At 65.4% G+C, this 56,883-nt stretch carries 47 protein-coding genes, 3 tRNA genes, 1 pseudogene and 1 riboswitch (2 of these 52 running past the window's edge); of the genes and pseudogenes, 16 read left to right on the plus strand and 35 right to left on the minus strand.

Features of this window, described 5'->3' with window-relative positions:
- Window positions 1-1,250 carry the 5' portion of a carboxyl transferase domain-containing protein gene (locus tag ACIQXM_RS00540; protein ID WP_400926052.1) on the minus strand. The gene continues 355 nt to the left of window position 1, outside the view, so the window shows 1,250 of its 1,605 coding nt (coding positions 1-1,250); its start codon is at window positions 1,248-1,250; its stop codon lies off the left edge, out of view.
- Window positions 1,251-1,409: 159 nt separating this feature from the next.
- Here ACIQXM_RS00540 and ACIQXM_RS00545 point away from each other — a divergent pair, with 159 nt between their 5' ends.
- Window positions 1,410-2,099: a TetR/AcrR family transcriptional regulator gene (locus ACIQXM_RS00545; RefSeq protein ID WP_400926055.1), complete on the plus strand. Its 690-nt coding sequence runs from the start codon at window positions 1,410-1,412 to the stop codon at window positions 2,097-2,099.
- A gap of 37 nt (window positions 2,100-2,136) precedes the next feature.
- The gene (locus tag ACIQXM_RS00550; protein ID WP_400926058.1) at window positions 2,137-2,604 is read left to right on the plus strand and encodes a GNAT family N-acetyltransferase; all 468 of its coding nucleotides are present in this window, start codon (window positions 2,137-2,139) and stop codon (window positions 2,602-2,604) included.
- Window positions 2,605-2,852: 248 nt separating this feature from the next.
- Here the strand turns inward: ACIQXM_RS00550 and ACIQXM_RS00555 are convergent, their stop codons facing one another.
- From ACIQXM_RS00555 to pdhA, 3 genes are read right to left on the minus strand one after another with little or no spacing between them, the layout of a single operon-like run.
- Window positions 2,853-4,295, minus strand: a complete 1,443-nt coding sequence (locus tag ACIQXM_RS00555; RefSeq protein WP_400926060.1) for a dihydrolipoamide acetyltransferase family protein — start codon at window positions 4,293-4,295, stop codon at window positions 2,853-2,855.
- Entirely contained in the window at window positions 4,292-5,335 is a 1,044-nt protein-coding gene (locus ACIQXM_RS00560) for an alpha-ketoacid dehydrogenase subunit beta (protein ID WP_400926061.1), read from the minus strand. The genes ACIQXM_RS00555 and ACIQXM_RS00560 overlap by 4 nt, the downstream gene beginning before the upstream one ends.
- Window positions 5,332-6,510, minus strand: coding sequence for a pyruvate dehydrogenase (acetyl-transferring) E1 component subunit alpha (gene pdhA, locus ACIQXM_RS00565; protein WP_400926064.1), 1,179 nt, complete (start codon window positions 6,508-6,510; stop codon window positions 5,332-5,334). Before pdhA ends, ACIQXM_RS00560 begins: the two co-directional genes overlap by 4 nt.
- Window positions 6,511-6,676: 166 nt before the next feature.
- On the opposite strand from pdhA, the gene ACIQXM_RS00570 reads away from it, so the two are divergent.
- Window positions 6,677-7,147 carry an Lrp/AsnC family transcriptional regulator gene (locus tag ACIQXM_RS00570; protein ID WP_400927675.1) on the plus strand — a complete coding sequence of 157 codons (471 nt, stop codon included), beginning with the start codon at window positions 6,677-6,679 and terminating at the stop codon, window positions 7,145-7,147.
- 103 nt (window positions 7,148-7,250) lie between these two features.
- On the opposite strand, the gene ACIQXM_RS00575 is transcribed toward ACIQXM_RS00570, so the two are convergent.
- Together ACIQXM_RS00575 and ACIQXM_RS00580 are read right to left on the minus strand one after the other, a co-directional pair.
- Entirely contained in the window at window positions 7,251-8,807 is a 1,557-nt protein-coding gene (locus tag ACIQXM_RS00575) for a cation acetate symporter (protein WP_400927678.1), read from the minus strand.
- A gap of 83 nt (window positions 8,808-8,890) precedes the next feature.
- Window positions 8,891-9,262, minus strand: coding sequence for a DUF485 domain-containing protein (locus tag ACIQXM_RS00580; RefSeq protein ID WP_400926067.1), 372 nt, complete (start codon window positions 9,260-9,262; stop codon window positions 8,891-8,893).
- 249 nt (window positions 9,263-9,511) lie between these two features.
- On the opposite strand from ACIQXM_RS00580, the gene ACIQXM_RS00585 reads away from it, so the two are divergent.
- From ACIQXM_RS00585 to ACIQXM_RS00600, 4 genes are read left to right on the plus strand one after another with little or no spacing between them, the layout of a single operon-like run.
- Window positions 9,512-10,717, plus strand: coding sequence for a sensor histidine kinase (locus tag ACIQXM_RS00585; protein ID WP_400926070.1), 1,206 nt, complete (start codon window positions 9,512-9,514; stop codon window positions 10,715-10,717).
- Window positions 10,718-10,736: 19 nt separating this feature from the next.
- Entirely contained in the window at window positions 10,737-11,489 is a 753-nt protein-coding gene (locus ACIQXM_RS00590) for a LytR/AlgR family response regulator transcription factor (protein ID WP_400927680.1), read from the plus strand.
- On the plus strand, window positions 11,486-11,878 hold the full coding sequence (locus tag ACIQXM_RS00595; RefSeq protein WP_400926073.1) for a hypothetical protein: 393 nt from the start codon (window positions 11,486-11,488) through the stop codon (window positions 11,876-11,878). Before ACIQXM_RS00590 ends, ACIQXM_RS00595 begins: the two co-directional genes overlap by 4 nt.
- Before the next feature lie 18 nt (window positions 11,879-11,896).
- On the plus strand, window positions 11,897-13,363 hold the full coding sequence (locus tag ACIQXM_RS00600; RefSeq protein WP_400926076.1) for a cation acetate symporter: 1,467 nt from the start codon (window positions 11,897-11,899) through the stop codon (window positions 13,361-13,363).
- A gap of 12 nt (window positions 13,364-13,375) precedes the next feature.
- On the opposite strand, the gene ACIQXM_RS00605 is transcribed toward ACIQXM_RS00600, so the two are convergent.
- The 6 genes from ACIQXM_RS00605 to rpsB all read right to left on the minus strand — a co-directional run bounded on the left by ACIQXM_RS00605 (window position 13,376) and on the right by rpsB (window position 18,498).
- Window positions 13,376-13,954 (minus strand): DivIVA domain-containing protein, encoded by a 579-nt coding sequence (locus ACIQXM_RS00605; protein ID WP_400926079.1) that lies wholly within the window; start codon window positions 13,952-13,954, stop codon window positions 13,376-13,378.
- Between the two features lie 90 nt (window positions 13,955-14,044).
- Window positions 14,045-14,962: a phosphatidate cytidylyltransferase gene (locus ACIQXM_RS00610; RefSeq protein WP_400926082.1), complete on the minus strand. Its 918-nt coding sequence runs from the start codon at window positions 14,960-14,962 to the stop codon at window positions 14,045-14,047.
- A gap of 74 nt (window positions 14,963-15,036) precedes the next feature.
- Complete coding sequence (gene frr / locus ACIQXM_RS00615; RefSeq protein ID WP_400926085.1) at window positions 15,037-15,594, minus strand: ribosome recycling factor; 558 nt, start codon at window positions 15,592-15,594, stop codon at window positions 15,037-15,039.
- 182 nt (window positions 15,595-15,776) lie between these two features.
- Window positions 15,777-16,508 (minus strand): UMP kinase, encoded by a 732-nt coding sequence (gene pyrH, locus ACIQXM_RS00620; RefSeq protein WP_400926088.1) that lies wholly within the window; start codon window positions 16,506-16,508, stop codon window positions 15,777-15,779.
- Between the two features lie 135 nt (window positions 16,509-16,643).
- A complete protein-coding gene (gene tsf / locus ACIQXM_RS00625; protein ID WP_400926090.1) occupies window positions 16,644-17,483 on the minus strand; it encodes a translation elongation factor Ts in 840 nt (279 codons plus the stop codon).
- A 133-nt stretch (window positions 17,484-17,616) separates the two neighbouring features.
- On the minus strand, window positions 17,617-18,498 hold the full coding sequence (gene rpsB / locus ACIQXM_RS00630) for a 30S ribosomal protein S2 (protein ID WP_400926093.1): 882 nt from the start codon (window positions 18,496-18,498) through the stop codon (window positions 17,617-17,619).
- Between the two features lie 428 nt (window positions 18,499-18,926).
- On the opposite strand from rpsB, the gene ACIQXM_RS00635 reads away from it, so the two are divergent.
- A complete protein-coding gene (locus ACIQXM_RS00635; RefSeq protein ID WP_400926096.1) occupies window positions 18,927-19,580 on the plus strand; it encodes a murein hydrolase activator EnvC family protein in 654 nt (217 codons plus the stop codon).
- A gap of 71 nt (window positions 19,581-19,651) precedes the next feature.
- On the opposite strand, the gene ACIQXM_RS00640 is transcribed toward ACIQXM_RS00635, so the two are convergent.
- From ACIQXM_RS00640 to ACIQXM_RS00680, 9 genes are all read right to left on the minus strand, one after another.
- On the minus strand, window positions 19,652-20,836 hold the full coding sequence (locus ACIQXM_RS00640; protein WP_400926099.1) for an acyl-CoA dehydrogenase family protein: 1,185 nt from the start codon (window positions 20,834-20,836) through the stop codon (window positions 19,652-19,654).
- A 162-nt stretch (window positions 20,837-20,998) separates the two neighbouring features.
- Window positions 20,999-21,072: transfer RNA gene (locus ACIQXM_RS00645), tRNA-Ile, on the minus strand.
- A 98-nt stretch (window positions 21,073-21,170) separates the two neighbouring features.
- Window positions 21,171-22,370, minus strand: a complete 1,200-nt coding sequence (locus ACIQXM_RS00650; RefSeq protein ID WP_400926102.1) for a glycosyltransferase — start codon at window positions 22,368-22,370, stop codon at window positions 21,171-21,173.
- Window positions 22,367-23,308 (minus strand): DMT family transporter, encoded by a 942-nt coding sequence (locus ACIQXM_RS00655; protein WP_400926105.1) that lies wholly within the window; start codon window positions 23,306-23,308, stop codon window positions 22,367-22,369. The genes ACIQXM_RS00650 and ACIQXM_RS00655 overlap by 4 nt, the downstream gene beginning before the upstream one ends.
- Complete coding sequence (locus tag ACIQXM_RS00660; RefSeq protein ID WP_400926108.1) at window positions 23,308-23,922, minus strand: CDP-alcohol phosphatidyltransferase family protein; 615 nt, start codon at window positions 23,920-23,922, stop codon at window positions 23,308-23,310. Before ACIQXM_RS00660 ends, ACIQXM_RS00655 begins: the two co-directional genes overlap by 1 nt.
- Window positions 23,923-23,953: 31 nt before the next feature.
- Window positions 23,954-24,733, minus strand: a complete 780-nt coding sequence (locus ACIQXM_RS00665) for a phage holin family protein (protein WP_400926111.1) — start codon at window positions 24,731-24,733, stop codon at window positions 23,954-23,956.
- 97 nt (window positions 24,734-24,830) lie between these two features.
- On the minus strand, window positions 24,831-26,267 hold the full coding sequence (locus ACIQXM_RS00670; RefSeq protein WP_400926114.1) for a sugar porter family MFS transporter: 1,437 nt from the start codon (window positions 26,265-26,267) through the stop codon (window positions 24,831-24,833).
- 123 nt (window positions 26,268-26,390) lie between these two features.
- Window positions 26,391-27,818 (minus strand): sugar porter family MFS transporter, encoded by a 1,428-nt coding sequence (locus ACIQXM_RS00675; RefSeq protein WP_400926117.1) that lies wholly within the window; start codon window positions 27,816-27,818, stop codon window positions 26,391-26,393.
- Window positions 27,819-28,088: 270 nt separating this feature from the next.
- Window positions 28,089-28,161: transfer RNA gene (locus ACIQXM_RS00680), tRNA-Asn, on the minus strand.
- 296 nt (window positions 28,162-28,457) lie between these two features.
- On the opposite strand from ACIQXM_RS00680, the gene ACIQXM_RS00685 reads away from it, so the two are divergent.
- Window positions 28,458-32,096 (plus strand): endo-1,4-beta-xylanase, encoded by a 3,639-nt coding sequence (locus ACIQXM_RS00685; RefSeq protein ID WP_400926120.1) that lies wholly within the window; start codon window positions 28,458-28,460, stop codon window positions 32,094-32,096.
- Between the two features lie 68 nt (window positions 32,097-32,164).
- Here ACIQXM_RS00685 and ACIQXM_RS00690 read toward each other — a convergent pair.
- The 5 genes from ACIQXM_RS00690 to dusB all read right to left on the minus strand — a co-directional run bounded on the left by ACIQXM_RS00690 (window position 32,165) and on the right by dusB (window position 40,781).
- Window positions 32,165-32,237, minus strand: a tRNA-Asn gene (locus ACIQXM_RS00690).
- A 63-nt stretch (window positions 32,238-32,300) separates the two neighbouring features.
- A complete protein-coding gene (gene dnaG, locus ACIQXM_RS00695) occupies window positions 32,301-34,319 on the minus strand; it encodes a DNA primase (protein ID WP_400926123.1) in 2,019 nt (672 codons plus the stop codon).
- A gap of 143 nt (window positions 34,320-34,462) precedes the next feature.
- Window positions 34,463-38,164 (minus strand): DUF5979 domain-containing protein, encoded by a 3,702-nt coding sequence (locus tag ACIQXM_RS00700; RefSeq protein ID WP_400926126.1) that lies wholly within the window; start codon window positions 38,162-38,164, stop codon window positions 34,463-34,465.
- Window positions 38,165-38,318: 154 nt separating this feature from the next.
- Window positions 38,319-39,602: a deoxyguanosinetriphosphate triphosphohydrolase gene (locus tag ACIQXM_RS00705; RefSeq protein ID WP_400926129.1), complete on the minus strand. Its 1,284-nt coding sequence runs from the start codon at window positions 39,600-39,602 to the stop codon at window positions 38,319-38,321.
- 6 nt (window positions 39,603-39,608) lie between these two features.
- Window positions 39,609-40,781: a tRNA dihydrouridine synthase DusB gene (dusB, locus tag ACIQXM_RS00710; protein ID WP_400926132.1), complete on the minus strand. Its 1,173-nt coding sequence runs from the start codon at window positions 40,779-40,781 to the stop codon at window positions 39,609-39,611.
- A 153-nt stretch (window positions 40,782-40,934) separates the two neighbouring features.
- Here dusB and ACIQXM_RS00715 point away from each other — a divergent pair, with 153 nt between their 5' ends.
- From ACIQXM_RS00715 to ACIQXM_RS00725, 3 genes are all read left to right on the plus strand, one after another.
- Window positions 40,935-41,612 carry an ATP-binding cassette domain-containing protein gene (locus ACIQXM_RS00715; RefSeq protein WP_400926135.1) on the plus strand — a complete coding sequence of 226 codons (678 nt, stop codon included), beginning with the start codon at window positions 40,935-40,937 and terminating at the stop codon, window positions 41,610-41,612.
- Window positions 41,612-43,735 (plus strand): YhgE/Pip family protein, encoded by a 2,124-nt coding sequence (locus ACIQXM_RS00720; protein ID WP_400926138.1) that lies wholly within the window; start codon window positions 41,612-41,614, stop codon window positions 43,733-43,735. Before ACIQXM_RS00715 ends, ACIQXM_RS00720 begins: the two co-directional genes overlap by 1 nt.
- A 180-nt stretch (window positions 43,736-43,915) precedes the next feature.
- Window positions 43,916-44,488, plus strand: a complete 573-nt coding sequence (locus ACIQXM_RS00725; protein WP_400926141.1) for a TetR/AcrR family transcriptional regulator — start codon at window positions 43,916-43,918, stop codon at window positions 44,486-44,488.
- A 110-nt stretch (window positions 44,489-44,598) separates the two neighbouring features.
- On the opposite strand, the gene ACIQXM_RS00730 is transcribed toward ACIQXM_RS00725, so the two are convergent.
- From ACIQXM_RS00730 to ACIQXM_RS00740, 3 genes are all read right to left on the minus strand, one after another.
- Window positions 44,599-45,507, minus strand: a complete 909-nt coding sequence (locus ACIQXM_RS00730; RefSeq protein WP_400926143.1) for a GNAT family N-acetyltransferase — start codon at window positions 45,505-45,507, stop codon at window positions 44,599-44,601.
- The gene (locus tag ACIQXM_RS00735) at window positions 45,507-46,895 is read right to left on the minus strand and encodes a glycine--tRNA ligase (RefSeq protein WP_400926146.1); all 1,389 of its coding nucleotides are present in this window, start codon (window positions 46,893-46,895) and stop codon (window positions 45,507-45,509) included. Before ACIQXM_RS00735 ends, ACIQXM_RS00730 begins: the two co-directional genes overlap by 1 nt.
- A gap of 190 nt (window positions 46,896-47,085) precedes the next feature.
- Window positions 47,086-48,069, minus strand: a complete 984-nt coding sequence (locus ACIQXM_RS00740) for a DMT family transporter (RefSeq protein ID WP_400926149.1) — start codon at window positions 48,067-48,069, stop codon at window positions 47,086-47,088.
- Window positions 48,070-48,139: 70 nt separating this feature from the next.
- Between ACIQXM_RS00740 and ACIQXM_RS00745 the strand changes: the two genes are divergently transcribed.
- Window positions 48,140-48,370, plus strand: a complete 231-nt coding sequence (locus ACIQXM_RS00745; RefSeq protein WP_400926152.1) for an RNA-binding S4 domain-containing protein — start codon at window positions 48,140-48,142, stop codon at window positions 48,368-48,370.
- Between the two features lie 56 nt (window positions 48,371-48,426).
- Here ACIQXM_RS00745 and ACIQXM_RS00750 read toward each other — a convergent pair whose 3' ends face one another.
- Entirely contained in the window at window positions 48,427-49,077 is a 651-nt protein-coding gene (locus ACIQXM_RS00750; RefSeq protein WP_400926155.1) for an alpha/beta hydrolase, read from the minus strand.
- Between the two features lie 74 nt (window positions 49,078-49,151).
- On the opposite strand from ACIQXM_RS00750, the gene ACIQXM_RS00755 reads away from it, so the two are divergent.
- Window positions 49,152-50,078, plus strand: a complete 927-nt coding sequence (locus tag ACIQXM_RS00755) for an SGNH/GDSL hydrolase family protein (RefSeq protein WP_400926158.1) — start codon at window positions 49,152-49,154, stop codon at window positions 50,076-50,078.
- Here ACIQXM_RS00755 and ACIQXM_RS00760 read toward each other — a convergent pair.
- The 4 genes from ACIQXM_RS00760 to ACIQXM_RS00775 all read right to left on the minus strand — a co-directional run bounded on the left by ACIQXM_RS00760 (window position 50,075) and on the right by ACIQXM_RS00775 (window position 53,515).
- Window positions 50,075-50,395, minus strand: coding sequence for a hypothetical protein (locus tag ACIQXM_RS00760; RefSeq protein WP_400926160.1), 321 nt, complete (start codon window positions 50,393-50,395; stop codon window positions 50,075-50,077). The genes ACIQXM_RS00755 and ACIQXM_RS00760 overlap by 4 nt on opposite strands.
- A gap of 89 nt (window positions 50,396-50,484) precedes the next feature.
- A complete protein-coding gene (locus ACIQXM_RS00765) occupies window positions 50,485-50,919 on the minus strand; it encodes an SRPBCC domain-containing protein (RefSeq protein WP_400926163.1) in 435 nt (144 codons plus the stop codon).
- Window positions 50,920-51,014: 95 nt separating this feature from the next.
- Window positions 51,015-52,151: a homoserine O-acetyltransferase gene (locus ACIQXM_RS00770; protein WP_400927683.1), complete on the minus strand. Its 1,137-nt coding sequence runs from the start codon at window positions 52,149-52,151 to the stop codon at window positions 51,015-51,017.
- A 47-nt stretch (window positions 52,152-52,198) separates the two neighbouring features.
- Entirely contained in the window at window positions 52,199-53,515 is a 1,317-nt protein-coding gene (locus ACIQXM_RS00775) for a bifunctional o-acetylhomoserine/o-acetylserine sulfhydrylase (RefSeq protein ID WP_400926166.1), read from the minus strand.
- 68 nt (window positions 53,516-53,583) lie between these two features.
- Window positions 53,584-53,699, minus strand: a riboswitch (SAM riboswitch).
- A gap of 205 nt (window positions 53,700-53,904) precedes the next feature.
- Between ACIQXM_RS00775 and ACIQXM_RS00780 the strand changes: the two genes are divergently transcribed.
- Entirely contained in the window at window positions 53,905-54,555 is a 651-nt protein-coding gene (locus tag ACIQXM_RS00780; protein ID WP_400926169.1) for a VOC family protein, read from the plus strand.
- A 1,452-nt stretch (window positions 54,556-56,007) separates the two neighbouring features.
- A complete protein-coding gene (locus ACIQXM_RS00785) occupies window positions 56,008-56,088 on the plus strand; it encodes a phage DNA packaging protein J (protein ID WP_400927686.1) in 81 nt (26 codons plus the stop codon).
- 593 nt (window positions 56,089-56,681) lie between these two features.
- Here ACIQXM_RS00785 and ACIQXM_RS00790 read toward each other — a convergent pair.
- Window positions 56,682-56,883, minus strand: a pseudogene (locus tag ACIQXM_RS00790) (sugar-binding domain-containing protein); its annotated part runs 713 nt beyond the window's last position; the annotation flags it as partial.

Consider the following 56,883-nt stretch of genomic DNA (forward strand, 5'->3'; position numbering starts at 1 on the left):
CCGAAGGAGCCACCCACAATAACCGTGAGCTTGGGAACCCGGCAGGTGGCGACGGCGGTGACCATCTTGGCGCCGTTCTTGGCGATGCCGCCGGCCTCGTAGTCACGGCCCACCATGAATCCGGAAATGTTCTGCAGGAAGATCAGCGGAATGCCGCGCTGGTCGCACAGTTCAATGAAGTGCGCGCCCTTGAGCGCTGATTCGGAGAACAGGACGCCGTTGTTGGCCACGATGCCCACGCGGTGGCCGTGGAGCCTGGCGAATCCGGTGACCAGGGTGGCGCCGTATTCCTTCTTGAATTCGGAGAATTCGCTGCCGTCCACCAGGCGGGCAATGAGCTCCCGGACGTCGTAGGGGGTTTGGAGGTCCGCGGGCACGGCCCCGTAGATTTCGGCTTCGGAGTGCGACGGCGGCCGGGTCGGCAGAATCTCCCAGGCCGGGGAATGCACGGGCAGGGTTTCCACGATGGTGCGCACAATCTCCAGGGCGTGGGCATCGTTGTCCGCCAGGTGGTCGGTGACGCCGCTGATGCGCGAGTGCAGGTCGCCGCCGCCAAGTTCTTCGGCCGTGACAATCTCGCCGATGGCAGCTTTCACCAGCGGCGGTCCGCCCAGGAAGATGGTCCCCTGGTTGCGCACGATGACGGTTTCATCGCTCATGGCCGGCACGTAGGCGCCGCCGGCGGTGCAGGAGCCCAGCACGGCGGAGATCTGCGGGATCTTCCGTGCGGACATCTGGGCCTGGTTGTAGAAGATCCGGCCAAAGTGGTCCCGGTCCGGAAAAACATCATCCTGTTTGGGCAGGAATGCCCCGCCGGAATCCACCAGGTAAATGCACGGCAGGCGGTTTTCCAGCGCAATTTCCTGGGCGCGCAGGTGCTTCTTTACGGTCATGGGATAGTAGGTGCCGCCCTTGACGGTGGCGTCGTTGGACAGCACCATCACCTGCCGGCCCTGCACCAGGCCGATGCCGGCGATCAGGCCGGCGCCGGGGCACTCGTCGTCGTACATCCCGTCCGCGGCCAGCGGGGAAATCTCCAGGAACGGGCTGCCCGGGTCCAGCAGCCGGTCCACGCGTTCGCGCGGCAGCAGCTTTCCGCGGGCCGTGTGGCGTTCCCGGGAACGCTCCGGTCCGCCCAGCGCGGCCTGCTCCAGCCGCTTGCGCAGGTCCTGCACCAGCTCAGCCTGCGCAACGGCATTGCGGGCGTACTCGGGTGAGGCGGGGTCGAGCCGGGTTGCAAGGGTCTCCATTGACGTCTCTCTGCTCAGGGCGGACAGCTGCCCGGCGCATGTGCCGGAAGCTCCAGCACCGGTTAATGACGGCTAACTCAAATCAGGTTATTGGTTATTAACCCAGCTGTCCACCACAATGGAAATAGTTCCTCAACCGACTCTGCCGGAAAGGCGGGCATGGACGCAGTTCCAGAAGAAACGCTTCCCGCGGCTCCGGCGCCGGTGAACGGGCCGAACCGGCCGAAACGGGAAACGCCCGCATCAACCGTCAGCCCCGGCGGCCCCACCGGGCGCAGCCTGGCCAAGGCATCCCGCCGGGCGGCCATACTCGACGCCGCCGCGGCACTCTTCGCCGAACGCGGCTACAACGGTGTTTCCATTGAAGAGCTCGGGGCAGCCGCCGGCGTCAGCGGCCCTGCCGTCTACCGCCACTTCAGCGGCAAGCCCGGGGTCCTGACTGCCCTGCTGGTTGGCGTGAGCGAGGACCTGCTCCGCGGCGGAAAAGCCGTAGCCGCCGCGTCTTCCACCCCCGAGGAATCGCTGCGCAGGCTGGTGGAATTCCAGGTGGACTTCGCCCTGCGGCAGGCGAACGTGATCCGGGTCCAGGACCGGGATTTGAACAGCCTGCCGGCGCCGGACAAACGCACCGTACGGCAGCTCCAGCGCCAGTACGTGGAAGTATGGGTTGATGCCCTCTCCGTTCTGCATCCCGGCTCGCCCCCGCCCCTGCTGCGGGACCGCGCCCAGGCAGTCTTCGGGTTGATCAACTCGACCTCGCATACGCTGAATACAAGAATGTTGGCCCGGGACACGGCGCGGCTGCGGTCGCTGCTCGAAACCATGGCATGGGCCGCCCTGAATGCCTAGTACCCTGAACCAAACCCCCCGAGCAGAAAGACCTGCTGTGATTGAGCTTCGTGCCGTAGTTCCCGCCGACCTGGATGACTTCTTTTCCCATCAGCTGGATCCAAGCGCCAACCATATGGTTGGCTTTGCCGCCAAAAACCCCTCTGACCGCGGTGTCTTCGATCACCATTGGCAGAACATCCTCAACGATCCCACCGTCACCGTCCGCACCATTGTGGCCGACGGTGACGTGGTGGGCGGCATCATGGCCTACCGTGAAGGCGGAATTCCGGAGATCAGTTACTGGATCGACACCGAGCGTTGGGGCCAGGGCATCACCACGGCCGCTGTTGGCCAGTTCCTGCAGGAGTTCGACGAGCGCCCCATCCGTGCGCGGGCCGTCGCGGACAACGCCGGTTCCATCGCCATCCTGGAGAAGTACGGCTTCAAGGTGGTGGGCGAGGCGAAGGGCTTCGCCAACGCCCGCGGCGCCGTCGTGCGGGAACTTGAACTTGAATTGAACTAGTTCGGTCCGATTCGGTCCAGCCCCTCCGCCGAGTGTCGAGATACGGTCGCTTATCCGAATCCAGTGTCGAGACGATGCCGTCTGGTGACGGGTATAGCGGCATCACTGCGTCATTCGACGGCGGTGATGGGCACCAACCCGACGCCGCACCTCAAACACTGCACCTCGAACGTGAGCTGAACTGGTCCGGCACGCACAGAACCCGCCGTCCCGAAGATGGGGCGGCGGGTTCTGTGCATTGGTGACTGTTACATCAGGGTCAGGGCCATGGCGGGATCCGCCAGCACTGCCCCCACGTCGTTGAGGAAACGCGCACCCTGCTCGCCGTCGACCAGCCGGTGGTCGAAGGACAGGCTGAGGGTCATGACCGAACGCACCGCGAGCGCGCCTTCATGAACCCACGGCTGTTCCCGCACCGCGCCCAGCGCCAGGATCCCGGCCTCTCCCGGATTGAGGATGGGCGTTCCGGCATCGATTCCGAACACGCCCACGTTGGAGATCGAGAAGGTTCCGCCGGACAGGTCCGCCGGGGTGGTCTTGCCGGCCCGGGCGGTCTGCGCCAGATTGCCCACAGCCTCAGCCAGGGCACGCAGGCCCAGGGACTGCGCGTCCTTCACATTGGGAACCATGAGGCCGCGCGGTGTGGCTGCGGCAATGCCGAGGTTCACGTAGCGGTACTGCACAATCTCCCGTGCGGCCTCGTCCCACCGCGAATTCAGCGTCGGATGCCGTCCCAGCGCCAGGCAGACTGCCTTGGCGGCCAGCGTCAGCGGCGTCAGCTTCACGCCGTCGTACGCCTTTTGGCCGCGGAGGCGCGCCAGCAGTGCCATGGAGTCCGTGACGTCCACGGTCAGGAAAACGGTCACGTGCGGTGCCGTAAAGGCACTGGCAACCATTGCCGCGGCGGTGTGCTTGCGCATTCCGGCGACCGGAATCCGCTCCTCACGCATCCCCGGGGAAACCGCGGAGGACGGCAGCGGCGAGGACGCCGCGCCGGCCTCCGGCACCTGCTGCACAGCTGCCTGCATGCTGTGCGCCTGGCTCTCGGCGGCCCGGGAAACATCGGAACGGACGATCAGTCCGTCCGGCCCTGTTCCGTCCAGGTGTGCCAGATCCACCCCGAGGTCGCGGGCGAGCTTGCGCACCGGCGGAGATGAGCGGGGCCGCTCCCGCCGCGGCGCGGCGGCTTCCTGCGGCAGCACCGGGTCGACGGGCGGGACCGGAACCGCGGAGACGGGCGGAGCTGCGGCGGGGGGCGGAGCTGCGGCTGGGGCAGCAGGTTCCGCTGTGGGGGCGGCAGCCTGGGGCGGCACCCCGGTCAGCCAGCGGCGCCGCGCGGGACGGCCGGACTTCTCGGGAACAGCACCGTAGCCCACAAGGTTGGGGGTGCGCTTGAGCTGCTCCGAACCGGACAGATCCGCCGGTGCCACGCCTTCGGCCAGCCCTCCCCCTCCCCCGATGTCAAAGGACACAATGGGAGCGCCGACCTCCACCACGGATCCGGCCTGCTCATGCAGCAGTGCCACGGTTCCTTCGTAGGGGGACGGCAGCTCCACCACGGCCTTGGCGGTTTCCACTTCGGCAATGACCTGGTTCAGGGTGACCTTGTCCCCTACTGCCACATGCCAGCTGACAATCTCGGACTCGGTCAGCCCCTCGCCCAGGTCCGGCAGGCGGAATTCCTTGATCACAGACCGGCCCCTTCCAGGATGGCGCGTGCTTCGCCGGCGGCATCCCGGGCACTGAGCGAGTTGGGGCGGCGCAGGGCCCGGTCCACGCCGTCGAGGATCCGGTCCAGATCAGGGAGGTGGTGGTGCTCGAGCTTGGAGGACGGGTACGGAACGTCAAAGCCGGTGACCCGAACCGGCGCATGCTCGAGGAAATCGAAGCAGCGCTCGGTGATGCTGGCGGAGATTTCAGCCCCCATGCCGCCGGACTTTCCGGCCTCATGGGTGATGACAAGCCGGCCCGTTTTACGGACGGAGGCTTCCACCGTGGCGAAATCCACCGGCGAGAGGGACCGCAGGTCAATGACTTCCACGGAAACACCCTCGTCCGAGGCGGCCACAGCCGCGTCGACGGCGGTCATCACCAGTGGACCGTAGGTCACCAGGGTCACGTCGGTGCCTTCGGTGACCACCCGGGCGGAGCCCAGCGGCAGCGCACCGTTGAGGTCCTCATTGACTTCGCCCTTGACGTGGTAGCGGCGCTTGGGCTCAAAGAACAGCACCGGGTCGTTGCTGCTGATGGACTGCTGGATCATCGTGTACGCGTCCTGCGGGTTGGACACGCTGACCACCCGCAGCCCGGAGGTATGGGTGAAATATGCTTCCGGAGACTCCGAGTGGTGCTCAGGTGAACCGATGCCGCCGCCGAAGGGCACGCGGATGGTCAGCGGCATGTTGACGGCACCGCGGGTGCGGTAGTGCATCTTGGCCACCTGGCACACAATCTGGTCAAAGGCCGGGTAGATGAACCCGTCAAACTGGATTTCCACCACCGGACGGTAGCCGCGGAAGGCCAACCCGACGGCGGTGCCCATGATTCCGGATTCGGCCAGCGGGGTGTCAATGACGCGGTGTCCACCGAAATCCTTCTTCAGCCCGTCGGTGATGCGGAAGACGCCGCCGAGGGTGCCGATGTCCTCACCCATCAGGACGACCTTGGGGTCGGCGTCCATGGCGGCGCGGAGTCCGGCATTGATGGCACGGCCAAAAGTCATGCTGCTCATGCGCGCTCTCCCTTCGTGTGGGCCGCAGCCTGGTCAGTGCCGCCGTCGTCCTCCGTGCCGTACACGGCGAGGTAGCGGGCGTATTCCTCCTGCTGGTTCTCCAGCCAGGAGTTGGGTTCGGCGTAGACGTGCGCAAAGAGTTCCATTGCCGCGGGTGGTTCCATGCCGATGCAGGCCTGGCGCAGCTCAGCTGCCACGGCGTTCGCGCGGGCAGCCACCGATTCCTCAAACTCGCCGGTGAACAGGCCTTCGGACCGGAGCAGGGCTTCCACCCGGCTGATCGGATCCTTGGCCCGCCATTCCTCCAGCTCTGCGGCGTCGCGGTACCGGGTGGGATCATCCGCGGTGGTGTGCGGACCCATCCGGTAGGTCACGGCTTCGATGAAGCTGGGTCCTCCGCCGCTGCGTGCCCGTTCCAGTGCCTCGCGGGTGACCGCCATGACGGCGAGGACGTCGTTTCCGTCTACGCGGACGGAGGGGATGCCGAAGCCCGGGGCGCGGTTGGCGATGGGCACCTGCGCCTGCAGGCCCACCGGCTCCGAGATGGCCCACTGGTTGTTGGAGCAGAAGAAGATCACGGGCGCATGGAAGCTGGCCGCGAAGACCATCGCCTCATTCACGTCGCCCTGGCTGGTGGCACCGTCGCCGAAGTAGGTGATCACGGCGTCGTCCGTTCCGTCGGCAACCACGCCCATGCCGTAGCCGGCCGCGTGCAGCGCCTGGGCACCGATGATGACCTGGGTGGCGGCCATGTTGACGGTGAACGGATCCCAGCCGGCGGCGGCGTTGCCCCGCCACATCCGCATCAGGGACTCCGGGTCCACGCCGCGGCACCAGGCAACGCCGTTTTCACGGTAGCTGCCGAACACGAAGTCGCTGGCACGCAGGGTGCGGGCGGAACCGATCTGGGCGGCTTCCTGGCCCAGGAGCGGCGGCCAGAGGCCCAGCTCGCCCTGGCGCTGCAGTGCGGTGGCTTCGGTGTCGATCCGGCGGATAACCACCATATCTTCGTAGAGGGCCCGCAGCTGGTTAGCGTCAACATCGGAGACCCAGTGGTCATAGTCGGAGGATGCCCGGGAACCGTCGGGACGGATCAGCTGGACGTAGGGGACGGCAGCGGAGGCGCCGTCATGAGAAATTCGAACAGGAGTATGCAGAGACACGTCGGTACGCATCCTTCCGTGTTGGGCCCCAGGGGTGGCGGGACCGAACCGATGCCCGGGCGACGTTGCCCGGATAACTGTGACACTACTCACACTCATCAGGCAGCACAACCGTTTCCGGATTCGCTGCGCATTATGCTCTACGGGTCGCCTTTCGGCCGTGCTAATCTTTCGCACTATGCGCCTGGACAGCACCGACACCCGCTTGCTTCTTGCCATGGCCAGGGACCCGCGGCGCACGGTCGTAGCCCTGGCCACGGCCCTGGGGATCTCCCGCAACACGGTCCAGGCCCGGCTGGCGCAGCTGGAAAAGAAGGCAGTATTCCTCTCCTTCGAACGCAGGATCAGCCCGGCGGCGCTGGGTTACCCGCTGATGGCTTTTGTCCACGTGCACGTGCAGCAGCAACAGCTGGCCGCCATCACCGCACAGCTGGCCGGCATCCCGGAAGTGGTGGAGGCCCACGGCCTGACCGGTGACGCGGACATCCTCCTGCGCGTGGTCGCCGAAGACGCCGAGGACCTGTTTCGCATCAACAAGGCCATTCTCGCGGTGCCCGGTGTCGAGCGCTGCGATACCAACCTGGCCATGGGCGAGCTCATTCCGTTCCGGGTCACTCCCCTGCTTGAACGCGGCGACGCCGAAGACTGACTCACCGGACGCCGCCCCGCCGGATCAAGCCCCGCCAACGCAGACACCCGGCCCCCTGCCGAAGCAGGGAACCGGGTGTTGGTCCGGGACGATGCGCGGAAGGCTAGTGGTCCACAGCCTTTTCCGCGCCGACGCCGGTCAGGGACCGGACTTCCATTTCCGCCTGCTTCTGCGGGGACTCGTCGTCCTTGCCCAGGACGGTGCCGAGCCAGCCCAGCAGGAAGGCCAGCGGGATGGACACCAGGCCCGGGTTGTTCAGCGGGAAGACCGAGATATCGATCCCCGAGATCATGGATGTCTCGGCCCCGGAGAACACCGGCGAGAGGATGATCAGCAGAATCGCCGAGATCAGGCCTCCGTACATGCTCCAGATGGCGCCCTGGGTGTTGAAGCGGCGCCAGTACAGCGAGTACAGGATGGTGGGCAGGTTGGCACTGGCGGCAACCGCGAAGGCCAGGGCCACCAGGAAGGCCACGTTCTGGCCCTGTGCGCCTATGCCGCCGAGGATGGAGATCACGCCGATCACCAGCACCGTGCGCCGGGCAACCTTGACCTCGCCGTCGGCGTCCACCTTGCCCTTGCGGATCACGTTCGCGTAGATGTCGTGCGCAAAGGATGCCGCGGCAGTGATGGTCAGCCCCGCCACCACCGCCAGGATGGTTGCGAACGCCACTGCGGAGATCAGGCCCAGCAGCACCGGCCCGCCCAGGGCGAAGGCCAGCAGCGGAGCGGCCGAGTTCACGCCGCCGGGGGCGCTCTTGATGGTTTCCGCGGGGATCAGCGCGGCGGCGCCGTAGCCCAGCACCAGGGTGAAGAGGTAGAAGATGCCGATCAGCCAGATGGCCCAAACCACGGAGCGGCGTGCTTCCTTGGCCGTGGGCACCGTGTAGAAGCGCATCAGCACGTGCGGCAGGGCCGCGGTGCCCAGCACCAGTGCCATGCCCAGGGAGACGAAGTCCAGGCGGGTGGTTCCGGTCTTGCCGTAGGCCAGGCCGGGGTTGAGGATATTCGGGTTGCCGGAGGTTTCCACCGCCGCGCCGAGCAGTTCGGAGAGGTTGAATCCGTTCTGGGCCAGGACCCAGACGGTCATCACTCCGGCACCCGCAATGAGGAGGCAGGCCTTGATGATCTGCACCCAGGTGGTGCCCTTCATCCCGCCGATCAGTACGTAAATGATCATCAGTGCGCCCACCACGGTGATCACCAGGGACTGGCCGACCTTCGAGTCGATGCCCATCAGCAGGGACACGAGTCCGCCGGCTCCGGCCATCTGGGCCAGCAGGTAGAAGAAGCACACCGCCAGGGTGGTGATGGCGGCGGCGATCCGGACGGGCCGCTGCTTCAGGCGGAAGGACAGCACATCGGCCATGGTGAACTTGCCCGTGTTGCGCAGCATTTCAGCCACCAGCAGCAGTGCCACCAGCCAGGCCACGAGGAAGCCGATGGAGTACAGGAAGCCGTCATATCCGTTGATGGCGATGGCACCCACGATCCCCAGGAACGATGCCGCCGAGAGGTAGTCACCGGCGATGGCCGTTCCGTTCTGCGGTCCGGTAAAGGACCGGCCGGCGGCGTAGTAATCAGCCGCGGTCTTGTTGTTGCGGCTGGCCCGCAGCACAACGATCAGCGTCACGGCCACGAAGAGGCCGAAGATGAGCATGTTCAGCCAACCGGTTTCCCGGACGGCATCGGCGGAAACGGGCGTATCCGCCGCGGCAACACGCGCCGCAATGTTCAGGGGATTCATTTGGCCTCCTCCGGACGCCGGACGCCCTTGGCTTCAAGTTTTTCGCGCAGGTCCGCGGCAATGGGATCCATCCGGCGGTTGGCGTAGCTGACGTACCCCATGGTGATGGCGAAGGTGGTGACAAACTGCAGCAGCCCCAGGATCAGGCCAACGTTGATGTTCCCCCAGACCGGAGTGGACATGAACTCGTGGGCGTAGTCGGCCAGCAGGACGTACGCAAAGTACCAGAGCAGGAAAAGTACGGCCATCGGGAAAATGAAGCTGCGCTGCCGCTTGCGCAGCTCCTGCAGCTCGGGGGATTTTTGGACCTGCGTGAAATCGACCGCCGCTGCATGGGCGCCCGATCGCGGGACTTGTTTTCTTGCCATCGCTCCTCCTTGAGTTGGGCACATCGGCCGCGGGTTCTCCCGAACCGGCAGGGGTCAGCGGCGGGTCCGGGCATTCTGCACAATAGTGATCTCCATCACTGTCCCCTGCCAGGGACCGCCGAACCAGTTTCACCGCACGTGCTTCGATGAGCGGTCATTCCCCTGCGGTAAACGGTCCCGCCCCGCGCGCCGGGCCGGCCTCCGCAGTGTCGGAACGCGTGCGGCCCCCGCGGCGGCTAGGGTGGGGGCATGTTCAGCCCCGCCGTCGATGTTGCCGTGGTGTGCGCCGTCGCGCTCCTGACCGTGGCGATCATCGGTTTCCTGGGCCACCGGCTCAGCAGGTCCCAGCGGGACCTCGGCTCGGATTCGGAGCGCGCCGCCTACGCCGCGCTGCATACGGCCACCCTCGCGTCCCGGCACCTGCGCACCGGGCTGACCGCTTCGGGTGCGGGCAAGGCGTCCCGCCACCTGCGCGCACTGCTGGGCTGCGACACCCTGGTGCTGGCGGACGCGGCAGCCGTCCTGGCGTGGGAGGGTTCGCTGCCGGACACGGCAGCGTCCCGTGCCAGGCTGCTGGCGGCGGCCCGCACGGTCCTGGACAGCGGCCGGACCCGGGTTTTCCGCGGCGCCTCGCTGCGCTCCCTGGGGTTCGACGACGACGGCGGCCGGCACCTGCTGGTATGCCCGCTGCAGGTGAACCGCAAAACGGTGGGGACGCTCGCCGTCTTTGTGCCCTCCGTCAGCGCAGGCTTGGTGCGTGCCGTCAACGACGTTGCCGGCTGGGTGTCCGGCCAGATGGAACTGGCCGAGCTCGACACGTCGCGGACGCTGTTGATGGAGGCTGAGGTCCGTGCACTTCGTGCCCAGATCAGCCCGCACTTCATCTACAACTCGCTCAACGCGATCGCCTCCTACATCACCACGGATCCGGTCCGGGCCCGCGAGCTGGTGGTGGAATTCGCCGATTTCACCCGCTATTCCTTCCGCCGCAGCGGCAACTTCACCACCGTGGCCGAGGAGTTGGAAGCTATCAACCGCTATCTGCTGCTGGAACGGGCACGCTTTGGGGACCGCCTCAAGATCAGCCTGCAGATCGGCCCGGAAGTCCTGGGGACCGTCATCCCGTTCCTGTCCCTGCAGCCGCTGGTGGAAAACTCGGTGCGTCACGGACTGGAAGCGGACGACGGCGAGGGCCACATCACGATCACCGCCGCGGACGCGGGTTCTTCCGCGGTGATCACCATCGAGGACAACGGAGTGGGGATGGATCCCGATTACCTCCGGTCGGTTTTGGCCGGACACGCCGACGGCGACCACGTGGGCCTAAGGAACGTGGATGTCCGGCTGCGCCAGGTCTACGGCGAGGATCATGGCCTGGTCATTGACACCGCTCCGGGAGCCGGAACCCTCATCACCATGCGCATACCCAAGTCGCAGCCGGGCCACCGGGCCTGAGTCTTGTAGCGTGTTGCACATGTCCGTTCCCGGAAAGCCCGTTCCCCGTCACCTGAGCGTGGTGGTGGCCGATGACGAGCTGCCCGCCGTCAATGAGCTGGCGTTCCTGCTCGGCCGGGATGCCCGGATCGGGGAGATCCACCGGGCCTCCAGCGGGGCGCAGGCACTGGCCCTGGTGCGCGACCACCCGGTGGATGCCGTTTTCCTGGACATCCATATGCCGGGGATGTCCGGCCTCGAGCTTGCCGGGGCGCTGGGCAGCGGAGACCGTCCCCCGGTCCTGGTGTTCGTGACCGCGGACGAGGAGCAGGCGCTGGCGGCATTCGACCTTGCCGCCGTGGACTACCTGCTCAAACCGGTCCGGCCGGAGCGCCTTGCTGAATCCGTGCGGCGGATCTGCGACCAGGCGGCAGAAGCGGCCACCGGGGATGACGACGTCGTCACTGTGGTCCAGGGCGGCACCACGCGCATCATCCGCCGCGAGGACATCCGCTACGTGCAGGCACAGGGCGACTATGCCCGCCTGCACACGCAGGAGGCGTCCTACCTGATCCGTGTTCCGCTGGCCGAGCTGGAAGAGCAGTGGGCCGAAGCGGGTTTTGTGCGCATCCACCGGTCCTATCTGGTGTCCCGGGCCCACATCCGTCAGGTGCGGATGGTGGGCGGACGGGCCAGCATCAGCGTCGGTGCGGCGGAACTGCCGGTCAGCAGGCGTCACCTGCCCCGGGTCCGGAGCACCCTTTCAGCCAGCCGGGTCCGGTCCCGGACATGAGCAGCGATGCTCCCGCGGGGGCCGGGCAGCCTCGGCGCGTGCGGGTTACCGCCCCGCGCAGCGTCCCCGTACCGTCCGCCCCTTACACCGTGTCGCGGGAACTTGATGAACAGACCGAAGTGGGTGAACTGTTCATCGGGTCGCTGATCCGTTCCCAGCTGCGGCTGGCCCTGGTGGTTGCCGGCGGTTTCCTGCTGATTCTGCTGGGCGTGCCGGTGCTCCTGGCCTTCCTGCCGGTGATGGCCGATCTGACGCTGTTGAGCATTCCGGTGCCCTGGTTCCTGCTGGGTGCCGGGGTGTATCCGCTGGTGATCGTGTGCGGGGCGCTGTATATCCGCAGCGCTGCCCGCAATGAACAGCGGTTCCTGGATCTGGTGGATGATGCCTGAGCAGACCGGGGTGCACGGGTGAATCCGGCCGCCGGCTTCGCGGCCCTTGCCGCGGTCAGTGCGGCCACCCTGCTGATCGGTGTGTACGGGCTGCGTATCTCCAGGACCACCGGGGACTTCTATGTGGCGTCCCGGACAGTCCGGCCCTGGTGGAACGCGTCGGCCATCGGCGGAGAATATCTGTCTGCGGCAAGCTTCCTGGGCGTGGCCGGGCTGATTCTGGTGTCCGGAGTGGATGCCCTCTGGTTTCCGATCGGTTACACGGCCGGCTACCTGATGCTCCTCTTGTTCGTGGCTGCTCCCCTGCGCCGCTCCGGGGCGTACACCATTCCGGATTTTGCCCAGTCGCGGCTGGAGTCGCTGCCGGCCCGCCGGGTCACGAGCCTCCTGGTCATCGCCGTCGGCTGGCTGTACATAGTGCCGCAGCTGCACGGCGCCGCGCTGACCATCCGCACCACCACCGGGCTTCCGGGCTGGACCGGTGCCGTCGCGGTGGTGGTGATTGTCTGCCTCAGCGTCATGACCGGCGGCATGCGTTCCATCACCTTTGTGCAGGCATTCCAGTACTGGCTGAAGCTGGCAGCCATCGCCGTGCCTGTGCTGTTTGTCCTCTTCCGGATCTCCGATGCAGGGCTGCCCTGGAGCAGCGGCGGATCAGCGCTTGCCGCAGCCCTGGATCCCCAGGCCCACGCTTCCCTGTACCGGAACATTTCGCTGACCATTGCGCTGCTGTTCGGCACCCTGGGCCTGCCGCATGTCCTCGTGCGCTTCTACACGAACCCGGACGGGGCCTCAGCCAGGCGGACCACTTTGATTGTCCTCGGCCTGCTCTCCCTGTTTTACATTTTTCCCATCATCTACGGGGTGCTGGGACGCATTTACACACCGGAGCTGGCGGCGGGAGGCGCGGATACCACCGTATTGCTGCTGCCGGGGCGGGTGTTCGACGGCGCTGCGGGAGACCTGCTTTCGGCGCTCGTGACGGCCGGCGCTTTTGCCGCGTTCCTGTCCACCACTTGCGGCCTGGTGGTGTCCCTGGCAGGCGTGCTGAGCCAGGAACTCTTCCGCGGCAGTGTCCGGGGGTTCCGGTTCTGTGCCGTGCTGGCCGCCGTCGTGCCGCTGGGGCTGGCGCTGCTGACCAGCTCGCAGGCCCTGGCCGGGAGCGTGGGCATGGTGTTTGCCTTTACGGCGTCCACTCTGTGCCCGCTACTGCTGCTGGGAATCTGGTGGCGCGGGCTGACTTCTCCGGGCGCGGTGGCCGGGATGGTGACCGGTGCCGTGCTGTGCGGCGGCTCGATGGTGGCCGGCGGCGCACTGGCGGCGGCCGGACAGCCGATTCCCGTGTGGCTGGAACAACCCGCCGCGTGGACAGTTCCGGCTGCGTTTGCGGTCACTGTTGGGCTTTCCCTGCTGCGGCCCGGCCTCGCTCCGGCGGGAGCCGCCAAGACCCTGGCCCGGCTGCACACGCCCGAACGGCGGCGCTGAGGAGGACCGGCCTCAGTCGACCGAAGCCATCACTTCCACAACACGGTCCAGGAACGCGTCCACCTGTGTTTCCTCATACCCCTGCTGGCCCTTGGCCTCCCGGAAGACGGCCCGGCGAACCGCGTCCACGCTCAGCGGCTGGTCATTCTCAAAATAGCCAAGCAGCTCGGTGCAGAGCGCATCAACATCATCAACGTTGTAGCTGGGCACGTTACGCTTGCCGGGACGGCGGAACCGCTCCCCGGGCTTGCGGTTTAGCCGGCCGCGGAGAACCGCGGAGATTCGCCCGATCTGGAGCAACCATGATTCCTCGCCCTTGGCCCGGACCAGCTGGTCCCGCTCACGCTGGGCGAATTCATCTTCAAGCCGGTCCAGGGCCGCGTCCACGGCCTGGGGCTCGTAGCCGCCCCTGGCCGGATCGAACGCTACGGACCGGACGTCCCGGCTGGAAATGATCTCGGCATGCACGCCGCCCGCGTCGTAGCCGCTCCGGGCCCGGGTCAGGAAGTCATCAACCTGCCGCGTGTTGTACCCGTACTCCCTGCGCCCTACGCGCGCAAAAGGAGCATCGGCCTGCCGAGCTTCATCCATGTTCTGCTGTTCCTCCGAGGTCATGCCGCTTGCCGGGACTGATGAAAAACCTGTGGTCATCTTACTTACGTTGGTGCCCGGCGGGTCCGGCTAGGCGCCGGGGACCAGCAGAACCGAGATCATGAAGACCATGGGAGAGGCAAAGACTATCGAGTCCAGCCTGTCCATGATGCCTCCGTGGCCGGGCAGCAGGTTGGACATGTCCTTGACGCCAAGCTCGCGCTTGATCATGGATTCGGAGAAGTCTCCGGCAGTCGCTGCGGAGACCGTGGCAACAGCCAGGACAAGGCCAAACCACCACGGCTGGTCCAGGAACACCAGGGCCGCAACAATGCCAACAATCGTGGCTCCGGCCGCAGAACCCGCAAATCCCTCCCAGGATTTCTTGGGGCTGATCTTGGGTGCCATCGGGTGTTTGCCGAAGAGTGCGCCCACCAGGTAACCGAAGGTGTCATTTGAAACCACCAGAAGCAGCAGGACGGCCACTCGGACCTGGCCGCCCGGCTCCCCCAGCAGGAGCATTGCAAAGCTGAGCAGGAAGGGCACCCACAGCACCACGAAGATTCCGGCCATGATGCTGCGTACGGCGTCCTCCGCCGAGTCGATGGTTCTCCATAGGAGGACGGCCACCACCGTGGCCACCAGCGCGAAAGCCAGCGACTCGCTGCCGCCGAAATACGCGGCAAGCGGCAGTGCCGCGGTTCCCGCCAGCACCGGCACCATCGGCACCTTGATGCCACGGACCGCCAGTGCGCGGCTGACTTCCCAGACGCCGACGCCGGCAAACACCGTGGCAATGGCCACGATCGCGAACGGGAAGAACAGCAGTCCTGCCAGGAGTGCACCCAGCAGGATGACCCCGACGGCGATCGCGGCCGGCAGGTTGCGGCCTGCCTTGGAGGGTTTGGCCGGAGGCTTCGGCGGTTTCGCGGATGCCCCCGGCACCGCGGTTGCCCGCTTGGAGGCCTTCGCCCGTTTGGGAGATCCGGTTCCGTCGGTAGCACTCATGTCCGTGGCCTTTGCTGCCGGGTCAGTCTCAAGGGACGCACCGCCAGCCCTGTTTGGAGGCTGGTCGTTGCTCATCAGACCTCGAGCAGCTCGGCTTCCTTGCGCTTGAGCAGATCATCGATCGCCTCGGTGTGGGCCTTGGTCAGTGCATCAAGATCCTTTTCGGCACGGGCGCCGTCATCCTCGCCGATCTCGCCGTCCTTGACCAGCCGGTCCAGTGCATCCTTGGCCTTGCGGCGGATGTTGCGGACCGAAACCTTGGCGTCCTCGCCCTTGGTCTTGACGATCTTGACGTACTCCTTGCGGCGGTCCTGCGTCAGCTCGGGCATGACAACCCGGATGACCTTGCCGTCATTGGAGGGGTTTGCGCCCACCTCGGAGTCGCTCAGCGCACGCTCAATGGCGCGGAGGGCTGAAACGTCGTACGGGGTGATCAGCAGGGTGCGGGCATCCGGCGTTCCAAAGGAAGCCAGCTGCTGCAGCTGCGTGGGTGAACCGTAGTAGTCCACGAGGACCTTGGAGAACAGCGCGGGCGTGGCGCGGCCGGTGCGGATCGTTGAAAAATCCTCCTTGGCTACCTCCACCGCCTTGTCCATTTTGTCGGTGGCTTCGGCCAGGGTTTCTTCGATCATGGTGTCTCCTAACACGCAAAAAATATCCACGCTGACGGTGGCTGGGCTCTCTTATTCATCCTAAGCCAAAAGCCCCGCGGTTCCCTGCACGGGCCTGCAAGGCGAAGCGGGCGGCCCCTTCGGCCGCGCCGTTCCAGGTCCCCCAGGGACACTCAGGCCACTGAGGGACCGGCGTCAGTCCGCTAGTTCGAAACGATGGTGCCGATCTTCTCGCCGCGGATGGCGCGGGTGACATTGCCTTCGCCTTCCATGCCGAAGACCACCATGTTCAGGTCGTTGTCCTTGCACATGGTCATAGCTGTCTGATCCATCACGCGGATGTCCTGGCGCAGCGCGTCGTCGTAGGTCAGGGTCTCGAGGCGCGTGGCGCTGGGATCCTTGTTGGGGTCGGCGGTGTAGACGCCGTCGACGCCGCTCTTGGCCATCAGGACCTCGTCTGCGTGCACTTCCAGGGCACGCTGGGCAGCCACGGTGTCCGTGGAGAAGTACGGCAGCCCCGCACCGGCGCCGAAGATCACTACGCGGCCCTTTTCGAGGTGCCGGATGGCGCGCCGCGGGATGTAGGCCTCAGCGACCTGGCCCATGGTGATGGCGCTCTGCACTCGTGTTTCCACGCCTGCCTGCTCCAGGAAGTCCTGCAGTGCCAGGCAGTTCATGACGGTGCCCAGCATGCCCATGTAGTCTGCGCGGGAACGGTCCATGCCGCTCTGGGAGAGCTCGGCTCCGCGGAAGAAGTTGCCGCCGCCCACCACAATGGCCACTTCCACTTCACCGACCGTTGCAGCAATCTGCTTGGCTACGGCACGCACTGTGTCAGGGTCGACGCCGAGTTTTCCGCCGCCGAAAACCTCTCCGGAGAGCTTGAGCAGAACGCGGCGTCGCGTCAAATCGGTGTCTTTCAGGACGTGGGCCATGGTGCCTCCCGGGGCATAGGAAAAGATTGTTGCAGAGGTGAAAAAGCGGTTTTGGGCAAACAAAAGGGGCGGCCACCTTGGTGGCTGCCCCTCCTGTTCATGATGACGTATCCGCCGGATCCAGAGCCTTGGAGGCTAGGCGCCTACGCGGAAACGGGCGAAACCGGACGGTGTGGTTCCGGCCTCTTCGAGAACCTTCGCCACCGTCTTCTTGGCGTCCTTGGCGAACGGCTGGTCCAGCAGGACGATTTCCTTGAAGAAACCGGTCAGGCGGCCTTCGACGATCTTGTTCAGCGCGGCTTCGGGCTTGCCCTCGGCGCGTGCCGTCTCGTCAGCGATGCGGCGCTCGTTCTCTACGGTTTCGGCGGGAACTTCGTCACGCGTCAGGTAGGTGGGAGCGTAGGCAGCGGTGTGCACGGCGATGTCGTGCGCAGCGGTCTTGGCTTCTTCGCTGTCGCCGTCAACGGCAAACAGAACGCCAACCTGGGCCGGCAGGTCCTTGGAGGTCTTGTGCAGGTAGGCGTCGACGGTCTTGCCTTCGATGCGTGCTACGCGGCGGACAACAACCTTCTCGCCGAGGATGGCGCCTTCCTCGACAACAACCTCGGACAGCGGCTTGCCGTCAACGTTGTAGGCGAGGAGGGTTTCGGCGTCGGCAGCAGCGGACTCAACAGCTGCGGCCAGAACCTTGTCAGCCAGTTCAATGAACTTGGCGGACTTTGCAACGAAGTCGGTCTCGCAGTTGAGCTCGATCATAACGCCCACAGTGCCGTCGATGACCTTGGCAGCAACCAGGCCCTCGGCAGTGGAACGGCCTTCGCGCTTGGTGGCGCCCTTCAGGCCCTTGATGCGGATGAGCTCCATGGCCTTTTCGGCGTCGCCGTTGGCCTCGTCGAGAGCCTTCTTCACATCCATCATGCCGGCGCCGGTGCGCTCGCGCAGAGCCTTGATATCAGCAGCGGTGTAATTCGCCATTTGGACTCCAGTCCTCCCGTTATAAGTTTTGGTGAGATTCCGCCAGAGCGGCTGGCCGGAAAATCCGGCCAGCCGCGCCAGCAGATACCCTGAGTCACCGCTGCCAGGCAGCGGTGACTCAGGGAACTTCTATTTACTTCTCTGTTGCGTCCGCGGCGGGGGCAGCAGCTTCGGCCGGAGCTTCAGCTTCTGCAGCCGGAGCTGCTTCAGCGGCAGCATCTGCAACCGGAGCTTCTTCAGCGGCGGGGGCAGCTGCGCCTTCGAGGAGTTCGCGCTCCCACTCAGCCAGCGGCTCAGCAGCAGCTTCCGTGTTGCCGGACTTGTTGTGGCGGGCGATCAGGCCCTCAGCAACGGCGTCGGCGATAACGCGGGTCAGCAGGTTGACGGAGCGGATGGCGTCGTCGTTGCCCGGGATCGGGAAGTCGACGTCATCGGGATCGCAGTTGCTGTCCAGGATGGCAACAACGGGGATGTTCAGCTTCTTGGCCTCGTCAATGGCGAGGTGTTCCTTCTGGGTATCAACGATCCAGACCACGGACGGAGCCTTGGTCAGGTTGCGGATGCCGCCGAGGTTGGTCTGCAGCTTGGTGAGCTCGCGCTTCAGCAGCAGCAGTTCCTTCTTGGTGTGGCCGGAACCGGCAACATCGTCGAAGTCGATCTCTTCGAGTTCCTTCAGACGCTGGATGCGCTTGGCAACGGTCTGGAAGTTGGTGAGCATACCGCCGAGCCAACGCTGGTTCACGTACGGCTGGCCAACACGGGTGGCCTGCTCGGCGATGGCTTCCTGAGCCTGCTTCTTGGTACCGACGAACAGTACGGTTCCGCCGTGGGCCACGGTAGCCTTGACGAACTCGTAGGCGCGGTCGATGTAGGACAGCGACTGCTGCAGGTCGATGATGTAGATGCCGTTGCGCTCGGTGAAGATGAAACGCTTCATCTTCGGGTTCCAGCGACGGGTCTGGTGTCCAAAGTGGACGCCGCTGTCGAGCAGCTGGCGCATTGTAACGACGGGCATGTCGTCACTCCTTCCGGCAGCAGTAGGCGTGCCGAAGCACATGGATCCTGCTGCCAATTGACGGTTGATAGCTGTACGCCCGGGCGGGCGAAGCTCCTGGTGCCCATCAGCTGAATCAGCGTGTCTTTCCTGCCGGCTTACCGGACCGATGGAAAGGCACCCGCGGCTTCCCGGGAGAAGGACGCGGATAATTGGGGCACGCGTAGTCAGTTTCCGGCGCCGAAAACCGCCTGCGCTTCGGTGAAACGCACGTCGGCCTTCCCCCTGCGGGCAGGGAACATGGCACAGCAAACTGCTTCGTCAACTATACACCAGCCGCCGACGGCTTTTGTCCTCCACCGGGGGCGCGGCGGGCGGCGGCGGGGCAGGGTTTTCCACGGCCCGCGCGGAACCGCCGACGACGGCGGGCCGGCGCCGCACGATGAGCCATGGACATCTTTCCAAGCCCGCCCCGATCCCCGGGGACATTCTCTTCCCGCCGCCCGGCCCCGGCTGCACTCCACGCCGCCGTGGCCGCTGTGCTCTTTGCCGCGCTGCTTACCGCCGTGCTCACCGTACTGCCCGGCGGCGGTGCCGCGCCGGCTTCCGGTGCTCCGGCGCCGCTCCGGCTTGCCGCGCAGCCCGCGTCCGCCTACGAGCCGTCATGGAGCTGGCCGCTCTCCCCCGACCCAAAGGTGCTGCGGTCATTCAAGGCCCCGCCGCAGCGTTGGCTGACCGGCCACCGTGGAGTTGACCTTGCCGCGCAGCCGGGGGTGCCCGTCCTCAGCCCTGACCAAGGAACAGTCGTGTTTGCCGGGTGGGTGGTCAACCGTCCAGTCATTACCGTTGATCTGGGCGACGGTCTGCTCTCGAGTTTTGAACCTGTCGACGCGGCGAAGGCCACGGGCGACAGGGTGGCCGAAGGTGAAACCATCGGCGTTGTTGCCGCACCGCCGGCCGCCTCCCACTGCGCGGACTCCTGCCTCCACTGGGGCGTCCGGCTGCGCGGCGAATACGTCAATCCGCTGCAGTTCGTGACGGACCGCAGGCCGTCCATCCTGCTGCCCCTGCGCGGCAGCAGCGGAAGCGCCGGCAACAGATAGAGCCCGTTCGGAGCGGCTAAAGACGTGCGGCCAGCCCCTGAAAGGGACTGGCCGCACACCGGCAGAACTGCTTAGACGAAGGCAGCCACGCCGGTGATGGCACGGCCGGTTACGAGGGTGTTGATCTCGTACGTTCCCTCATAGGAGTAGATTGCCTCGGCGTCGGCGAAAATCTTCGCCATGCCGTAATCGGTGACAATGCCGTTGCCGCCCAGGATGCTGCGGCCCAGGGCCACGGACTCGCGCATGCGGGCCGTGGTGAAAGCCTTGGCCAGGGCGGACTGCTCGTCCTTGGCCCGGCCAAGGTCTTCGAGCTGGGCGAGGCGGACCATCATGCCCATCGAGCTGACGGTATTGCCCAGGATCTTGACGAGCTGCTCCTGCACCAGCTGGAAGGATGCCAGCGGCTTGCCGAACTGCTGGCGCTCCACGGCGTACTTGCGGGCCACATCGAAGGCGGCCATCTGCTGTCCCACTGCCTGCCAGGCAACAGCGAGCCGGGTGACCTTGAGGACCTTGTTGGTGTCCCGGAAGCTGTTGGCACCCTTGAGGTGGAACTCATCGCTGACCACCACGTTGTCCAGGACAATATCTGCGTTCTGCACTGTGCGCAGGGCGATCTTGTTCTCGATCTTCGTGGCGCTGTAGCCCTCGGTCTTGGTGTCCACAAGGAAACCCTTGACCTGGTTGTCCGCGAGGTCGCGGGCATAGATGACCACCCAGTCGGAGAAAGTGGCGTTGCCGATCCAGCGCTTTTCGCCGTTCAGGATCCAGTTGTCGCCGTCCCGGCGGGCAGTGGTGCGGGTTCCGCCGGCCACATCGGAGCCGCCCAGGGGTTCGGTCAGGCCGAAGGCGCCGATTTTCTTCATGGAGTAGATATCCGGCAGCCAGGCTGCCTTCTGCTCCTCCGAGGCCAGTGCTTCGATGGATCCGGTGAACAGGCCGTCGTGCACACCCAAGAAAGTTGCAAAGGAGGTGTCCGCGCGGGTGAACTCGGCGTGGCAGAGACCGGCAAAAAGGTTGGAGTGGCCCTGGCGGTAGACCGGGCTCATGACGTCCAGTTCCGCAATCTTCGGGATCATGTGGTGCGGGAATTCCCCGGCGTTCCACCAGTCAGCGGCGTGCGGGGTGACTTCGGCCTTCAGCCAGGCACGGACTTCGTGGAGCCGGTCCCGTTCCTTGTCGGAGAGCAGATCCTCAAATGCGTAGAAGTCGCCGTCCGCGTACGGGAGATTGTTGGCGTCGATGGTTGCCATGGAGAAATATCCTTCGCTGCTGATCATCAGTGATCCGGGGCCGTAAGGCCGGGTTCCACCATGTTACCCACGAGTAACATGATGTACAACACGCTGCAGCCAGTCCCTCCGGCTGCAAAAAAGCCGCGGCACGAAGTATTCGTACCGCGGCTTTTCCCTGCGTAGGGCTGGTGGGGCTTGAACCCACGACCCACGGATTATGAGTCCGCTGCTCTGACCAGCTGAGCTACAGCCCCCGGGATCCCCTCGGGGCGCATCTGCCCCAACGGGGCAATAGAGCCATCCTAGTGGCACCTCCGGCCGTCCCACCAATCCGGGATTCCCCGGCAGGGAACTAGATGCTTCCCTGCGCCACCGGGCGTCCGTAGTAGAGATCCTCAAACGTATCCAGCGTGGCGTCCAAGCTGTGCCGGTCCACCATGGACCGGCTGTGTGCGCCCATTGCTGCCCGCTCTGCCGGATCCAGCTCCAGGATGGAGGTCAGCCGTTCGCTGAGCTCATCGCTGTTGCCGGGCTGGAACAGATATCCGTTCCGGCCTGCGTCCACCAGATGAGGCAGGGCCATGGCATCGGCCAGCAGCACCGGGGTGGACGCGGACATGGCTTCCAGCGTTACCAGGGACTGCAGCTCGGCGGTGCCGGGCATGACAAAGACATCCGCCCGCTGATAGGCCCGCCGCAGTTCCTCGTCGGAGACCAATCCGCGGAAGACGACGCGGCCTTCCAGCCCCAGCCGTTTCACCTGCGCCTGCAAACTGCCCTTGACTTCGCCTCCGCCGATGATTTCGGCGTGCACCTGCAGATGCGCCGGAGCCTTGGCCACTGCGTCGATCAGCACGTCCACATGCTTTTCCTCGGCCAGCCGGCCCACAAACAGGACCATGGGATGTTCGTGCGGCTCGATCGTCTCGCCCGGCTGCAGCTCGTAGACCGACGCGTCGATGCCGTTGGAGAGGGGCAGCACGTCCGGCAGGAAGGCATGGGCATGCATGGCCTTGGCTGCCAGCGGTGTGGGGGTTGTGACGGCAGCCGCCCGGCCCATGATCTTGCCCATGTCCTTCCACGAATTCTTGGCGATAATGTTCTTCAGCCAACGGGGGAACGGCAGGAACGGGTCAAGGTTGGCGGGCATGAAGTGGTTGGTGGCAATGACGCGGATACCGCGCTTTTCCGCCTCGTAGAGGGTGTACTCCCCCACCATGTAATGGCATTGGATGTGCACGACGTCGGGCTGGACCCGATCGAAGAGGAGACTGATTTCCTTCTTGATTTCCCACGGCAGGCAGATGCGCCAGTACTCATGGGTGGGGACCCCGTGGGACCGGAGCCGGTGCACGGGCCAGTCTCCGTCCAGGTCCGAGCGGCTTCCGCCGTCAACGTCGTTGGGGGCCAGGACATGGACCTCGTGGCCGCGCCCGTTCAGCCCGCGGGCGAGGCGGTAGCCAAACTGGGCAGCACCGTTCAGGTGCGGCGGATAGGTGTCGCACGCTATGAGGATGGTCAGCGGTTTGTCGGCCGATGTGTCGTCGGTCACTGGGAGTCCCTCTTTTGGTCTTTCGAAGTTTTTGCGGCGCCCTGCTTTTGCCGGCGCCGTGCCTCTGCCCTGCGTTGGATCACGTCGGGGTGATATCGGGAGAGGGCAACGACCCCCACGATAGCAATCAAAGCTGCGACTCCCATGGCAACGGCAGCCACGGCAGGCACATCCGGCACCAGCTCGTTCAGGACGCCGATCCCGATGGCAATGCCCACCATGGGGTCGATGACGGTCAGGCCTGCGATAACGAGGTCCGGGGGTCCGCTGGAATAGGCGCTCTGGACGAACCAGGCCCCGAGACCGCCGGCTACCGCGATGCCGAGGAGGGTGTACCAGGGCACGTTGAGCAGGAACCGGCCATTGGGATTGAGCAGGTCGCCTGCAATGACTTTGGTCAGCACTGCAACGAACCCAAAGAGGACTCCCGCTCCCAGGATGAACCCGATGGCGCCGATGCGCCGGCCAAAGAGAGCGTTGATAGTGCCGAAAAACACCACGACCACCGCGAGGATCAGCACAATGGTGAGCTCCTGGGCGGGCCGGACCTCCGGCTCGTTCCGGGTCACGCCGACGGCGAGGGAAACGAACAGGGCGCTTCCCACTACACACGCCACAATGGACGCCACGGTGATCCGGTTCATCCGCAACCCCTGGTCACGCGAGTTGACCACAGTGGTGATGACCAGGGCGATGGATCCGATGGGCTGGACTACTGTCAGCGGTGCCAGTGTCAGCGCCGTGACGTTCAGTGCGGTGCCGACCCCCAGCAGGAACAGTCCCAGCAGCCAGCGCGGATTGCGCAGCAGACGAAGGAACCGGGACGAGTTAAGCTCCAGCCCGCCGGTGTTGGCGCTGACCGCGCTTCCCTGGCGCTGGGCACCGAAGGCCAGGAATACGGCGCTTGCCAGAGCACAGGCAATGGCTATTCCAACCATCAGCCGACCGCGCTGCGTTCCCGGGCAAACTTGGTCCGGGAAGCCTGCAGGTAGCCTGCCGCTGCGAGGACATGGCCCGCGCAGCCCAGTGCCAGCACTATGGTTCCGACGGCGGACAGCCAGCCGAAATCAAACCCGGGCACCCGCTGGAGCAGGAGCAGCGGGGCTCCCAGCAGCAACAGTGCGGTGCGGATCTTGCCGATGGTGCTGACCGGAAGATCGGGGCTGCCGCGGAACAGCAGCAGCGAGGTGAGGATCAGGACGGCGTCGGGAATCACGATGCAGAGGACCAGCCACGCCGGGGCAATGCCCTCCACCACAAACGTGGCGGCAACAATGATCAGGGCCAGGCGGTCCGCCACGGCATCAAGCCACTTGCCCGCCTTGGACACCTGTCCCAGCCGGCGGGCCAGGTAGCCGTCCACCCAGTCGGTGGAGCCGACCGCCACCAGTGTCAGAAACGCCGGGCCGTAGGCTTCACGGACCGTCAGCCAAACGAACAGCGGCACTCCGAGAAAACGAAGGGCCGTGACCAGGTTGGGAACGGTCCGGAAGGTGTCCAGTTCCGTTGTTTCACGGTCCGGACGCGTTCCTGCACCGATCAACCTGATCACGGCCCACTCCCCTTGTCAGCGATGATGGGACTTATTTTTGGGCGAGCCTGCGCATCATGATGACCATGGCCAGCAGGGAAGCGGCAAGCACGGTCAGCGGCTGCCAGCGTTCCTTGATCAGCGCCATGATGTCATCGCTGCCGGAGGCTCCGCCCTGGGATCCGTCCTTGCGGTGCTGGGCAGCGCGGCGGGCCTTGAGTTCCTTGATCTGTTCCTTGACGTCGGCTTTTTCTCCAAGGCCGTCGCGGACAGCTGCCATGTGCTCGCGGCGCTGGCGGGTACGGGTACGCAGTTCCTCGGGGGTGGGCGGCTTGGGGCCGTCCTCTTCCTGGTCCTTCTTCTTGTCCTTGTCCTTGTCCTTGGGTGCCTTCGGCTTCTTCTCCAGGGTGGCGGGATCGAAGCTGCGGCCTTCCTTCAGGACTCCAAGGTCATAGCGCAGCCCGTGGATTGCTTCTTCGGGCAGCAGCGGCAGGGACTTCTTGAACCGGCTGTAGCCGATGAATCCCCCCACAGCGGCAATGATCAGGAACAACAGGGCCACCAGCAGGGCGGCAAGCCAGCCGGGCATAACCGTTCCCAGCCCAAGGATGGCGGCAACAATCAAGGCGATGGCCAGGGCGGCGACAAAGAGCATCGCCACCACCATGAACGCCGCGGCAATGCCGGCCTTCATGCCCTTCTGTTTCATCTCGGCCGCAGCCAGGCCAAGTTCGTCATTCAGTTGGCGGGGGGTCAGCCGGGCCATCACCTTTGCCAACCCGACCAGTGAGGAATTCCCCGTGGCCCTTCGTGTGCTAGCGGAGCGATTCATGCGCCCTGCCTCCGTCTCCTGATTAATCTTCGCCGTTGCCATTATCCAAAATTACCATTCTCCTCAGCTTTCACATTGTGAACAGGGCGGCACCGGCCTACGTGGTTTCCAGCCCTTCGCGGTCTTCAAGCTCACGGCCGGAGAATTCGGGCAGCTTTGTCTTGACGAACCAGAAGGAAATAACGGCGAAGATGGTGAAGATCGCGTACATGATCCAGACCCCGAAGTTGTCGCTCACCCAGGGGAAGGACAGGGTCACGATGAAGTTGAAGATCCAGTTGACCATGGCGCCCAGGCCCAGGGCGAGGGACCGGATGTTATTGGGGAACACTTCGCCCAAGGTGACCCACATAACCGGTCCCCAGGTGGCGGCGAAGAATATGACGAAGAGGTTTGCGCCGACCAGCGCAACCGGACCCCATATGCCGGGCAGTGCCACGTTGTCGCCCATGCCCTCCGCCTGCGAGAAGGAAAGGGTGGCCATCAGCAGGCCCACGAACATTCCCGCCGAACCGACCATCAGCAGCTTGCGGCGGCCGATCCTGTCCACGAAGGCAATGGCCACGATGGTCATGACCACGTTGATGATCGAGGTGATCACCGAGGTCGTGAAGGAATCGCTCTCACTGAAGCCCACGGACCGCCACAGGGTGGTGGAGTAGTAGAAGATGGCGTTGATGCCCACGAGCTGCTGGAACGCGGCGATGGCCATGCCCACCCAGAGAATGGGCTGGAGACCAAACTTCGGGCCGCGCAGGTCCCGGAAGGTGGGCTGCTTGTTGTTGAAGCTGTCCCTGATCTGGCGGATCTTCAGGTCCGTGTCCGTCACGCCGGACACTGAGCGGAGCACTTTGGCTGCGTCCTCATCCCGGTTGGCTCGGACGAGGTACTGCGGAGATTCTGGAATGGTCAGCGCCAGGATGCCGTAGACGAGGGCGGGAACAACGCCCACCAGCAGCATCCAGCGCCAGGCGGCAAGCCCCCACCACAGCTGCCCCATGGCACTGCCGGCGGAATCCGCGAGGAAAGCATCAGAGAGCAGCGCTGCGAAGATGCCCAGGGTAATGGCGAGCTGCTGGACGGAGCCAAGGGCGCCGCGCCATTTGCTCGGAGCAACCTCGGCGATGTATCCCGGTGCAATGACGGAAGCGGTACCGATGGCCAGACCGCCCACGAGGCGCCACCACATCAGGTCCCACTCGCTGAAGGCATAGGCGGAACCGATGGAGTTGGCGGCAAACAGGACTGCGGCACCGACCATCACTTTCTTCCGGCCCAGCCGGTCTGCAAGCTGACCGGCAAACCAGGCTCCGACGGCACAGCCCAAAAGCGTAATGGCGACCGTGAACCCCAGGATCCCGGGACTGAGCGTGAATTCTTCGCCAATAGCATCAACGGCACCGTTGATGACCGCGGTGTCGAACCCGAACAGCAGGCCGCCCACAGCTGCCGCCACAGTGACGGCAATCACCTTGAAGGGATGGGCCACCTTCTCTGATTCGCCCGGATTAGGCTTTGGCTGGCTTGCGCCCATGGAAGGTTCCTCTGTCTCTCGTGTGGTTGTGAATAAAATTTCCGACCCAAACCTAGCAATCCTACGCATAACCCTAGGCACGTTGGGCTGGCGTGGGAACACGCAAGGTCCAATGGAACCGTGTCAGTGCGGCGAGAGTTTGGAGTCGTCGATGTCCTTCCCGGAGAACTCGGGCAGCTTCTGCCGGACAAACCAGAATGAGATGAAGGCAAAGAAAGTAAAGGCGGCATAGGCCGCTGCGGGCCCGAGATTGGAATTAACCCAGGGAAACGCCAGCGTAATGGCGAAGTTGAAAATCCAGTTCACCATGGCGCCGATGCTCAGCCCGATCGAGCGGATGGTTGTGGGGAACATCTCCCCCAGCGTCACCCACATCACCGGCCCCCAGGACGCGCCGTAGAAAATCACGAACAGATTTGCACCAACCAGCGCCACGGCACCCCAGGGTGCCGGAAGCGAAACGTTGTCTCCGGTGCCGGTGGCTTGGAAAAAGGACACGGCGGTGGCCAGCAAACCAACCGTCATGCCAATGGAACCGGTCAGCAGCAGCTTTCGACGCCCGATCCGGTCGATAAAGGCAATGGCAACCAGGGTGGTCAGGACGTTGATAACGGCGGTAATAACCGACGTCGTAAAGGAATCCGAGGCGCTGAAGCCAACGGATTCCCAGAGCGTGGTGGAGTAATAGAAAATGACGTTGATGCCCACGAGCTGCTGAAGCGCCGCAATAGCCATACCTATCCACAAAATTGGCTGCAGACCCAGCGCAGGGCCCCGCAGGGCCCGGTAGCTCCCGGCGGATTCCGAAAAGCTCTGCTGGATTTCGGTCATCTTTGAATCCGTGTCTTCCACACCGCTGATGGTGGACAGGATTTTGGCTGCCTTGGCCCGCTGGTTCTTGCGGACCAGGTAGTACGGCGATTCAGGGATGACCAGTGCCAGGATCCCATACACGACGGCGGGAACCACTCCCACCAGCAGCATCCACCGCCATGCTTCAAGACCCAGCCAGTGCACGGCGAGGGCGCCGCCGTCGCCGGCCAGGACGGCATCCGAGAGGAGCGCGCCGAAAATGCCCAGCGTAATGGCCAGCTGCTGCACCGAGCCCAGCGCGCCGCGCCAGCGGGAGGGCGCTATTTCGCCGATGTAGGCCGGGGCAATCACCGACGCGGCACCGATGGCCAGACCGCCCACAAAGCGCCAGATGATCAGCTCGACGTCGCTCTGAGCCAGTGCGGAGCCCAGCGAGTTGGCGGCAAAAACGATGCCGGAGATCACCATCACTGCGCGCCGGCCCCAGCGGTCCGCGAGACTGCCCGCAAACCAGGCCCCCACCGCGGAGCCGAGCAGAGCGATGGCAACCGTAAACCCGAGGAGCCCGGACCCCAGCCCGAACGTGTCGCCGATCGCGTTCACCGCACCGTTGATGGCGGCACTGTCGAAGCCGAAGAGGAGTCCGCCTACAGCTGCGGCTCCGGTGGCCAGCAGGACACGCCCGGTGTGGATGCGTTCGGGGCCGCCGTCTTGTGCCCGTGCCTGATTGCTCGCCATGGCCGCTCCTAGGGTTTGGGGCGCCAGGCGGCCGGCAGGGCTCGCCGGAGAATCTCCATGGTGCCGCGTTGCCTAAAACTCTACGGCCGCAGGGTGGACGGACAGCAGGGCAGAACGCGATTTCGGGGCCAAAAAGCACCACCAGGCCGCCGGCTTGCCGGTACGGGGTGCGCGGAGCACAGCCTCCTCGGCCGGCACCAGAGGATAAGGGGCCCCGCGCATAAAAACGGCCCCCTGCAGGGCATGTTCTGCCTTACAGGGGGCCTCTTGCTCCTCCGACTGGACTTGAACCAGTAACCCTTCGATTAACAGTCGAATGCTCTGCCAATTGAGCTACGGAGGAAAGCGCGAGTTCTACTATACAGGGTTTTGGAGGGTGCTTATACACATTGCAATGTGTTCTGCCTCTCATCCTCCGCGGCTTCGGAACTGATCCACGAAGCGTTGGGACGCTCACCTTTATCAAGAATCCTATAGGAAATGCAACCCTCGGCGGGAGTTCCCGTAACGGCAGCAGCATTACCCTTGACCCCGCCGCGAAACGTTCTTACCGTGGCCCGCCCGGCGCTTTCTTGATTCTCCCCGTAGCGGCGCCGGATCCCTGCCATTTATTGGCCGCTTTGCACTCAAAGGAGAGTCATGAAGGTTCCGCGTTTATTAACCGCTCTGGCTGTAACCTCGGCGCTGCTGCTGCCGGCGGTTCCGGCGCTTGCCGTGCAGCCGGAGGAAAAACGTCCTCCGGGCCAGTCCAAACAGGACACGCTGCGCCGGGCAGCCCCGAAAGACTTCAAGATTGGTTCCGCCGTTGCGGGTGGAGGCCATCATGAGGCCCAGGACTACCCCGATCCTTTTACGTTCGATAAGGAATACCGCCGGCAGCTGGCCGCCGAGTTCAATTCGGTGTCACCGGAGAACCAGTCGAAGTGGGAATTCATCCACCCGGAAAAGGATGTCTACCGCTTCACGGAAATGGACGCCATTGTCCGCTCCGCCCAAAAAAACAAGCAGGTGGTGCGCGGCCACACCCTCTTTTGGCACAGCCAGAATCCTCAGTGGCTGGAGCAGGGAAACTTCTCCAAGGAAGAACTGCGCGGAATCCTCAAGGACCACGTCCAGACTGTAGTGGGCAGGTACGCCGGCAAAATCCAGCAGTGGGACGTCGCCAACGAAATCTTTAATGATGACGGAACCCTGCGCGCCACCGAGAACATTTGGCTTCGTGAACTGGGCCCGGACATCATTGCCGACGTTTTCCGCTGGGCGCACGAGGCCGACCCCAAGGCCAAGCTGTTCTTCAATGATTTCGGCGTTGAGGACATTAATGCCAAGAGTGATGCCTACCTCGAACTCATCCCCCGGCTTCAGGCACAGGGCGTGCAGGTTGACGGGTTTGCCATCCAGGGCCATCTGAGCACCCGCTACGGTTTCCCTTCAGGGCTGCAGGCCAACCTGCAGCGCTTTGACGACCTGGGGCTGGAAACCGCCATTACGGAAATAGACGTCCGCATGGATATTGCAGCCGGCACGGAGCCGACGGCCGAGCAGCTTGAGCAGCAGGCGGACTACTACCAGCGCGCCCTTGAGGCCTGCCTGTCCGTTGCAGACTGCAATTCGTTCACCATTTGGGGCTTCACGGACAAGTACTCGTGGGTTCCGGTCTTCTTTGCCGGCGAGGGCGAGGCGACAGTCATGGAGGAAGACTTCACGCGCAAGCCTGCCTACTTTGCCCTGCGGGAGACACTGAAGCGTCCGGTGCCGAAGCCCGACGACGGCGGCCCGTCCCAGCCAACCCCGGATCCTGCCTTCATCCCCGGCGGCGCCGCCAACCCGACAGCGACGCCGATCGCAGCATCCCGCGGCACCGGCAACTCCGTGGCGCTCACCTTCGATGACGGGCCCAAGCCCGGCGAAACCACAGCTGTCCTCGATTTCCTCAAGGACAAGGGCATCACCGCCACCTTCTGCGTCATCGGAGCGAACATCCAGGCCCCCGGCGGAGCCGAGCTGGTGAAGCGCATGGTCGAGGAGGGCCACACGCTGTGCAACCACGGCACCACGTATGCGGACATGGGTTCGTGGACCCAGGAACAGATTAAGGCCGACCTGGTGGAAAACCTCCGCATCATCCGTGAAGCCGCCGGCACGCCTGATCTGCAGGTCCCCTATTTCCGGGCACCGAACGGAAGCTGGGGAGTCACGGGCGAAGTAGCCGCAGCGCTTGGTATGCAGCCGCTGGGCCTGGGCAATGTCATCTTTGACTGGGACGGCAATGACCTCAGCGAAGCCACCCTCACGGCAAACCTCCGTGCCGCGTTCACCCCCGGCGCGGTGGTGCTGGCGCACGTCGGCGGCGGTGACCGGACCAACACAGTGAAGGCAGTTACGACGGTCGTGACCGAAAAGCTCGCCCAGGGGTGGACGTTCGCCCTTCCGCAGGGCGGTGCCCCGGAGGAACCTTCCGGCGGTGTGTCCTCGGACTTCGAGACCGGAACCGACGGCTGGACCGCGCGCGGGGACTCAGTGGCGGTCAACCTCAGCTCCGACGCCCGCACCGGATCCGGAAGCCTGCTGGTCACGAACCGGACCCAGGACTGGCACGGTGCCGCACTCGACGTCACGGGCGCCCTACCGGTCGGCTCGGCCGTAAAGATGTCCGTCTGGGCCAAGCTCGCCCCCGGGCAGCAGCCGGCGGCACTGAAAATGTCCGTTCAGCGGGACAACGGCGGCGGGAGTGCCTATGAAGGCGTTGCCGGAGCCGGGGCTTCGGTCACCGCCGACGGCTGGACCGAACTTGCCGGGACTTACACCCTCGGCGCAGCAGCGGACAAAGCCCAGGTGTACATCGAAGGAGCTGTCGGCGTGGATTTCCTGCTCGATGACTTCAGCCTCGCCGCATTTGTTGAGCCTCCCCTTCAGGAGGACATACCCGGGTTGAAAGATGTCCTTGGCCTGCAGGGCATCGAGCACGTGGGAGCAGCGATCGACGCACGCGAGACAGCGGGCACCGCAGCGGACCTCCTGCGGAAACACTTCAATGCTTTCACCCCCGAGAACGCCGGCAAGCCCGAGAGCGTGCAGCCGGTGGAGGGTCAGTTCACCTTTACCCAGCTGGACCAGTTGCTGGACTTCGCTGACGCTAACAATGTCAAAGTGTACGGGCATGTGCTGGTCTGGCATTCCCAAACCCCTGAGTGGTTCTTCAAGGACGGGACCCGTGACCTGACCAACAGCCGGTCCGACCGGGCGCTGCTGAGAGCACGCATGGAGGCACATATCAAGGGCATCGCAGATCACATCAATGCCCGCTACCCGGACGGGGACAGCCCCATCTGGGCCTGGGACGTTGTCAACGAGACCATTGCGGACGGTGACACGGCCAACCCGCACGACATGCGGGACAGCCGCTGGTTCCAGGTCCTCGGTGAGCGTTTTGTCGATGATGCCTTCCGTCTCGCGGACAAGTACTTCCCGGAGGCAAAGCTCTTCATCAACGACTACAACACCGAGATGCCCCAGAAACGGGCCGACTATCTCGAGCTGATTCGTGCCCTGGAAGCCCGGGGCGTACCGATCGACGGCGTGGGCCACCAGGCGCACGTCGACGTCGCACGTCCGGTGCAGTGGCTCGAGGACTCGATCAAGGCCGTTGAGAAGGTCAATCCTGACCTGATGCAGGCGATCACTGAGCTCGACGTGAACGCGTCCACCGAGAATCAGGGCGCGGACGTGGACGGTGCCCCGGTGGATCCGTACCAGCCGGCATTCCGGAACGACGGGGACGCCGCCGCGGAAGTCGGATACTACTACCGCGACTTGTTCGCCATGCTGCGCAAGCACAGTTCGGCTATTGATTCGGTGACGGTCTGGGGCACCAGCAACGCCCGCACCTGGCTGCGGACCTGGCCGATGGCCCGCCCCTGGGAGCAGCCGCTTCCGTTCGACGATGATCTGCAGGCTGCGCCGGCCTACTGGGGAATCGTGGATCCCGCGAAACTGCCGGCCCGGCCCGCCGACGTGCTGGCACCCCGCATCGCCGATCAGCCGGACGTGGTGGCCTTTTCAAAGCGCGCCGGCCGTGTGAAGGTGGCGTACCCGTTGCCCTCGGCGATCGACACCCTCGACGGCAAAGTGCCGGTGGACTGTTCCCCGCGCCGCGGCAGCACCTTTGCCGTGGGGACCACTACGGTCACCTGCACGGCCACGGATACCGCCGGAAACACAAGGACCAGCAGCTTCGACGTGGTGGTGAAGAAGCACCGGCACCACGAAAGGCACTGACCGCCGCATCACCCGCATGAAAAAATGAGGCCCGAACCGGTATCCCCGGTTCGGGCCTCATTCATTTGCTCCTCCGACTGGACTTGAACCAGTAACCCTTCGATTAACAGTCGAATGCTCTGCCAATTGAGCTACGGAGGAAAGCGCGTGTCCTACTCTACAGAGGTTTTGCGGGGAAGCGAAATCGGAACGAAGAACGGACCGTTACTGGTCTCCGCGCAGGGCGCGGCGCTGCATTTCCAGCTCCATCAGCTCACGGTTCAGCTGATGGAACAGGGCCGGATCCGCGGACGGATCCAGCCGCTGCAGCTGGCCCAGCTTCTCAGCCTTCAAATGCGTGACCTGAAGTTCAAAGAGCCGGTTGAGGATATCCCGGCAGTACCGCTGGAGGGCATCGTTGTCCCGTGCATGCAGCGGAGTCACGGCGAGCTCGCTGACGAAGTCCCGCAGAGTGTCCGGCAGCTCCTGGCGGACCTGTTCCACCCACTGCGCCGGTGCGGTGCCCGCATGGCCGGCCGCAATGATGGCGTTGTGCACCGCCAGGTAAGCCGGAACCGAGAACCGGGCAGCCTTGAAACGCTCCCACTGCCCCTCGTCCAGCAGGCCCGGCTGCTGCAGGGCAACCTCGAGCGCCTGGCGTTCCATTCGCGCGGCGGGGTCCCGGGGATCGGGGCGGAGGAACGCGGGCTCTTCCAGCACGGGTTCCGGCACCGGCTGGACGTAGCCGCCGCGGTTTTCCTGCTGGGAACCGCCGCGGTTTTCCTGCTGGTAGCTGCCCTGCCGCCCCTGCTGCGAGCCCCGGACGTCACGGGATTCGCGCTGGGAGCCGCGGGCGTCGTCGTGCCCCTGGAAGGACGGTGCGGACTTTCCGTGCGTGCCGCCCTCCCGCAGCCGCTTGGCGGCCGCGGCAACGGCGCGGGTGACGTCGTCGACGTCGGTCCCCAGCCATCCGGCGAGCTCGCGGGCATACGCCGGGCGCATGGCGGGATCGCGGATTTCGGCCACCACCGGTGCCGCGGCACGCAGCGCCTGGACCCGGCCTTCCACGGTGTTGAGGTCAAACTTGCGCAGAGTGGAGCGGATCGAGAACTCAAACAATGGACGCCGGGATCGGATGAGCTCAGCGACGGCGGTGTCCCCCTGTTTCTGCCGGATGTCGCACGGGTCCATGCCGTCCGGATCCACGGCAACATACGTTTGCGCCGTGAAGCGCTGGTCCAGGTCGAACGCACGCAGCGCTGCCTTCTGGCCGGCGGCATCACCGTCGAAGGTGAAGATCACCTCTCCCCCGGTGCCGTCATCGGACAGCAGCCGCCGGGCAATCTTGACGTGGTCCTCACCAAAGGCGGTGCCGCAGGTGGCGACGGCGGTGGTGATGCCGGCAAGGTGGCAGGCCATCACGTCCGTGTAGCCTTCGACGACGACGATCTGCCGGTCCTTGGCGATGGACCGCTTGGCCAGGTCAATGCCGTAGAGGACCTGGGATTTCTTGTAGAGGGCGGTCTCCGGGGTATTGAGGTATTTGGGCCCCTGGTCATCCTCGTAGAGCTTGCGTGCGCCGAACCCGATCACTGCTCCGGTCAGGTCGCGGATGGGCCAGATCAACCGGCCGCGGAAGCGGTCATAGAAGCGGGAGGCGTCCGACCCGGTGGAAAACATGCCGGTGCCGGCCAGCTCATCACGGGTGAACCCCTTGTCGGTGAGGTGCTTGAGCAGCGAGTCCCAGCCCTGCGGCGCGTAGCCCACGCCAAAGTGGGCTGCAGCGGCGGGGTCGAAGCCGCGCTCCTGCAGGAAGTCCCGGGCTGCTTGGGCGCCCGGAGTGCGCAGCTGTGCGGCGAAGAATTCCGCAGCGATCTTATGGGCATCCAGCAGCCGCTGGCGCTTGCCGACGTCTTCGCGGCGGGGGCCCGTTCCGCCGTCTTCATAGTGCAGTTCATAGCCGAGCCGGGCCGCGAGCTTCTCCACCGTCTCCGAAAACGTCCCGTGGTCCATCTTCTGGACAAAGGAAATGACGTCGCCGCTCTCGCCGCAGCCAAAGCAGTGGTAGCTGCCCACCTGGGGCCGGACGTGGAAGGACGGCGAGCGCTCGTCGTGGAAGGGGCACAGGCCCTTGTAGGAACCGATGCCGGCGGACTTGAGAGTCACATAACCGTCAATCACGGCCTTGATGTCGGTGCGGGATCGTACTTCATCAATGTCTTCGCGTTTAATCAGGCCGGCCATGACCCCAGTCTAATCTTCCTGTCCTAACCACCGGAGCTGGTGACCCGCGGCACGCCCAGAGATCCGGTGCAGAAAGGTTCCGCACAGAGAGGATCCCGCACAGCCACCGGCCGCGCGGGATCCTCTCTGACTGCTACTGCGGATTACTGCTGATGACTGCTGTCATCCTCCGCACGGTTTGCCCTGCGGCGGCTGGCCGCCATTGCGAGGCCACCGGCCAGCAGCAGCCCGGCTCCAGCGGCAAGGAAGCCGACGGTTCCGTTGGCACCGGTGGAGGGCAGATCCGGGCGGGCTGGTTTGACCGGAGCCGGGGTCGGCTTCGGCGTCGGAGCAATCACCGGACTGTAGGTGTTGGTCACAACAGCCGAAGCGGTGTCGCCGGCCGGCACGATGACCGGCCCCGGCACCTCGGACTCCACGGTGACAGCGGAGGTGGCCCCGGTGCCCGGCTCAGTGACAGTGCACTCGGTACCCGCGGCAAGTCCACCAAACTCAGTAGTTACCTCCCCTGTGGTGCCTGCCGGGATAGTGACCGTTTCATTCACAGCGGACCCGTCCGGGCCGCACCGGACTTCCAGGACAACGTCACCCTGGTTACCTGCTGCCGCCCCCGTGATGACCTTGGTAACCGCCAGCGTGCCGGGAGCAAAGGTGTACGTGTTGGTGACCACGGCGGTAACGGTGTCGCTGGCCGGCACGATGACCGGCTCCGGGAGCACGGGCTCCACCAGCACGGTGGAGGTGGCTCCGGTGCCGGACTCCGTCACTGTGCATTCAGTGCCCGCCGTCAGGCCCTCGTATTCGGTGGTCACCTCCCCCGTGGTGCCCGCCGGGATGGTAACCGTTTCATCCAAAGCGGACCCGTCAGCGCCGCACCGGACTTCCAGGACAACTTCGCCCTGGTTACCCGCTGCCGCCCCCGTAATGACCTTGCTGACCACCAGCGCGCCGGGGTTGAACCCGTACGTGTTGGTGACCGTCAGTTCCGCGCCGCCCGCAGCCGGGATAGTGACCGGATCACTGATCACCGTGTCCACGGAGACCGTAGCGGTCGCGCCGCTTTCGGTTTCAGTGACCGTGCATTCCGTGCCCGCAGGCAGGTCCTCGAAATTCCGGGTTACCGTTTCGGCGGTCCCGGCAGGAATGGTCACGGTTTCATCCAGGACCGACCCATCCGGTCCGCAGGTCACCTGCAGCACTACCTCGCCCTGTGCTCCTGCCGCGTCACCGGCAAATTCCTTGGTGACCGCCAATGTTCCGGGGGTAAAGGTGTACGTATTGGTCACCGTGGCGGTGTCCCTGCCCCCTGGGGCAATGGTGACCGGTGTCGGGAGGTCGGTGCTGACCTGGACAGTCTCGGTGGCCCCGGTGACCGGTTCAGTTATGGCACAGGAGGCACCCGGGGGAATGTTCTGGAACTCCGCACCCACCTCCCCTGTTTCTCCGGCCGGGATCTGGGAGGTTTCCTCGAACACCGTTTGCCCGCCCAGGGTACAAAGGACATCCACTTCCACCGCATCCTGGTTCCCGGCGGCCTCACCGGTAATCACCTTGATGACGATGAGGGAGCCCGGGTTTTCCGTGTACGTATCCGTCACTGTCGCCGTGGCGGTTCCGCCTGCAGTGATGGTCACTGAATCAGGCAGATCCACCACCACGCCTATTTCCGTGCTCTCCCCCGTGACGGGTTCGGTGACGGCGCAGCTGGCACCTTCCGGGATGCCGGTCAGGGTGCCTGCGGGAACGGTTCCCGTGGCACCGGCAGTGACCGTGAACTCACCCTCTGTGACAACCGCACCCTCCAAGGTGCAGGAGACCTGAAGGGTGACATCGCCTTGCCGGCCCGCAGCCGCCCCCGCGATGGACTTGTTGACGACGAGGGCACCGGGGTTGACCGCGTAGGTGTCGGTGTAAGCGACCTCGACGCCGTCACCGGCCGGGATGGTGACTGCTCCGCCTGCCGGGTCAACGGTTGTGGTAACCGTGACCTCAGTGGTTTCGCCGTCCGCCGTCTCTGTGACCGTGCAGGTGGTCCCGGCGGGAAGACCCGTGAATTCCTCTGTGGTGGGGTCGGTGGTTCCGGCGGGAATGGTAATGGTTTGGTTCAGGCCGGAGGAGCAGGTCACCTGCAAAGTGACGACGCCCTGCCGCCCGGCCCCGTCACCGGCGATGTCCTTGCGGACCGCCAGGGTCCCGGGTTTGAAGGTGTAGGAGTTAGTCAGCGCTGCTGTGACGCTTCCTGTCTCCGGAACCACGACGGTCCCCTCGCCTTCGACAGTGACCGCCACGGAAGTGGTCTCTCCCGTTGCGGTTTCCGTCACCGTGCAGCTGGAGCCTACGGCGAGGTTGGGGAATTCTGCTGCCTCCGGCGTAAGGGTTCCCGCCGGAATGGTGACAGTGGTGTCCAGTACGGTGGCCCCGTCCAGGGTGCAGACCACGGAGATCGTCACGTCACCCTGGGCACCGGCTGCCTCCCCGGTATTGGTTTTGGTGACCGCCAGTGTCCCGGAGGTGAAGGTGTACGTGTCCGTAACGATCGCCGTCGCCTCGCTGCCCGAGGGAATGGTCACTGCGCCGGGCAGGATGGTGCTGACCGCGACACTTGCAGTGGCACCGTTGGTGGGTTCGGTAATCGTACAGACGGAACCCGCCCGGATACCGGTGAAGGTTTCCGACGGCGCCCCGGTGGATCCAGCGGCGACGTTGAAGGTGAACTGGTATCCCGGTCCGCAGTCAATGCTGATGACCACCGCTCCCTGGCTGCCGACAGCCGGACCAGCAAGCGATTTGGTAACCGTCAAGGATCCAACCTCGAAGAAGTTCGCCGTGGCACTGGCTGCTGAGCTCAGTTCCCGGGTGTCCGCCAGGATCAGTTTCTGGGCAGCATCCACGTCGGGGGTGGCGCCGTCATAGAGGTACACACTGCCGGTGGGAACGGTCACCACCGCACGGGCGCTGATGGCGGCCGGCCCGGTACCTCCGTCCTCGCTCCGCACCCACACCTGCGTACCGCTGGCAACGGGGTTGGTGAGTGGTACGGTGCCTGCCGCATCTGCGAAAAGACCGAAACCTTCATCGGTTGTCACTGTGATTTCATTGGCCTCTGAGGTCACTGTGTACGGTCCGGCGACACCCGTTACCGCTGCTTCCGCCGTGGCGGGAGTGATCGAGATATCCGGGGCGTCCGGTTCTTCCAGCGGCCCGGCCGCGACGGTGGCATTCACGATCGATGCCACCGTGGAATAGAGGGAGTTGCGTGGGTTGACCACGTAGCCGTCAGTGAAGAACCAGATGGCGGCCTGCACGGCCGCTGCCTTCGTATTGGCATCCAGGCCTGCCGGCAGGTCGGTGCTCGGATAGTAGGTGTTCAGGATCCGGTTTACGTAGCCGATATTGGGAACATTGGACTCATCCCAGGTGCCGTTTTCATAGCCGATGCCCGTCCGAGTGGAGGTGCGCAGGTCGATACAGTACATCTGGGCCGTAGTGGTCCCGCCCACTTCCTGGGTATTGATGACCCCCGCGAAACCCGCGGTATACGATTCGTAACCGGCCGGAGTGGAGGTGGGATATGCGTCGATGGGCCAGGTGGTCCCGACCGGAGGCAGAGCACCAGGAACATTCCGCCGTCCATCGCCCAGGGACGTGATCACAATGTCGGTGCCGGCGTCCGATACCGGAGTTGCCCTGACCGGCTCCGGAACGATGGATGCGTTGGCGGGAGCGCTCAGCGGGGCACCCACCAGCAGCAGGGCCAACAGGATGCCCGCCCAGGTCCGCATGCGGGAAGGCTGCGGAGGCGATCCACGGCGGCGGCGGACGTTGACGTGTGGCTGGTCGCTCATGAAGAGTCCCCCGTGAGAGTTGTCCGGTAGAGGTGCTCCTGCGGCCAGTGGTAACCGAAGGGGTGAATGTTACACCTCAGAGCCGAAACACTAACGAGACACTCCGGGCTCCGCCAGAGTCACCGGGGGTTTTTATCCGGGACAACCAGATGTTTTACCAGAGCGCCGGAACCGGGCCCACCAGCCGCTCGTGCAGAGCCACTGCGGAGCCGTCCGTCAGCGAGGCCACCTGGTCCACGACCACGCGAAGCCGGGCGCCGTCGTCGGCGGCTTCGCGCCAGTCCGCAGCGAACATGGGTTCCAGGTGCCGGTCTCCCGTGGCGGCCAGCTGGGCCACCAGGGCGGTGAGGATTTCACGCTGGCGCTCATACAGCGGCTGGCGCTGGTCCGTGGTCATGACGAAAGTGGTGGCCAGGCCCTTCATCACGGCAATCTCCAGCTGGGTTTCTTCCGGAACCACCATTTCCGCGTTGTAGCGGGTGAGCGGATCAGTGCCGTAAATGCCGCGGGTGGCTTCCAGGGCGCTGTTGCAGAACCGGCCGATCAGCTGGCTGGTCATGTCCTTGAGTGCGGCCATGGACTTGCGGCTGCCGTCTGATTCGCGGACCCACACCGGGTCGGCTTCCAGCCGCTTGAGGGCGTCCTCGATTGCTGCTCCGTCGGTGCCGGGCAGGTACCACTGCTGGGTGTATCCCACCACACGGGCGCGCTGGTCCGGATTATCCAGCCACTTGAGCTGGACGTGGCCGGCCACAATCGCATCTTCGACGTCGTGCACGGAGTACGAAATGTCATCAGCCAGGTCCATGACCTGCGCCTCGAGGCAGGATCGGCCCGCGGGGGCGCCGTCGCGCAGCCAGGTGAAGACGGGCAGGTCATCTTCGTACACGCCGAACTTGGTGGTCCGGTGGCCGTTGACCAGCGGGGCGTCGGCTATGGACCACGGGTATTTGCAGGCAGCGTCCAGGGAGGCCCGGGTCAGGTTCAGGCCGGCGGGGCTGCCGTCCGCGGCGATAATCTTGGGCTCCAGCCGGGTCAGCAGCCGCAGGGTTTGGGCGTTGCCCTCGAACCCGCCGATGGCGTGCGCTATGTCATTCAGCGCCGTCTCGCCGTTGTGTCCAAACGGCGGGTGCCCGAGGTCATGCGAGAGGCAGGCGGCGTCGACGACGTCGGGATCGCAGCCCAGCGCATTGCCCAGTTCGCGCCCCACCTGGGCCACCTCCAGGGAGTGCGTCAGCCGGGTCCGGACAAAGTCGTCAGTGTCCGGAGCGACCACTTGGGTTTTGGCCCCCAGCCGGCGCAGCGCCGAGGAGTGCAGCACCCGCGCACGGTCGCGGCCAAACTGGGTGCGGTTGGTGTTCTTGGCAGGCTCGGTGACCCAGCGTGCAAGGTCAACATCGGTATAGCCTGCGGTTTGGAAAGCCTGCGGAAAGGTCATGGGTGTTTAGCCGCCTGAAATGTTGAGTTCGGCTGCCGAAATGATGGACTTCTGCGCGGCGTTGAGCTCCCGCGACTCCAGCCAGTTTTCCGGCAGTGCTGTCTTCTTGGGTGAGCCGGCCCGCCCGCGGGGTCCCTCGGCGTCAGCACCGGGGTACGGAGCCTCGGGATCCAGCTGGTCCAGCAGTTCGCGCAGCACGGCGAGGGTGGGGACGGTGGCAAGCTGGGCACGGAGGTCTCCGCCCACCACGTAGCCCTTGAAGTACCAGGCCATGTGCTTGCGGATGTCCCGCAGAGCCATCATTTCCCCGCCGAAGGTTTCCACCAGCAGTTCGGCGTGCCGGTAAACGCTGTCCGAAACTTCCTTCAGGCCGGGCCGGTGACGGGTGTCGCTGCCTTCAAAAGCTGCCTGCAGGTCGCCGAAGAGCCACGGCCGGCCCTGGCAGCCACGGCCGATGACGACGCCGTCGACGCCGGTTTCGCGCACCATGGCGATGGCGTCCTCGGCGGACCAGATGTCCCCGTTGCCCAGTACCGGCACGTCCGGCAGCGCTTCACGCAGTTCGGCGATGGCTGACCAGTCGGCCTTGCCGGAGTAGAACTGGGACGCGGTGCGGCCGTGCAGGGCGACGGCGGCAACCCCGGAGTCGCGGGCAATGCGGCCGGCTTCGAGGAACGTGAGATGGTCCTCGTCAATGCCCTTGCGCATCTTGATGGTCAGCGGGATGTTGCCCTTGGAGGCTTCCTTCACGGCTGTCTGAACAATGGACGTGAACAGGTCCAGCTTCCAGGGCAGGGCGGATCCGCCGCCCTTGCGGGTGACCTTGGGCACGGGGCAGCCGAAGTTCAGGTCAATGTGGTCGGCGCGGTCTTCCTCCACGAGGATGCGCACGGCTGCACCGACGGTGACGGGGTCAACCCCGTAGAGCTGGACGGAGCGGACCGCTTCGTCGTCGTCGTGCTCAATGATGCGCAGCGATTCCGGCGAGCGCTCGACGAGGGCACGCGAGGTGACCATCTCCGAGACGTACAGGCCCCCGCCGTATTCGCGGCAGAGCCGCCGGAAAGCCTTGTTGGTAATGCCGGCCATGGGTGCCAGGATCACCGGCGTGTCCACGGTGATGGGTCCCAGCTGCAGCGGTGGCAGCTCGAGCTTGAGTTCTGGAGATGAAACAGTCACACCCCCATTCTCTCAAGCCGGTGCAAATCCTGCTGGCCGGACATGGACGGCGGATCCAAGTGTTAGACTGACTGGTCAGATTATGTACTGACTGGTCAGTTTTGCTGGCCCGTCCCACCGCCGGGATTCTCCCGGATTTCCTGAAAGGCAATTGTGCAACCGGTGATTACCGCGGAAGGCCTCAGCCTGTCCGCCGCCCGGGGCCCCGTGTACGGCCCGCTGAGTTTCAGCGTGGACGGCCCCCTCAACGTTCTCTACGGCCCCGCGGGCAGCGGCCGCACCAGCCTCCTGCTGACGCTTGCCGGCCGCATGAAGGCCGAAGACGGAACGCTGGAAGTCCTGGGCCATGACCTCCCCCGAAACGCCCGCGAAGTCCAGAAACACACGGCTATTGCCGGCTTCGAGGATATTGATGTCCTCGAACCCGGTGTGACTGTGGGTCAGGCCGTGCGGGAACGCGAAGCCTGGCTGGCGCCCTGGTGGAGCATCCTGGGCAAGCCCACCGACCGGCAGGTCGCCCGTGCCTGCGCGTCGGTCTTCGGAACGACGGAAATCCCCGCCGCCTCCACCGTGATCTGGAACCTCGGAGAGGCCGAGCAGTTCCTGCTCCGGCTTTCCCTGGCCATGCTGGGCACACCGAGCATCCTCTTTGTCGATGACATTGAGCAGGTCCACAGCGCAGAGGCGCGCCGCCTGGTCTGGGAGCGCCTTGCTGCCATTGCCGCAGCGGGCACCACCGTGGTTGTGGGCGCCGCCTCCCTTGAAACCGGCCTGTGGGATGACCTTGAACCCCGGCCGTCCGCTCTGCTGCTCTCCCAGGAGGCCAACTGATGTTTGCCCTGTTTTCCCCCGGCACGGAACTGGCGCGGTTCCGCCGCGGCACCCTGCCGAAGATCGCCGTCGTCGTCATGCTCTTCATCCCCCTGATCTACGGTGCCCTGTACCTGTGGGCCTTCGACTCCCCGGACAAGAACGTGGACAGCCTCGCGGTTGCCCTGGTCAATGAGGACGCCGGCACCACCAAAGACGGCGAGCCGCTGAACGCCGGCGATGAACTGGAGAGCAAGCTCCTGGAGGGAGCGGACCTCGACTGGCATTCCACGGACGCCGCTGATGCAGCCACGGGCGTGGAGGACGGAACCTATTACCTTTCCCTCACCATTCCGTCGGACTTCTCGGCGAACGCCGTCTCCGTGGGCACGGACAACCCGGTGCCCGCACGGCTGAGCGCCACCTACAACGACTCCAACAACTTCCTAGCCGGCGTGCTGGGCAAGCAGGCCATGGCACAGGTTAAGGACGCAGTCTCCTCCCAGCTGGGCGGACAGGTTGCCTCCACAATGCTGGTGGGACTGAACGACGCCGGTTCCGGCCTCCGCGACGCCGCCGACGGTGCCGGAGAACTCAGCACGGGCATCGACTCCGCCGTCTCCGGGGCGGGCGAACTCGTGGCCGGGCTGGACAGCCTCGCCGCGGGCACCGTGACCCTTCAGGACGGGGCGCTGCAGCTCTCCGCCGGCGCGAACCAGCTCAGCTCCGGCCTGACCGAACTGTCAGCGGGAACCTCCTCGCTGGCCGCGGGCAGCAATGACCTTTCCGCCGGAGCGCAGTCCCTGGCTGCCGGAACATCCTCCCTGTCAGACGGTGCCGGAAGCGTGGCTTCCGGTGCCGCGGCCCTGAACGCCAACCTCGGCACGCTCTCGGAGCGGCTGACCGCGGCCGTTCCCCAGTCGGAGTCCCTGGCCGCCGGAGCATCATCGGTCTCCACCGGATTGGACCAGGTTGTTGCCGGCCTCCAGGCAGCAGACCCGGCCAACCCGCTCCTCGCCCAGCTGCAGCCGCTGGCCGCAGGTGCACAGCAGGTGTCCGCCGGAAATGCGGGCCTGCAGGCAGGTATTTCCGAGGCAGCCGCAGGAGCCGGACAGCTCACAGCCGGCAGCTCCAGCCTCGCCGGCGGTGCCGGTGAGGTGGCAGCCGGCGCACAGTCGGCTGCCGCCGGGGCCGCGCAGCTTTCCGCCGGTGCCGCCAACCTCGCCTCCGGTGCCGCCCAGGTGGACGCCGGTGCCCGCAGCGCCCAGGGCGGTGCCGGTGAACTTGCTGCCGGAGCCAACACGCTCAGCGGCGGCACCAGCGACCTCGCCGCCGGAGCGGGCGAACTGCTCACCGGCGGAAACGCCCTGTCGGCCGGAGCCGAAGAGCTGTCCACGGGCAGCCACACCCTGGCCGATGCCCTTGCCGAAGGCGCCCAGGCGCTGCCGCAGGATTCCGATGAGCTGATCGACGCCAAGGCCTCCGTTGCGGCCGCCCCGGTGGAACTGGACGCAGACTACTCCACCAAGGCAGACAGCTTCGGTGAAGGGTTTGCGCCCTTCTTCCTGGCGCTGGCCACCTTTGTGGGCGCGCTGATCACCTGGCTGCTGCTGCGGGCACTGCCCACCCGGGCCCTGGCCGCCGGCGTTTCCGGCTTCCGCGCCCTGGCCACCGGACTGGTTCCGGCGCTGGCCATCGGCCTGGGCCAGGTAGTCATCATGATGGCGGTACTGGTGTGGGGACTCGATATCCACCCCGCCTACCTGATTGCCACCGGTGCGTTCCTGTACCTCACCACCGTCGCGTTCCTGGCACTGCAGCAGATGCTGATCATTGTGCTGGGCACCGCGGCAGGCCGGGTTGTCTCACTGGTGCTGCTGATGATGCAGCTGAGCTCCTCCGGCGGCACCTACCCGGTGGAGACCACGCCCGGATTCTTCCAGGCGCTGCATCCGTTCATGCCCGCCACTTATGTGGTCAACGGCCTCCGCGCCCTGATCACCGGCGGCGTGGACGCCCGGATGTGGATCGCCGTCGCCTTCCTGGGCATCCTGGCTGCGGTGTGCATCGCCATCAGCTCGGTGGTTGCCGGCAAGCAGCGGATGTGGACGATCAAGCGCCTGCACCCGGAACTGCACCTCTAGGATCGGCGAGCCGACTCCGGAGAACGACGGCGCCGCACCCCTTTCCCGGGAGCGGCGCCGTCGTCGTATGGCGGCAAAACCGGGCGGAGTGCCCCCGGCTGCTGCGGCTGTCCGGGTCCTGCCCGTCCCGCCCGGACCTCTAAGATCGAAGCAAGGCCATCACGACTTTAAGGAACTCTCATGCCACGCCAGTCAGGTACCAAGCGTGCAATCCTCGATGCCGCACTGGAGTTGGCCGCCGACCACGGCATTAGCGGAACCACCATGGAGAACGTGGCGGAACGGGCCGGGGTGGCCAAAGGCAGCGTCTACTACAACTTCGCATCCAAGGACCGGCTTTTCGAAGAGCTCCTGCTGGAGGGCGTGGGTGTATTGGCGGAAACCGTGCGCAGCGCCCGGGCGTCGCTGACCGGCTGGCCCGCACTGCAGGCCATGGTCCGGGCCCTGCTGGAGACAGTGGCGGACAACCGTTCCCTGGCCCGGCTGCTGGCGGCGGAGATTTTCCGGACCGACCGCGCCTGGCAGCATTCCCTGGAACTGCTCCGCCGGGAAGTCCTGGCAGATTTTGTCACCGCCATCCGGGAAACCTCACCGCCTGCGGCAATGGAGGACCGGCTGGGGCTGGTTGCCGGCGGCGTGTTCGGCGCAGCCCTGATCGGCGGACTCGAATGGCTGGTGTTCAGTCCGGAGCGGTCCCTGGACGAGGTGGCCGAGTCGGTGCTGTACGGACTTTCGGGCCGGCTCGCCTCTTAGGCTCTGCGTCATCCACAGCTCCGCCGGATCAACGACAACTCTGCCCATTCAACGACGGCGGGGGCCGGCTCCCGTAGGAACCGGCCCCCGCCGTCGTTGTCTGAGCGCGGTTAGGTACTGACCACCTCGGTGGCCGGCCCTACTTCACGAGCCGCACCCTTTTCCAGCAGCGCCTGGATGATCCGGGCCACCGGAACCATGGACTCGTCCACCTCCAGCTGCACCGGGTACTGGTACGTCAGCATGGCCAGCATGGATTCCAGGGCCGCTTCCTGCTCCGAGCGTTCCAGCTTGGTGTCGTAACCAAGGAAAACGTCAGCCGGTTCGTCCGTTCGGTTGTGCGTGTAGCTCACGGCGAAGGCCGCGATCTTGCCGCCCTTGTCCTTGGGCGCATCGCGCAGCACCACGGCGCCGGCCGCACCGGTGGCGTCATTGAGCAGCATCTGCTGGGCCCGGCCCAGCGTCATGTCCGCCCGGTCCCAGCCGTGTACGCTGTTGTAGAACTCGGCCACGGTCTGGGTCAGCTCCACCGATCCGGTGGCGGCTTCCTCCAGCTGGGGGCCGGAGTCGTCGGCAAAGACGGGCAGGCGGATCCGGCCCGGCTCCACCACCACCATGCGGGAACGCTGGATCCGTGAGAACCCGGCCGCCTTGGCAAACGCGGCGCCGGAAGAGCCCGGCTCCACCTTTGCCCGCATGGCGGTAACGCCCGACGGCGACGCTTCAGCTTCACGGCGCAGCATGGCCAGCAGCATGGAGCCCAGGCCGGCGCGCCGGTTCTCCCGGGCCACCTCCACATAGACCCAGAGGCGGTCCGGGTGCAGCGAGGTTTCGTAGACAACGCCGGCTGCCACCGGAATGCCGTCGTCCTCGGCCACGATGCAGCGGCTCCAGGGTTCGTTGGAGGACGGACGGAACACGGCCCGGAACTGTCCGGACTGCACCGTTTCCGGGTCTCCCCAGAGCTGGTTCAGTTTGAGATCGTCATCTTCGCGCCATTCGCGGAACGTCAGTGCCATTACGCGCCGATCAGCCTTTCAGCGAGGTAGCCCTCAACCTTGTCCAGGCTCACCCGCTCCTGGGCCATCGTGTCGCGCTCGCGCACGGTGACTGCCTGGTCTTCGAGCGTGTCGAAGTCCACGGTGATGCAGAACGGGGTGCCGATTTCATCCTGGCGGCGGTACCGGCGGCCAATGGCGCCGGCGTCGTCGAAGTCGATGTTCCAGTTCCGGCGCAGCTGCGCGGCGAGGTCCTTGGCCTTGGGGGAAAGGTCCTCGTTGCGGCTCAGCGGCAGCACGGCAGCCTTGACCGGCGCCAGGCGCGGATCCAGCTTCAGGACGGTGCGCTTGTCCACGCCGCCCTTGGCGTTGGGGGCCTCGTCCTCGGTGTAGGCGTCCACCAGGAACGCCATGAAGGAACGGGTCAGGCCGGCTGCGGGCTCAATGACGTACGGAGTGAAGCGCTCGTTGGTGGCCTGGTTGAAGTAGCTCAGGTCCGTGCCGGAGTGCTTGGAGTGCGTGCCGAGGTCAAAGTCGGTGCGGTTGGCAATGCCTTCCAGCTCGCCCCACTCGGAGCCGGCGAAGCCGAAGCGGTATTCGACGTCGGTGGTGCCCTTGGAGTAGTGGCTGAGCTTTTCCAGCGGGTGTTCGAACAGGCGCAGGTTGTCCGGATTGATGCCCAGCTGGGTGTACCAGTTGAAGCGGTTTTCGATCCAGTACTTGTGCCATTCCTCGTCAGTGCCCGGCTCGACGAAGAACTCCATTTCCATCTGCTCGAATTCGCGGGTGCGGAAAATGAAGTTGCCCGGCGTGATTTCGTTGCGGAAGCTCTTGCCGATCTGGCCGATGCCGAACGGCGGCTTCTTGCGTGAAGTGGTGAGCACGTTGTTGAAGTTCACGAAGATACCCTGCGCGGTTTCCGGGCGCAGGTAATGCATGCCCTCTTCGCTGGCTACCGGGCCGAGGTAGGTCTTGAGCAGGCCGGAGAATTCCTGCGGCTCGGTCCACTGGCCCTTGGTGCCGCAGTTGGCGCAGGTGATGTCGGCCAGGCCGTTTTCCGGTGCGTGGCCCTTCTTTTCCTCGTAGGCCTCTTCGAGGTGGTCTGCGCGGTAGCGCTTGTGGCAGCTCAGGCACTCGACCAGCGGGTCGGAGAACACCTCAACGTGGCCGGAGGCCTCCCAGACCTGGCGCGGGAGGATAACAGCGGAGTCCAGGCCGACGACGTCGTCGCGCCCCCGGACCATGTGCTGCCACCACTGCTTCTTGATGTTTTCCTTGAGCTCGACACCCAGGGGCCCGTAATCCCAGGCGGAGCGGGACCCGCCGTAAATCTCACCCGACTGGAAGACGAACCCCCGGCGCTTGGCGAGGGAGATGATCGGATCCAGTTTGGATTTGGTCGAAGCCATGGAATGGTACCGCCGTTCTTTCGTGTCTGCGCAGGCCGCTGGGTGCGGTCCGCAAATGGTCCTGTCCGCAGCGGCGCCGGCGGTTGCACGGCGGGGAACTGCGGAGGGCGAAAAGCTACAACTACAAGCTTAAGGTCATGGAGCCCAAACCCCGTCACCGGGAACGCGGCAGTGCTGCCGCCGCCCCCGCTTACCGGCGGCCGGCGCGCCGGGGAAGCACCCCGGGCATGTTCCACGGCAGGGTGGCCACAACAATGGCGGCCAGGGTCAGCAGGGTGCCCAGGACGGTTGCGGCCACCACAACGCTGCCCGGTGCCGGGAGAAATATGTCCAGCAGCAGGGACCCGACGAGCTGCCCGCCGATCATTCCCAGGCTGGTCAGCAGCACGCCCAGGCCGCGCACCAGCACGGCGCTCACACCAATGAAGATGCAGCCCATCGCCCCGCCGAGGTAGAGGTACCACTCCCCCGGCAGCGGCTCGCCGAAACCGGAAACCATCACCTTGATCAGCCAGAACACCAGCAGGACCGCCGCACCGGATATGAAGTTCACCAGGGTGGCGGTGATCGGCGTGCCGTAATGCATGCTCGTGGTGCCGTTCATGGCCTGCTGGAAACTCATCAGCATGCCGGCGGTCAGGGGAAGCAGCACGGGAAGCACCAGATCGGCGGCCGAGGAGGTTCCGCTGAACTTGGGACTGACGGCCCAGACAACGGCGGCGATGGTCAGCACGGCGCCCACCACCCGCATCACGGTCAGCGCCTTCTTGCCCGCCGGGCCGATGCCCAGCCGGTCCACCACCAGCCCGGTCATGGTCTGGCCGGCGACGGCGGCCACCGTGAACACAGCTACGCCCAGTACGGCAACGGTCAGGGTCTGGGAGAGGACAAAGTAGGCACCAATGGCACCTGCCAGCACGTAGTAGCGCGGAAACCGGCGTTCGCGCAGGGCCGGCAGCAGCTGCGCGGCCCCAGCCCTGCCGCGCGGCAGAACCGCGGAGATCAGGATCATGATGACCAGCCCCACGGAGAAGCTGACCAGCGCTGCGGCGAGTCCGTCGTTGAGTCTTTCCCCGAGCGCACCGTTGATGCGGGCTTGGACGGGAATGGCCATCCCCGCCGCAACTGCAGCGGGAAGACCGATAATCGGTGTGATTCGCAGGGCATTTGGCACGGACTTACCCTACGGCAGCGCCGGGGCCGGGCAGGAATCGGCGTAGTTGAATGTCGGGCAGAATGGACACATGAGTAATTTCGACCCCCAAGACCTCCCCATCCGCGACGAAATGATCCGCCTTGGCCAGCTGCTGAAGCTTGCCAGCCTGGCCGAAGACGGCATTCAGGCCAAACAGCTGATCGAAGACGGCCTCGTGAAGGTCAACGGCGAGATCGAAGAACGCCGCGGACGCCAGCTGCACCCCGGTGACGTGGTGACGGTCAACGGCGAAGCCATCCGGATCATCCGGGAAGACTAACCGGCTGCCGGGGCCCACCCGCCGGACGGGCCCCGCTGCTCAGTACCGCCCGCCGCTCAGGCCTTCAGCACCAGGTTTGTGAGGAACTCCTTCACATGGCCCAGCTCCTGCATGTTAATGCCGTGTCCCATGTTGGAGTACAGGATCTTGGTCAGCGCCGTGTGCTCATTCAGCCAGGCGTGGGTGAATTCGATGCGCGGCGCGTCAATCACCGGATCCGCCTGATCCCGGCCCCAAAAGAAGGGCACGCCGCCGGCGCGCAGCTCCTCGTCATGGAAGAACCCATTGCCCTCGGCAGGCACCACAAAGCCGGAGAGCCCGACGACGGCGGCAAAGTCCGCGGGCCGGTGCCGCAGGAGCGTGCTGGCCACGGCCATGCCCATTGAGAAGCCGAGCAGGGACACGCTGCTGTGGGCGTCCTTGACCCCGTCCAGCCAGCCTGCGACGTCGGACACGGATTCCACCACGCGCTCCACGGAGAAATCCGCGTCATTCATCAGCGGGAACCAGGTGTAGCCGGGGCCCAGCGCCTGGGGTGCACGGACGGAGGCGATGGTGAATTCGGAGGGCAGGTGGTCCGCCAGGCCCATCAGGTCTTCCTCATTGGCGAGGTAGCCGTGGAAGAGGACCAGCAGCGGAGTTCCGGCACGCTCGGCTTCCGGCTTGGACCAAAGGACAGTGGGGTTCCAGGGAGCAGTCTTAGGCATAATGTTCATTCTGGCACGACCGGATGTCCAACCTACGGTCGCGTAGCCGGGCCCCTCCTTGGCAGGATGGTTTGGTGACTTCTCCTTCCATCCCCGAAAACAGTTCCGTCCCCTCGTCTTCCGCTGCCGCCGCAGCGTCCACCTCCGCGGCGGCAGCATCGGGTTCCGCAGCTCCGTCATCTGCTGCCGCAGAGGAGCCCGGGCTCCATCCCTGGACCCGTTATGTGGCCATCGGAGACTCCTTTACAGAGGGAATCGGTGATCCCAGCCCGGAAAGCACCGGCGGACACCGCGGCTGGGCGGACCGCGTGGCAGAAGAACTCGCCCGCAGCCGGGAGGGCTTCTCCTACGCCAACCTGGCCATCCGGGGACGGCTTCTGGACCAGATCATCAATGAACAGCTGGAACCGGCCCTGGAACTGCACCCGGATCTGATCACCATCTGTGCCGGAGGCAATGACGTCATCCGTCCCGGCGGCGACCCGGACAAGCTCGCCGAAAAAATGGATGCAGCAATCGCCAAGCTGAGCTCGGGGGGCGCCACCGTGGTGCTTTTTACCGGGCCGGACCTCGGGACGACGCCGGTGATTGGCAGCGTCCGCGGGCGCGTGGCGATTTACAACGAGAACCTGCGGACCGTTGCTGCCCGGCACCACGCCGTCATCGCGGATACCTGGGCGCTGCGTGAATTGAGCAACCGGGAGATGTGGGCTCCGGACCGGCTGCACTTCTCTCCCCTGGGCCACCACACCATTGCCGCCATGGTGCTGGACACTCTTGGCGTGCCCCACACCTTGGAGCCGCTGGAGCCCAAGCCCATCCCGGCCAGGAACTGGCGGACAGCACGCACTGAGGACCTGACGTGGGCACGCGAATACTTCGTGCCGTGGGTGGTGCGCCGGGTGCGCCACCGGTCTTCCGGCGACGGCATTGCCGCCAAGCGTCCCGACGCCGGACCCATCTTCGGCGGACCGGGCATGCCGCCGGGTTCGGCGGACTAAGCGGACGCCGGCGGCACCGGCGGATAACGCCGGCGTCCCGCCTGCAGGCCGCCCCAAAACGCGAGGACCACGGCACCGGCCAGCACGAGCAGGGCACCTGCCTGCATGCTGCGGCTGATCAGGATTGAGGGACCCTCAGACCCTCCGTCCGGGGAAGTGACCCAGGCGTAGTTCACCGTTCCGGACCCGGGCCCCTGTGCCAGCAGTGCGATGCCGGCGGCCAGCAGCAGTGCGCCGCAGGCAGGCATCCAGAGCCTGCGCAAACGGAACCGGCCGGAGGACGAAGCGGAGTGCCGGGGGCTTTTATCGGGTGCCATGGCGCCACGCTAGCACCGCGGTGTCCTGCAGCCCGGCCTGCTGCCCGGCCGGCAATCCCGCCGGCATCCGAAACAGCCTGCCGGAACCCTCACCCGGGAGATCCGCGTTCGGCCAGCGCGATCAGGTTCGCCAGATGGTCGGCCCAGTCCTCCGTGTGCCCCCGGGCAATGTCCGCGCCGTCCGCCAGGCCGCCCAGTCCGCTTTCGATGACCACGACGTCGGTGTAGTCCGTTTCCGGGTCGGGCCCTGGTACGGCTGCCAGCTGGAAGCTCACCACGGTGTGCGCGTTCCAGTGGGGCATGGTCCAGCGGAAGGACAGCAGCCGGTCCCGTGCCACCGCCAGGACGGTGCCGCTGGCACCCTGCCCGCCGCCGTCGTCGGCCGTCCGTTCTGCCAGCGGCGACCCGGGGCTGGCGGTGAAATCCATGGCCGGCCACCACGCGGCCCGGTTGTTCACGAGCGCATGCCAGAGCCGCTCCGGGGAACACTGTGCCTGCGCCGCCACGCGAATGAAATCACCCATGCGAATGTTCTTCCATGTTCGTCCCGTCTTGGCAAGGGAGCCGGCCCCGGCGGACCGGCATCCGGGGCCAACCGGTGTGCGGACGAAAGCGGAAACTAGGGCGAGCCGAAGAACCGTTCCCGCAGCGGCGCCCCGATTTGCTCCACGTCGGTGAGGAAACCGTCGTGGCCGATCGGCGCCGAAATCATCTGGACCTCGGTTTCCCGCGGAAGTGCCGCTGCCAGGTCGAAGGACTGCCGGGGAAGGTATAGCCGGTCCGAATCAACCGCGGCAATGAAGAACTCGCTGTCCGTTCGGGCCAGTGCCTGGCGCAGCGTTCCGCGGCCGCGGGCAACGTCGTGGCTCATCAGCGCCTCGGTGAGCAGCAGGTAGCTGTTGGCATCGAACCGGCTCGAGAGTTTTTTGCCCTGATGATCCAGGTAACTCTCCACCGCGTAGCGTCCGCGGAAGGCCGGCAGGGAGGAACCCAGCGGGTCCTCCTGCGCCTGCGGTTCGTGTCCAAACCGGTGCTCCAACTCGGCCTCGGAGCGGTAGGTAATATGCGCAATCCGGCGGGCCAGGCCCAGTCCCGCCGTTGGGGGCCGGCCGTTGTAATAGTCCCCGCCGTTGAAGTCCGGATCCAGCCGGATTGCTTCCAGCTGGGCCCGGCCAAAGGCGATCTGTTCCGCGGAACTCGCGGCAGTGCAGGCGATCACTGCGCAGCGCCGCACCCGTTCCGGTTCGGTTACCGCCCATTCCAGGGCCCGGGCCCCGCCCAGCGATCCGCCGAGCACGGTGTGCCAGGAGCCGATCCCCAGCAAATCCGCCAGCCGGGCCTCCGCGCGGACCGAGTCCCTGATGGTGACAAACGGAAAGCGGGAACCCCAGGCCAGCCCCTGCGGGTCAGCGGACGAAGGGCCGGTGGAACCGTAGCAGCCGCCCAGCATGTTGACCGCGACGACAAAGAACCGGTCCGTGTCCACCGTTTTTCCCGGGCCGACCAGGGCATCCCACCAGCCGTCTTCACCGCTGTCGCCGCGGGCCACATGGGTGCTTCCGGTCAGGGCATGGGCCACCAGCACGGCGTTGGAGGCATCCGCGTTCAGGGTCCCCCAAGTCTCGTAGGCCAGGGAAACGGAGGGCAGATACCCGCCGGTTTCCAGGAACAGGTCCCCGATGCGGGCGTGCCGCAGCACTCCGTCCCGGGCAGGGGCGGAGTGCTGCGGCAGGACTGGCCCGGCCGGACCGGACACGGAGCCGGTTGCGGCCGTGTTCGCAGAAGGGCGCGCCACGCTAACCGTTACGCTCCCTTGGCGGCCCGGAACCCGGCGTCGAGGTCCGCAAGAATGTCGTCGATGTGCTCGATGCCCACGGACAGCCGGACCAGCCCGGGGCTGACGCCCGCTGCCAGCTGCGCCTCGGCACCGAGCTGGCTGTGGGTGGTCGACGCCGGATGGATGACCAGGGAGCGCACGTCGCCCACGTTCGCCACGTGCGAGTGCAGGTCAAGGGCGTCGACAAAACGCTTGCCGGCCTCGATGCCGCCGGCGATTTCGAAGGACACAATGGCACCGGTTCCCCGCGGCCCGTATTTGCGGCCGCGCTCATACCACGGGCTGGATTCGAGTCCCGCATAAGCGACGGAGACGACGTCGTCGTGCCCTTCCAGCCAGTTGGCCACCGCGACGGCGTTACTGACGTGCCGCTCCACGCGCAGGCTCAGGGTTTCCAGGCCCTGGGCAATCAGGAACGCGTTGAAGGGTGACACGGCGGAACCGAGGTCTCGCAGCAGCTGCACCCGGGCCTTGAGGATGTACGCCAGGTTGGCACCAAGGGCACCCTTGACGCCCAGGTCCCGGGCGTAGACAAGGCCGTTGTAGCTCTCATCGGGGGTGTTGAAGCCGGGGAACTTCTCCGGATCCGCGCCGAAGTCAAAGTTGCCCGAATCCACGATGACCCCGGCGATGGAAGTGCCGTGCCCGCCCAGGTACTTGGTGGCCGAGTGCACCACAATATCCGCGCCCCATTCGAAGGGACGGATGAGGTAGGGGGTGGAAAGGGTGCTGTCCACGATCAGGGGGATGCCGGCGTCGTGGGCGATGGCACTGACGCCCTCAAGGTCCAGCACGTCCTGGCGGGGATTGGAGACCACCTCGCCGAAGAAGGCCTTGGTGTTGGGCCGCACGGCTGCCCGCCACTGCTCCAGGTCGTCGGGATCCGACACGAAGGTGGTCTCGATGCCGAACTTCTTCAGCGTGTGCTTGAGCAGGTTGTAGGTGCCGCCGTAGAGGCTGGGGCTGGCCACAATGTGGTCCCCCGCTTCCGCAACGTTCAGGAGGGCGAAGGTTTCAGCGGCCTGGCCGGAGGCGAGCAGCAGCGCGCCGACGCCGCCCTCCAGCGAGGCGATCCGGTTCTCCACCGCTTCCTGGGTGGGGTTGCCGATCCGGGTGTAGATAGGCTCCAGCTCGGCCAGGGCAAACCGGTTGGCTGCCGCCTCGGCACTGGGGAAGACGAAGGATGAGGTTTGGTAGATGGGCAGGGCGCGGGCGCCGGTGGCGGCGTCGGGCTCCTGACCTGCATGGATCTGGCGGGTTTCGAAAGACCAGTTTCCTGACATTGTTTGCTCCCTAAAACCGGGGCCGCACCGAGACTTCCGGCCGGAAAAGGTAACCGGCAGCCACGTGGGACCCGCGCTTGCCCTGAATCCGTTGACGCAGGGCCAGGTCTTCACCCGGGGCACCCCACCGCGGTTGGAGGGTTGCCGGCCAGCAAGCCGGGGCTATCTGCTGGCACTCATGACCTATGCCTCCTATGAAAACGGATATGCGGCAAGCCCGCAAGGTCTGTGACGGCTCATGTCCTGCCGTGTCGGAGCCCTGGAAAGGGTGGCGCGCCGAGCAGCTGAAATGGTCAGTAAGCTGTCGATTTCCGCGGAAAGCAGGTGTTCCAAGTAAATTAGGGTCGCCTAAGTCGAGAGGTGAGTCACAACGTGCCAAGATGGGCCGCATGCGCTTGGACCATGTATCTTATGCCTGTGAATCCGACGGTCTTTTGGCCACGACTGAGAGGATTGCTGCCGCTCTGGGAGCAGACTTCGTCAAGGGCGGTGTCCATCCCCGTTTCGGAACCCGGAACATGATTCTGCCTCTGGCCAACCATCAGTATGTTGAAGTGGTGGAGGCCCTGAATCACCCGGCGTCGGACAAGGCACCCTTCGGCCAGGCCGTGCGCCAGCGCTCCGAGTGCGGCGGCGGCTGGATGGGCTGGTGTGTTGCCGTGGATGACCTCTCCCCCTTCGAAGAACGCCTGGGCCGCAATGCCGTTCCGGGCAACCGGAAATTTCCCGACGGCCAGGAACTGACCTGGCAGCAGATCGGTATCAACGGGCTGATCGCCGACCCGCAGGTGCCGTACATGCTGCGCTGGGATGACGGCACCGAAGCGCTGCACCCTTCCGCAGCGCTGCCCGGGATGCCCGGAGCCGTGAAGCTGGCGTCGCTGACCATTGCCGGCTCCGCTGACCGGGTCACTCAGTGGCTGGGCACGCCCGTCGAGGAACCGCTGGAAAACGTGGGCGTCACGTGGATTTCCCCCAAGGGAACCCCCGGCATCATGTCCGTCACCTTCAATACGGCCGCGGGGCTCGTCGAGATCTAGTTTCTCCGGCCGTTCCGGGGAATCCCGGACGCTATGGGAATTCCCGGACGGTCCGCGGCGTCCGGGAATTCCCAATACGGCTCGCTTTTCCCATGGTGCCCGGTTATTGAATTATCCACAGACGTGCCTGCGTCCCTCGCGGACACCATTGCCGCAATCCAGTCTTGAGGGATGGATCCCGAACTCCTTTACTCTGCCGACGCCGATACGTACGGCGAGGGAAGACGTTCCCTGGCTCTGCGGTGCCGGGCCGGTGAACTGACCCGTGTACGCGATGGCGTGTATATCCGAACCGAAGCTTGGCAGCAGTTGCCGGTTTGGGATCGAGAGCGCATCCGTATCCGAGCGGCGGCGGAAGGGGGACACATCAGGCGGGTTCTGGTTCAAGAGTCTGCAGCGGTCATCTGGGGACTGCCTGTGGTCCTCCGCTCACCCGGGGTTTTGCTGCTGGCGGCGGAGTCCTCGCGCGGACATCGTCGCGGGGATCTCCATTGGGTCGAGCGACGGCTGCTGGAGCCGCTAACAGTCCGGGAGGGCGTTGCAGTCACCTCCAGAGCCCAAACGGTCTTGGACATGGCTGCGTATCTGACCTTCGACCGGGCTCTGCCGGCATTGGACCATGTGCTGCGCCCAGGCCAAGCCCTGAATCTGCCGGCGTTGGACAAGGAAACGTTGCGGAACCTTGCCCGGAAACTTCCCACCGAGGCAAAGCGCCGGCGGGCTCTGTGCGTCATCGAGTGCGCCAATCCACTCTCCGAGTCGGCCGGCGAGTCATATTCGCGTGCGGTGCTTCTTCGCTACGGGTTTCCATCTCCGCAGCTGCAGCACCAGTTCATAACGCCGACAGGCCGTTTCCGGACAGATTTTTACTGGAAGGAACAGGACCTCGCAGGCGAGTTCGATGGTGCCGTGAAGTATGGGCGCGGCGAGAAGGCCCCGGCCCCCTCTTGGAAGACGCTTACGGCGGAGAAGGAGCGTGAAGACGCCATCCGAGCAACTGGAACCACGTTTGTCCGATGGTCCTGGGCCGACATCGCCCTGCCTCCCCATGATCCCCGCAGTCTGGTACAGCGGCTGGCCTACGCCGGGCTTCCGCGGTCAAGAGGGTGCCGGCCGTTGTGGGATTTCCCGGTTGCTTAGGGAAAATCCGGCCGGTCCGCAGCATCCGAATTGTCCCAAAGCGACCGGGTTCCTCGGATCAACCGGGCGTTGGTCTCCCGCACCGTGGCGGGGTCGATCTTCACCACCCGCCGGTCATAGGTGAGCAGCCCGTTTACTTCGTCCTCCACATCGGTGAGCTGCGTGTAGACGGTTGCAGCCAGCCCCCGTGCCACCGCCGGCTCGATCTGGCGCCGGTGCAGCTTAATCCATGCCCGCCGCAGGGCTTCCCTGGTCTTGAACCGCCGATACCCGAATTCCTTCTCGTTGAACGTGTGACCCTCCAGGCGCAGGCTGTACCCGCCGTATTCGGACAGGACAACGGCGCGCCCGTCCCGCAGCCACCCGTTGCGCAGCACAAAGGGAACGAAATAGACGTGCACGCTCTTGAGGTCTCCGCCGCCCTGGTCATGCCATCCGCTGGCATGGTCGATGCTGCGCGTCGAATCCAGCGAGCGCAGCGTTTCAGCGGCAGCGTTGGCGTCGAATTGGCCCCACCCCTCATTGAACGGAACCCACACGGCCAGCGAGGTGCAGTTGCGCAGCAGGTCCACCGTTCCGCGCAGCTCTGCGAGGAACTCAGCCCGCCCCTCTTCATCGGCGCGGCCAAAGGCAACATAATCGCTGTCATCACGGTGCGGCATTCCCACGGCAGGGGCCGTGACCACTGAGTGCCGGTAGCTCCGGCCGCCGTTGACCAGGTCCTGCCACACCAGCATGCCGAGCCGGTCGCAGTGGTAATACCAGCGCAGTGGCTCCACCTTGATGTGCTTGCGCAGCATCGTGAAGCCCAGCTCCCTGGCCGTTTGGATGTCATAGGCCAGGGCCTCATCCGACGGCGCCGTATACAACCCGTCCGGCCAGTACCCCTGGTCCAGCAGCCCGGCATGGAAGTATGGCACACCGTTGAGCAGCAGCCGCGTCCGGCCGGCCGCATCCGGTCCCGTGCCGAAGGTCCGCAGTCCGGTATAGCTGCGGACACTGTCGATGTCCGTGGCCCCGGACACCAGCCGCACGTCCACGTCATACAGAAACGGATCCTCCGGCGTCCACAGGTGCGGATCCGGCACCGGAATCCGGGTCGCCTGTCCGGGCACGACGACGGCGTCCGCCACAGTGCGTCCCGCGGCGGACACGGTGATCACCGCGGACAGGCCGCCACCGTCGGCA

The sequence above is a fragment of the Arthrobacter sp. NPDC097144 genome, assembly GCF_044762205.1.
In the GTDB taxonomy this organism is placed as follows: domain Bacteria; phylum Actinomycetota; class Actinomycetes; order Actinomycetales; family Micrococcaceae; genus Arthrobacter_B.

Coding starts and splice junctions, on each gene's coding strand:
- ACIQXM_RS00585 (WP_400926070.1), top strand. CDS start 9,512: ATGTTCAGCCCCGCCGTCGATGTTGCCGTGGTGTGCGCCGTCGCGCTC.
- ACIQXM_RS00675 (WP_400926117.1), bottom strand. CDS start 27,818: ATGGCGAGCAATCAGGCACGGGCACAAGACGGCGGCCCCGAACGCATC.
- ACIQXM_RS00590 (WP_400927680.1), top strand. CDS start 10,737: ATGTCCGTTCCCGGAAAGCCCGTTCCCCGTCACCTGAGCGTGGTGGTG.
- pdhA (WP_400926064.1), bottom strand. CDS start 6,510: ATGCGTACCGACGTGTCTCTGCATACTCCTGTTCGAATTTCTCATGAC.
- ACIQXM_RS00610 (WP_400926082.1), bottom strand. CDS start 14,962: ATGAGTGCTACCGACGGAACCGGATCTCCCAAACGGGCGAAGGCCTCC.
- ACIQXM_RS00730 (WP_400926143.1), bottom strand. CDS start 45,507: ATGGCACTGACGTTCCGCGAATGGCGCGAAGATGACGATCTCAAACTG.
- ACIQXM_RS00775 (WP_400926166.1), bottom strand. CDS start 53,515: ATGTCAGGAAACTGGTCTTTCGAAACCCGCCAGATCCATGCAGGTCAG.
- ACIQXM_RS00760 (WP_400926160.1), bottom strand. CDS start 50,395: ATGGCACCCGATAAAAGCCCCCGGCACTCCGCTTCGTCCTCCGGCCGG.
- ACIQXM_RS00745 (WP_400926152.1), top strand. CDS start 48,140: ATGAGTAATTTCGACCCCCAAGACCTCCCCATCCGCGACGAAATGATC.
- ACIQXM_RS00570 (WP_400927675.1), top strand. CDS start 6,677: ATGCGCCTGGACAGCACCGACACCCGCTTGCTTCTTGCCATGGCCAGG.
- ACIQXM_RS00665 (WP_400926111.1), bottom strand. CDS start 24,733: ATGAATCGCTCCGCTAGCACACGAAGGGCCACGGGGAATTCCTCACTG.
- ACIQXM_RS00670 (WP_400926114.1), bottom strand. CDS start 26,267: ATGGGCGCAAGCCAGCCAAAGCCTAATCCGGGCGAATCAGAGAAGGTG.
- ACIQXM_RS00575 (WP_400927678.1), bottom strand. CDS start 8,807: ATGCTCATCTTCGGCCTCTTCGTGGCCGTGACGCTGATCGTTGTGCTG.
- tsf (WP_400926090.1), bottom strand. CDS start 17,483: ATGGCGAATTACACCGCTGCTGATATCAAGGCTCTGCGCGAGCGCACC.
- ACIQXM_RS00560 (WP_400926061.1), bottom strand. CDS start 5,335: ATGAGCAGCATGACTTTTGGCCGTGCCATCAATGCCGGACTCCGCGCC.
- rpsB (WP_400926093.1), bottom strand. CDS start 18,498: ATGCCCGTCGTTACAATGCGCCAGCTGCTCGACAGCGGCGTCCACTTT.
- ACIQXM_RS00635 (WP_400926096.1), top strand. CDS start 18,927: ATGGACATCTTTCCAAGCCCGCCCCGATCCCCGGGGACATTCTCTTCC.
- ACIQXM_RS00765 (WP_400926163.1), bottom strand. CDS start 50,919: ATGGGTGATTTCATTCGCGTGGCGGCGCAGGCACAGTGTTCCCCGGAG.
- ACIQXM_RS00640 (WP_400926099.1), bottom strand. CDS start 20,836: ATGGCAACCATCGACGCCAACAATCTCCCGTACGCGGACGGCGACTTC.
- ACIQXM_RS00700 (WP_400926126.1), bottom strand. CDS start 38,164: ATGAGCGACCAGCCACACGTCAACGTCCGCCGCCGCCGTGGATCGCCT.
- ACIQXM_RS00725 (WP_400926141.1), top strand. CDS start 43,916: ATGCCACGCCAGTCAGGTACCAAGCGTGCAATCCTCGATGCCGCACTG.
- ACIQXM_RS00705 (WP_400926129.1), bottom strand. CDS start 39,602: ATGACCTTTCCGCAGGCTTTCCAAACCGCAGGCTATACCGATGTTGAC.
- ACIQXM_RS00720 (WP_400926138.1), top strand. CDS start 41,612: ATGTTTGCCCTGTTTTCCCCCGGCACGGAACTGGCGCGGTTCCGCCGC.
- ACIQXM_RS00595 (WP_400926073.1), top strand. CDS start 11,486: ATGAGCAGCGATGCTCCCGCGGGGGCCGGGCAGCCTCGGCGCGTGCGG.
- ACIQXM_RS00580 (WP_400926067.1), bottom strand. CDS start 9,262: ATGGCAAGAAAACAAGTCCCGCGATCGGGCGCCCATGCAGCGGCGGTC.
- ACIQXM_RS00545 (WP_400926055.1), top strand. CDS start 1,410: ATGGACGCAGTTCCAGAAGAAACGCTTCCCGCGGCTCCGGCGCCGGTG.
- pyrH (WP_400926088.1), bottom strand. CDS start 16,508: ATGGCCCACGTCCTGAAAGACACCGATTTGACGCGACGCCGCGTTCTG.
- ACIQXM_RS00780 (WP_400926169.1), top strand. CDS start 53,905: ATGCGCTTGGACCATGTATCTTATGCCTGTGAATCCGACGGTCTTTTG.
- ACIQXM_RS00735 (WP_400926146.1), bottom strand. CDS start 46,895: ATGGCTTCGACCAAATCCAAACTGGATCCGATCATCTCCCTCGCCAAG.
- frr (WP_400926085.1), bottom strand. CDS start 15,594: ATGATCGAAGAAACCCTGGCCGAAGCCACCGACAAAATGGACAAGGCG.
- ACIQXM_RS00655 (WP_400926105.1), bottom strand. CDS start 23,308: ATGGTTGGAATAGCCATTGCCTGTGCTCTGGCAAGCGCCGTATTCCTG.
- ACIQXM_RS00685 (WP_400926120.1), top strand. CDS start 28,458: ATGAAGGTTCCGCGTTTATTAACCGCTCTGGCTGTAACCTCGGCGCTG.
- dnaG (WP_400926123.1), bottom strand. CDS start 34,319: ATGGCCGGCCTGATTAAACGCGAAGACATTGATGAAGTACGATCCCGC.
- ACIQXM_RS00605 (WP_400926079.1), bottom strand. CDS start 13,954: ATGGATGAAGCTCGGCAGGCCGATGCTCCTTTTGCGCGCGTAGGGCGC.
- ACIQXM_RS00750 (WP_400926155.1), bottom strand. CDS start 49,077: ATGCCTAAGACTGCTCCCTGGAACCCCACTGTCCTTTGGTCCAAGCCG.